Genomic DNA, 56,227 nt, shown 5'->3' on the forward strand with positions numbered 1-56,227 from the left:
GCAAGAGAGGTCTTATTTACCTAATTAAGTATGATGTTAAACAATCCTTAAAAAGGAGGTGATCCAGCCACACCTTCCGGTACGGCTACCTTGTTACGACTTCACCCCAGTTACCGGACTTGCCATCGACGGCTCCCTCCTTACGGTTAGGCCACCGGCTTCAGGCACGACCGACTCCCGTGGTGTGACGGGCGGTGTGTACAAGGCCCGGGAACGTATTCACCGCAGTTTTGCTGACCTGCGATTACTAGCGATTCCGACTTCATGCAGTCGAGTTGCAGACTGCAATCCGAACTGAGACATACTTTGTGAGATTCGCTCCGCTTCACAGCTTGGCTTCCCTCTGAATATGTCATTGTAGCACGTGTGTAGCCCTGGACATAAGGGCCATGATGACTTGACGTCATCCCCATCTTCCTCTAGTTTAACACTAGCTGTCCCTCCTGAGTACCCAACTTAATGATGGTAACCGAAAGCAGGGGTTGCGCTCGTTGCGGGACTTAACCCAACACCTCACGGCACGAGCTGACGACAGCCATGCAGCACCTGTCTCACAATTCTAGTAAACTAGCACTCCCGCTTCTCTGCAGGATTCTGTGGATGTCAAACCCAGGTAAGGTTCTGCGGTTAGCATCGAATTAAACCACGTGCTCCACCGCTTGTGCGGGCCCCCGTCAATTCCTTTGAGTTTCATTCTTGCAAACGTACTCCCCAGGCGGGATACTTATCGCGTTAGCTACGATACCGAAGCTTAATGCCCCAACATCTAGTATCCATCGTTTACAGCGTGGACTACCAGGGTATCTAATCCTGTTTGCTCCCCACGCTCTCGCACCTCAGCGTCAGTTACCACCCAGAATGCCGCCTTCGCAACAGGTGTTCTATCTGATATCTACGCATTCCACCGCTACACCAGATGTTCCGCATTCCTCTATGGCACTCTAGCATAAAAGTATCTCAGGCATTCCCCCAGTTAAGCTGTTGTCTTTAACCCAAGACTTTTTACACCGCCTACGCGCGCTTTACGCCCAGTCACTCCGAACAACGCTCGCCCCCTCCGTATTACCGCGGCTGCTGGCACGGAGTTAGCCGGGGCTGCTTCTGCAGGTACCTTCAAAATATAGTCAGTTACTACTATACACTTTATTCCCTGCTGAAAGAACTTTACAATATAAATACCTTCTTCATTCACGCGGCGTCGCTGCGTCAGGCTCTCGCCCATTGCGCAAAATTCCCCACTGCTGCCTCCCGTAGGAGTTTGGGCCGTGTCTCAGTCCCAATGTGACCGTCCACCCTCTCAGGCCGGTTACCTATCGTAGCCTTGGTAAGCTCTTACCCCACCAACTAGCTAATAGGACGCGAGCTCAACTATCAGCACTAGATTACTCCAGCCTTTCTTGCTACACCACTCAATATAGCTCATATCCGGTATTAGCCCACCTTTCGGCAGGTTGTCCCAATCTGATAGATAGATTACTCACGCGTTTCTCACCCGTGCGCCAGTATACTCATCCCCGAAAGAACTTTCCCCTAAGACTTGCATGTGTTAAGCACGCCGCCAGCGTTCGTTCTGAGCCAGGATCAAACTCTCCATTCATTTATCCATTGACCCGCTCTTGCTGACCTCTCCTCTCCCCAAACTTCCTATTCCAAATATCAATTCCAACCCCGCAACCAGCGGGACAAACACCATACCATACATTAAATCAACAAGTCAAGAAGTTTTTTAATTATTTTTATATTTGAATTGCAGCCCAGTTATAGTATATACTCTGCGTATCACCGTCAGGAGGTGCAAAGTGCGGCACAAAACAGGCGTTTCTCTATGGCGCAGAGTTCTTGCGCTTCTTATACCGTTTGGGCTTGCACGTCGCATAGTGCGTGGGGGACGTGTGATTGAATATTTCAAGTGGTTCTTTGATAAACGCAACATTGCCCGTGGGGGGGACTTCCCGCAATATCTGTCTATAGTGACGACAGTCAGGAACGAAATCCCATATATGGCTGAATGGATTGAATATCACCTACTTGTAGGCGTTGAGAAGTTCTATATATACGGCGAAGATGACGACATTGAACTACGGGAATTTATGAAGCCTTACATTGAGGATGGCGTGGTTGAATACCTAAACTTCGGAGAGTCTACTGATACTGTGAAAGAGGCTTTTGACTTTACCAACGTGGTCGCCTCAAAACAAAGGCGTATATGTGGCGATGCTGTCAAACGTTTTAAGTATAACACCTTTTGGCTAGCATTTGTTGATGTGGATGAGTTCCTCGTGCCTATCAGCACTAATAATATACCAGACTTTTTGCGTGATTTTGAGGATGAAGTCGGCGTTGAGGTGAACTGGCTTATATATGGTGATGGCGGACATAAGACAAAAACGAACGAGCTTGTTATGGAACGATTTAGAGACCACTCTGAGCGAGATACGCCATACAATTATACCGTAAAAACAATATTCAACCCTAGATACGTATTTAAGGCGGGTGTCCACGCATTTGAATATTGGCATAAAAAGCGCAACGTTGCAGTTGATACCCATAAGCAGCCTAAACGAATAAAAAGCACGAGCATAACATCAGAGTTTGTCTATCACGATAAGCTACGTATAAACCACTACATCGTCAGGACTATTGAGGAATATATGAGCAGAAGATTGAATATAGAAAATTCGCTCTATAATGATAGAGCTGCCCTGCTTGAGAAGTTTGCCGAGCTTAACCACAACGAGATAAAGAACGATAATATTATGGATAGATACGTGCCGTTGGTAAAGGAAAGGATAGCAAAGCGGTTTGCCACTAGGTAACACTACACCCATTATTTTACCACCTGCCATTTATAATATCCTCATACAGAGCGGTGTTCTGAACAATCGGCTCACACACCTGCAAGCCACCGCTTAGCGCGCCATGCGCACACTCTAGGAAAAATATTTTAGGTTTCCTGTCAACCGCAGGGTATAAGAATGCCAACTTTTTAGGCTCAAAGTTATAGCTGATACATGCGTTAATAGTCGTTGCAAGCCTGTCGGTTACACCAGATAAAGCAAGCCGTCCGCCGAAAAAAATATACTTCTTACAGAATGCCAGCAGTTCATCTAATGATAGCTCCACATCAAAGCGCGCCTGCTGCTTGCCAGTGTCACTGCTGAGCCTGCCACTGCCCATAGCCCTATATGGGGGATTACATATTGCCATATTGAATTCATTATCAGGCTTATATGTCTTTATATCTTGATGAACAGCTTTAATAACATTCCCTAGTTTATTTATATTTATGGTATCTTCTAGGTGCTTAAACATCTCATCTTGTAGCTCCACAGCTACGATGTCGCACACCTGTTTTCGCTCTGCAAGCAACACTGATAGCACCCCTGAGCCACTACATATATCTATAATGCGCTCCTTCGGTTTAACTGTTGCAAACCATGCTAACACTAGTGAATCGCTACCGAAACGGAAACCCTCATCAGGCTGGCTGATTTGCAAGGATTGGGAGATTATATAGTCTATTGACATTAAACGCTATAGCCGCGATAAGATATTAAAAGTTGTTTCTGATTTATTTAACGTGTAGTAATGCAATCCGTTCACGCCACGTTCTAATAGCTCACGTGATTGCAGAAGTGCGTGTTCTTCACCGATTTTTGCGGCATCTATTGCACTAGCCTTTTCCAGCCGCTCTACCAGCTTGCTCGGTATTGCCGTCCCGCACATATCAATAAAACGCGCTACCTGCTTATAGCTAGTGATAGGCATAAGCCCTGCTACCACAGGCAGGTGAACGCCCGCACTATGCAATCTGTCAAGATATTTATAAAACACGTTATTGTCAAAGAACAGCTGCGTTACCAAAAAACTTGCCCCCGCATCAGCTTTAGCCTTAGCTGCTAGCGTATCAGCATTCACGTCCGCCGCTTGCGGATGCTTTTCAGGATAGCCCGCCCCGCCGATACAAATATTAGGACACTTAGCTCTAATATGCGCTATCAACTCACTAGCATAACTAAATGCTTTCGGCATAGCGGTAGCATTCTGTGGCATATCGCCACGCAGGGCAAGCACGTTCTCTATGCCAGCATTCATGAGCTGCTTACAGGTATCAACTATAGTTTCAGGGGTGTTGCCATAGCAGGTTAGGTGCATCATAGTGTTGAATTTATGCTCGTTAGTCAGCGTTTGCGTCCAAGCAAATGTTTTGTCGCGCGTAGAGCCACCCGCACCATAGGTGATTGAGACAAAATCAGGTGGGAAACTTTTCAAATGCACAATGCTGTCAAACAGCACCCCTTCCTGCGCTACCTCTTTGGGCGGAAAGAATTCATAAGAACGAGTGGTTTTTAACCTTAATAATTCTGAAATTTTCATAATTAAAACTCTAACTCACCCGATAATATTTTATTAACATAGACAGGCACTACCTCTCCCGCTTTGCCGTGAACCTTTTCCTTGAACATACTAGCCCCCAAAGACGGTTCTAAATTCAGCTCAACAGTGTGCGCGCCCGCACTGCGAGCGGACTGAACAAAACCTGCAGCGGGATATACATTGCCCGATGTGCCTATTGATATGAACAGCTCGCAGCTATGCAATGCATAACTAATCTCATCCATCATAAATGGCATCTCGCCGAACCATACTATATGGGGGCGGAGCGTCCCCTCAGTGCCACACTTCTCGCACTTGCTCGCTAGTGTTATATCATCATAGCAGTCAAATACAGTCTCACATTCAGTACACCTTATTTTATTGAGTTCGCCGTGCATATGTATCAGGCTTTTAGTGCCCGCCTGTTCATGCAAATTATCAACATTTTGCGTCACCACTAGCACATCGTCGCGCCCCTGCTCTAGCTTTGCCAACGCAAGATGTGCTGGGTTAGGTTTTACTGATTTTAACTCTCTGCGGCGTTTATTGTAGAAATCAAGCACCAAGAGCGGATTGCGCTCGTAGCCATCAGGGGTGGCAACGTCTTCCACCCTATGCTCCGCCCATAACCCATTAGCATCACGAAAGGTCGCTATACCCGACTCTGCCGATATCCCTGCACCCGTTAATACTACAATCCCCATAACTCACCCACCCCGATTATTAGCGTTTGAATTTAGCCATACTAATAACTTTGCCCTCGTTATTATCCCGCTCAAACTCGTATATGTCAAACGTTATACCTCTATACACCTCTTTGGTAGCCTCAGTCACACTCATTATGGCTATTATATCCCCCTGCGGATTAACTGCTACTGACGCCAACTTTGTTCTCTCCAGCTCCTGTGCGGGGCGACACGAATAGTCAAATATTATCGCCCGCTCGTCTGCTACAACTAACGTATTATCATAAACAAGTGGCGATATTTGCGAAGCCCTGTGAAATGGTGGCGGATACGCCCCGATAGGCACTACGGTCTTGCCAATCAGCCGCAGATGAGAATATAACGGAGTAAGCTGCATATCATATATCATACAGCCACCAACTTCATTTTCACTGGTAATCCCCGCTGGGTTCAGCCAGACTCGCCCCCCCGATACACCCATACTCGTTGCCGCATACTCTATATATGCGATATGCGTAGCATTTGAGTCTATATGTTGAACAATTAGTGTAGTTTGCTCTTGCAACGCATCAGTGAGCGCAAGGGTTAATGCCTCTAGTCCACTTTCATATTGCCAGCGCACCTCATCTATCTCATTATCATATTCTATCGTATTATACACGTTCAGCTCTTGGTCATAGAATTCTAAAAGGTTGCGGATATGGCAGATTGCATGTTTGCCACAGAGATACCATTTATCCCCGCGTATAGCTTCTACCTCAGTAATTTTATTGTTTTTTTCATCAAGCGCATATTGGTGCAGACAATTATGTCTGATGTAGTTGAGGTGCAACACATCGTCCCTGATAAATAACGAATGGTATAGGTTATCATGAAAATAACTGAGCCGCGGGAAAGTCGCTACAACCTCTACCTTATCAGCAGATGCTTTTAGCAACGTGTAGCTTTCCTCATATATAGTGGTAGGCTTGTTAAACTCCAGCCAGTATGCGCCATTCCAGATAAAGATGTTGACCAAATTACCGAAAGTATTCTGGATACCTAGTTCGTCAACTTTGCCCGAACTATGGTAAATCATCAGATGCAATGCCTCTTTGCTGTCTGATACCGCTATTACGTCTTTGTTGTCAAAAGCATATAGGCGGACGGGGGTAAGCTCCTGAGCGGGGAAATTATTTACCTTAATTTCTCTGACTTTCTTAAACATCCACGAGCTTCCCTATGCTTTTATGTTGATGATGGTACCCATCATATCGTCAATGGTTTGTAGCATTTTGGCGTTAGCTTTATAGCCGTTTAGAGCAATAACCTCTTGAGTCTTCGCCAATGCGATTGAACCCGTGATTTCCACTGAATCCATCCCCTTATACTCATTAACATATACAGGGTTCGTGACGTTCTGCACAGAAGATGCATACGTCCGCTCTATAGTAGCAAAGCCAGCAGTGATTGAACCTACATTCATAGCCTAAACATACTCTAATTGAGTTCCTTTGTCCAGTGAAAACTTAAAACCTGTGCATAAATCCGCCGAACATACCGAACACTCCGTTTTTATCAACCAGCGGGCTATCTTTAGTCGCACTTGACAGGAAACTATATTCGCCATGCACCATCAGTATATTTTGTTTAGAAAACATATACATGGCACTAAGTCCCACAGCTGGCATCCAGCCATCAGATGGTTCGTAGCGGTCTATCCCGCTGCGACGGTTGTCGTCTCGGTTGATACCGTAATAATATTCATTAAACTTTTTATTTGCCCAGCGCACAGATACCGATGGTGTAAGTGAAAACCTCATTCCAAAACGAATACCATACCCATAAGACAGCTCTGCCAAGATACTATTGCTGATGTTTAGAATGTCACCCATAGCAGTTGCCTTAAATTCGCCTAATAAGGTCTTTTTCTCAAAACTAAATCCCATTCCCATAGTTGATGGACGCTTATGCAACCGTTTAATCGTCTCATTGTCGCTACTGTCAGGGTCAAAATCTTTACCTATATGAGCTAATATAATATTAAATTGAGTAGAGTTATCGCGGTAGGCATGGTAGCCAAATGTAGCCATCTTCCAGAAAAAGCTATCCGAATCAACCGATATAAACGGCAATGGACCGCTGTAATCATCGTCAAAAACATTCCACGTTATATCTTTGTAGCGGTCTAATCCGCTCTTAGTGCCCTTATATTCACGGTCAACATACATTAGTCCGCCACCCGCCATAACCTCCACCGCTAACGCATTGCCCGAAAATGCAATTACACATAACAGCACTAAATACACTCTTTTCATAGAATTCTCCCGATAGCTAAAAAATAGTTGAAACAGCAATTGTTTTATAGTAAAATCATTGAGATGTCAACGAATGTTTTGGCATTTATATACATAACAACCACTAGACTTTCTTGTAATGCAAGTCGGGCGCGTAAAGCTACCCTAGCGGTGTTTATTGTGATAAACAAAGAGGGCTACGGATATGAAAAAACTGATAATACTATGTCTGTTAGCTATGCCAGCAGTTGCATCATCTGCAACGTTTAGTTTGATTACAGATGGTGGAACTGTCAATATGTCCGGTTGGTATGCTCCGAATAGAAACCCGATAGGTAATGATATCACCATTGACTCATCACTCCCTGCGTCTCCTCATGCTTATCATATAGTAGCAGGATTGGGTCAGGATACAAGCGTCGTTAATAATAGGCTTACAGTCAATCATGCACTGGGATACAACACTGAAGTATTAGCAGGTGCATATTCTTGGGGGTTAAGAAGGTTTTTTGAGGTCAGAGATAATTTTTTGGAAATAAACGCTAACATAGATGGCATATACTTGGTAGGTGCTTTTAGCTCCAGTTGCTACAGCATCGTTGGATACAATCATATAAGCATCCTATCTGGCTACATCAACTATTACCTGATAGCTGGGACATATTCCAACAACATATCCAATCCAAACTCGTCAAATGGGAACTCTGTTTTCATAGGTGAAAACGCTATAATCCACAACTTTTACGGTGGTTCAGGCTTGGCGGATGCTTGTGACCAAGGCTGGGACCAGTTCTGCAATGGTTGGATAATCGGCAGTAGACAGCAAAGAGGTGGTGCTAACAACAACACTATTACCTTGTATAAGCCAACATTCGACAACGTCAACTTCGTGACCATAATGGGTGGAAGAAGTATGGCTGGTGGAGATGACTGGAAGGGAAACGTCCTTAACCTTTATGGCAGAGACGATGGTAGTTATGGCAGGTTTCACAAGATAAGCAACTTTGAAACTTGGAGATTCATAATACCTAGCACAGCTACCGCTGGTTATGAATTTGCTGGAGCTAATAAAGTAGACTTCGGGTGGAATCCGATATTTGAAATATACTTTGAACATGCAACTACATTGTTAACTGTAGGAGATAACATAACTCTGATAGCAGTGGCTCCATCTGGCATCACTGGTGGACACGTAGTTGACGAAACGTTCCGAGGGAACGACTACATATTCTGGCTGCACACCACTAATGATGGCTTAATTGCAGAACTGATGCATCTAGGAGCAATAGACAACACAACGTGGTTGGGGAATCGAGGTGGCGGAGATGCATTTGCCAATGCTAGAAAAATTACCAGTCCAGCCTATAAGAGCTTATCTGAGGCGCAAATAGCGAGCGTAATTGCATTAAATTCGGCAATAGACCAGATAGGCACAGAGTGCAGTAAGATTAAAGAATATGCTGCGAGCAGTGCGTATTTCACAGCTATCAACGGAGGTAACTCCACATATAACACAGGCTCTAGCGTAGATGTAATGTCTTTCTCATTGATGACGGGAGCTGCATGGGACATGGGCACTTACACCTTAAGTTTTCAGAGTGAGGAAGATGCTAAACCCAAGACCATCTATTCTGACATCAATGTGGATGGCTATCATCTGAAAGCACGGAAGACTGTTCGCAAAAAGCCGACACTTCGCAAACTAGGTTTGTCTATGGGTCTATTCATGATGGCTGGGGGTGGTAGCTATACTGCACACAATGAAAATATAGAAGGCAATGGCGAAATACAATATGTTGGCATCGGAAATATGGGAAGAATCAGCCTAGATGACCATTACTTGGATATATCAGTTAATATAGGGAAATCCAAAACTTCCTATGTTAGTGATGACACTGGGGCGGAATACGACACTAAGTCATTGTTTTACGGGCTTAATTTAGGCATAGGTCACTATTTTAATATCAATAAAACGAACAAAATTGATTTATATCTGATGGGCTTATACTTGCACCAAAATGGCGATACTGCTCATGTAGGCACTCAGAAGATAACCTTTGATGACATAGACTCTACAAAACTGAAACTGGGCACTAAATATACCCACAAAGGTAAAAGTCTAACGCCATTTGTAGGTGTGTCTATAGAGCAAGAGTTATCAGCCAATGCATCAGCGGGCGACAGGTATGGCAACCCTATTGAGGCACCAACGTCAAAGGGACACACTATTGCAGGGGAGCTAGGCTTGAAGTTCTGGGAAGACGTTAAAGACCACATAAAACTGAATACAAGTGCTTTATACTATGACGGCATGCGCAACGGATTTGCTGGCAGTGTGCAGGCGTTGTATAAGTTCTAATAGTATTGTTCAAATGACCTTCTCTCTCATACACTGTTTCAATTTTCCTACCTTATCACATTAATCCCGTTCTGTTATTACCTTTGAGCCTTAAATATATAACTCCGCCAATTAGTGAATATAGCACAGCCATTACCCTGCCTACTATGGCGATGTTAGCCCCGCCGTCTGTGCCGAACAGGTGCAGCAGTTCGTCAGACACTAGCTCCGTCCAACCTATATTGGCAGGCGTTATGGGTATGGCGATGAGTAGTTGCATTATGCCATGCATAGCTATCATAGCATAAGCCGCTTTTGTCCCGTATAGACTATATGTGAGCAGTGCCGCAGAGGCGATGGTTAGCATCCGTCCAACCATAGAATAGCTTATAGATGCCAACATCACTCTGTTGTTGAGCACCAACAGGTGCATTGCGCTGATAAATGGTAGTGCACGGCTGGTAAAAGTCCACCTTGCAAACAAACGCTGAATAAAACTATATGAAACATCAAGACGCAATACTACTATGCCCGATAAGAGCACGATAGCAAGCGCAACAAGTGCTATAAACAATATTTTTAAGGTTGCAAGAAATGTGGTATCAACCTGTGTAATAGCAAGCATCAGCGGCAGCAGGATAGCCGATACTAGCACCAGCCCGCAGAAACCGAGTGAGCGGTCAAGCACCGCAACTGCCATACCGCCAGAGATTGGCACATTGTCGCTCTTTTTCAGGTAGTATATTCGTGCAATATCTATCCCCGCACCGCCCGGCACAAAATTGTTGCTGAATATACCTACCATTGTTGCGTTGAATATATCAATGAGTTTTGCTTTATAGCCCAGCGCATCTAAAACGAACTGATACCGCAGAGAAAATACGACATCGTGCGCTATCCATATAATAAATACAGCCATTGTTATCATAGCGTTGCGGGCGTTTAGAAAGTCTGCCAGAACGGACAACTCTATCCTGCCACTGGTGAACAGGAAATAGAGCAGAGCTATAGCTATAGGATATTTTATGAACTTTATGAGCTTGTGCATCTATACATTACATTTATATTTTGGCAAACATTCCAATCACACGTCCGATTATCTGCACATCGCTACATTCTTCTCCCGTCAGCTCCACAGGGGCAAAGTTTGGGTTGTAAGATATTAGTCTTATACCGTCTTTTATCTTCTGAACTGTTTTTACCAGCAGCGAGCCACCCCAGCGAAGCACGTATATACCCTCATTTTGCAGGGTATTCTCTTTAATGTTCACTAATATACCGTCCCCGTCATCTAGTCTAGGTGCCATTGAATAGCCCGATACATGCATGATAACTGTGCTCTTAGCAGCACCCTTTATGCCGAACATCTTTGCGCTCATTTTATATTCGCCATCAGGCGTCTCGTCAGCCATCTCAAGCCCATAGCCCGCTGACGGAGTCACGTGCTCGTAGTGTGGCAAAGTGATTGTATCGTCTGATAGCTCTATGGCAGCAGTCTCGTGTTTCAACGGCTCCCCTTCACCCGTGATGAGCCACACACGTGAAAAGCCCATATCAGAAAGCAAACTTATCTCTTGGTCGTTGAACTTTTGCAACTGCCCGCGCTCAATATTGCGGATACGGGCGACGTTGATACCACTCTTCTCGGCGAACTTGTCTTGACTAAGCTCGCAATGCTCACGTATTTTCTTCAACCGCTTGCTAAGCTGCATGTATGCCCCCAACACCCGTAGAATAACAGAAAAGCAAAAAAAGTCAAGCTCTAATGTATTCTACAACCTGTCAATGATAGCGGATAGCTATAAAGGTGTCTAATCTAGCTTGAATACTATTGATACTGTTAGATTCAATTTTCACAGCCTACTGTGTCTGCGGAGCCGCTGCCTAGTGGTGCCGCAGACACAGTATAAACTGCTTATATAAGGAGACGCCCATTATTTCCACCCCTACTGCTTCACAGCAGAGGTAATGCTCGTCATAAAACTTGCCTAACAGGAGGATATTTAAGAAGAATGGGTTCTGTGCTTTTGGATAAAAAAATGGGATTACTCTACTAGAGTAATCCCAGATGCCCTTTTATCCGAGTATTCTTTTGCACACATCTACCTTTTCGCTTAAGTCCCCAAGCGGCGAACTGGTCTAAAATTTAGGCAGGTCTTCCGACTTTCCTCACCTTGCGCCTTCACATTCACTATATGAACATTGGCTTTTTTCAAGGTGTCTTGATGAAACATCAAGCTACAGGATTTACGGCAATGGGCTTGTCCTTGACTTACACAAGGTTCCCTATTAAGCTAAAATCGCACCTAAACTCGTTAAGTTTTGTCAGCACACGCATACTATACGCTATTAAACAACTTGTCAAGACTTTGTTCTTTTTAGCAGTTTTATCATTTTAATTTCCTCGTGCGTTATTACACTATAATGTCATAATGCACGAAACTATAAAAATTGTCAATCAGAAGATGTGCTAGCTTCCAAAAAGCACTTTAACGCCGAAAAATAATATAGCCGTATAGCGAGCTAACTTTCCAAGCGTTATAAATAGTGCACATTTCGCAAAGGGCATTTTGAGCCAGCCTGCCGCTAATGGCAGAGCGTCCCCCAATACTGGCACCCAAGCAAAAAACATAAAACCTGCCCCGTAGCGTTCTATATATGCTACCGCCTTACCCTCAGGCTTTTTACGCGATACGAAACGCGCAAGCCAGTAGCTAGTAAGGCTACCGAGCGAGTTAGAAATTGTAATAGTTACTAATGTCAGCAGTTTATATTGCGGATAGCGTGATACAAACAACAACAACGCCGCTTCAGAGCCTCCGGGTATCAGCGTGGCTGATAGAAAGGCAAAAACGTTTAAAGATAGTAAGGCAAGAAAAATTATCTGCTCTCATAAGCATCAAGTAGTTGTTGAACGGCACGTGTTATATGCACCGTATCACTCTCAACGCCAGCTTGAAATTCAGGCAATAATGCTTTAACTTTATCATCGTCATAGAAACGGCGGTATAGGTGCTCCTCTATCATAGACTTGAACCAAGAAAGTGATTGCTCCCTGCGTCTGCGCTCAAACACTCCGCTAGATTTTACGTGCGCAAAGAACCTCTCTACCGTATCCCAAAGCCCATCCATACCTAAATGCGTCAAAGCTGAACACGTAAGGGTCGGAGTCGTCCACCCCTCAGTAGCTTGCCTTAAATAGTGAACCATCATCTCATATTCCGAACGGGCACGCTCTGCACGCTCCTTATTGTCGCCGTCAGCTTTATTGACAGCAATAATATCAGCAATCTCCATAACACCCTTTTTCATACCCTGCAACTCATCGCCTGCACCCGTAAGAACAACAAACAAGAACGCATCAACCATTGAACGCACCGTGATTTCACTCTGCCCAACGCCAACTGTTTCCACAATGCTAACATCATAGCCGGCAGCTTCACATAAGAGCAACGTTTCACGACTCTTTCTCGCTACGCCACCAAGCGCACCAGCAGATGGCGATGGTCTAACAAAGGCATTAGGTCTGCGGACAAGCTGCTCCATACGCGTCCTGTCCCCTAATATGCTACCCTTTGTTATAGTGCTTGACGGGTCAACCGCAAGCACGGCAACTTTATGCCCAGCATCACACAGGCGCGTGCCCAGTGCCTCAATAAGAGTGCTCTTACCGGCACCGGGCACACCCGTTATCCCTATACGTAAAGACCTGCCTGTCAGTGGAAGCACCTCCTGCAAAACATTTTGCGCCATATTCATGTGCTCAAGCTTGTTGCTCTCAACAAGGGTAATAGCCCGTGCAAGTATGCCACGATTGCCCTGTTTTATGCCTTCTACATAGTCTGAAACATCTAGCTTAGGCGGTGCTCCGTAGTTATCACGAACCACTATCTCTGCAGTATTGGTGCTAACGCTATCAGCATTAACACTGCTGACAAGCTCTCCGTCGTGCATCACCTCAACGCCTGCCATAACACGGCTTGCGAACTTGGTGCTTTCGCCCTCAGCTCCAGCCCACTCGGGAGATGCCCACTCAGGTTTCTTTACGTCTTCGCTCATAATTAAGCTGCTTTCCTACTTAGGAGTGCCTCTAGCAACTTCTTCGCTGCCACAGGTATAACTGTGCCAGGTCCAAATATCGCTGCTGCGCCTTCTTTGTATAGATAATCGTAATCGGTAGCAGGTATTACACCGCCTGCCACAACCAGTATGTCGCCACGTCCACGTTTCTTCAGTTCAGCAACAAGTTGAGGCATAAGAGTTTTGTGCCCTGCAGCTAGTGAGCTCATCCCAACAACATGCGCATCACCATCCACAGCCTGTTGAGCTGCTTCTTCTGGAGTTTGGAACATAGGTCCCATATCAACGTCAAAGCCCATATCAGCGAACGAAGTAGCTATTATCTTAGCTCCACGGTCGTGACCGTCTTGCCCCATCTTCGCTACCATCAGCCTAGGACGACGACCTTCCTTCTTTTCAAAGTCATCGGCAAGCTTGCGAACTTCGTTGATTACGGTATCATCGTTGTATTCGCTAGCATAAACACCAGAAATCGTCTTAGTTACAGCAACGTGACGACCTGAAACCTTTTCAACAGCATCTGATATTTCACCAAGACTTGCACGAGCACGAGCTGCTTTAACAGCAAGGTCAAGCAGGTTGCCGTTCTTACGGTCTTCAGCTGCCTTAGTAAGAGCTTCAAGTGCCGCTTCAACGTCTTTTTGATTACGTTCTTTCTTGAGCTGTTGCAGACGTTTAATTTGGTTTTCACGAACTGCATTGTTGTCAATGTCTAGCGTTTCAAGAGCAGCTTCCTTTTCAAGACGGTATTTGTTCACGCCTATTATCTCCTCTTTCTTTGAGTCTATGCGCGCTTGACGGCGAGCAGCAGCCTCTTCAATACGCTGTTTTGGCAGACCAGTGCTGATAGCCTTAGCCATACCACCAACCTTATTGATTTCTTCAATATGCCCCCAAGACTTTTTAGCAATTGCATCAGTCAACGCTTCTACATAGTATGAACCGCCCCATGGGTCTATTACCTTGCAGACAGAGGTTTCGTCTTGCAGGAATAGTTGGGTATTGCGGGCAATACGAGCAGAAAAGTCGGTCGGCAATGCTATAGCTTCGTCCAACGCATTAGTGTGCAGCGATTGAGTGTGCCCCATAGTAGCAGCAAGCGCCTCAATAACAGTCCTAGCAACGTTGTTGAACGGGTCTTGTTCAGTAAGCGACCAGCCAGAAGTTTGAGAGTGCGTCCTAAGCGGTAAAGATTTCGGATTTTTAGGTCCAAAAGTATTAACTATCTTAGACCACAACAGCCTGCCAGCACGCAATTTAGCAACTTCCATAAAGTAGTTCTTACCGATACCCCAGAAGAAAGACAGACGAGGAGCAAAGCCATCTATTGTCAGCCCCGCTTCTATACCAGTCCTCAGGTATTCCCAGCCGTCAGCCAAAGTGTAGCCAAGCTCAATATCAGCAGTCGCACCAGCTTCTTGCATATGGTAGCCCGATATACTGATACAGTTATACTTAGGCATTTCCTTAGACGTAAAAGCGAATATATCACCAATAATTCTCATAGAAGGGTCTGGCGGATATATATAGGTATTACGCACCATAAACTCTTTCAATATATCGTTTTGGATGGTGCCTGTCAGCTCTTCGTGCTTAACACCCTTTTCTTCAGCAGCAACGATGTAGAACGCAAGTATAGGCAACACTGCACCATTCATCGTCATTGATACAGACATCTGCCCTAGCGGAATACCGCCAAATAGAATTTCCATATCTTTGATAGAGTCAATAGCAACACCAGCCATACCAACGTCACCCGCAACACGGGGGTTGTCAGAGTCGTAGCCACGGTGAGTAGCAAGGTCAAATGCAACTGACAGACCTTTCTGCCCCATCGCAAGGTTCCTGCGATAGAAAGCATTGCTTTCCTCAGCAGTAGAGAAACCCGCATACTGACGAACCGTCCAAGGCTTAGTAACATACATATTAGGATACGGTCCACGCAAGAAAGGCGCAAGACCCGCAGCCATGTCATATTTCATGTGTTCATAGCCAGCTACATCCTCTTTAGTGTAAAGGGGATTAACATCAATTTGTTCCATAGTGCGGTTAGCAAGCTCTTCAACAGTCTTGCCCGTTTCCTTTTCTATGGCACGCTTCCAATCAGCGTAAGAGGTTTTCTTGAAGTCTGTCTTAAACTTCGCGTTCTTAAAATCTGGTTTGCTCATCTTATATCCCCTTTGCTTTTTGTAAATCAGTCAATACTTTGAGGCAGTCAACGCCCATATAGATGAAATCATCTACACCAGCATCTTTATATGCCTTTTCTAAGGTAGCGTCAGCAGGTTTGCCAGCAAGGAAAACCTTAGCGCCGCTAGCCTTAGCCTTTACAGCCTTAGCTATAGCAGGAACATTTTCAGGATATAGCTTATCGCTTGAGCATATAACAACTACATCAGGCTTAGCCTTGCCAGCTTCATCAGCTAACTTATCAGCAGCATCAAAGCCATCGTTAGAAACCACCTCAAACGCACCTACTTCAAAGAAACTGCGACTGAAGTCTGCACGACCCTTGTGCTGAGGTATCGGACCAAAGTTGCCCAAGAATACCTTAACGTTTTTGCTCTTGTTAGCTGCAGTCTTTTCACGAAGCTTTTCAAATACTTCAGTGCGACGACTAGCATTCAGCTTAGCAACCTTAGCAGGTGAACCATTGCCCTTTAGAGCTGCAACTATTTCGCCTGTAGATGCGCCAGCCTCAGCAGCCTTGATAGCAGCATCAACAACGCTAGCATCAGTGCCAGCTTTCAGTGAAGACGCAGCACCGCTCTTGCGATTAGCAGCTACAGCCTTCTTGATAGCGGCAACATCAACTGGTTTTTCAGGAGCTAACGGCTTTTCAGCTAGATTTACATAGTTGTTATTACCAACTACAACATCACTGCGGTTAGCAAGTTTCTTTTCACGAGCAGCCAGCACCTTAGCGACGTCAGCTTGTGGAGTCCCTTTTTCAAGAGCCTTCACCATACCACCATCTGCATCAATCTTGCCGAGCAGTTCCCATGCGCGTTTTGCTAGGTCTTCAGTAATTGATTCTATGTAGTAAGAGCCACCTGCTGGGTCAATAGGTTGAACCAGTCCGCACTCTTCACGTAACAATATCTGAACGTTGCGCGCTATACGGCGAGAGAAATCATCACCGCGACGAACAGCTTCATCAAACGTGCCTACGTGCATGCTGTTTGCACCGCCGACAACGCCAGAGAAAGCTTCTGTCGTAGAACGGAGCATATTTACATGGTAGTCATAAACGGTCTTAGTGAAATGAGCGGTCTTTACGTGAATATTAGCAGCAACTTCGGCACCGCTTTCGCCGTAAGCCGTTACTACTTCGTTCCAAAGGATGCGAGCTGCACGAATCTTCGCTATTTCCATAAACAGGTTAGAACCTATAGAAAAAGCAAGTTGTAAGTGCTTAGCAACAACCTTAAAGGACACTCCGCGCTTGCCTAGCTGTTCAATATATTCAACAGCAGTAGCCATAGCATAAGCAAGCTCTTGGACAGCGTTAGCACCAGCGTTATTGTAAGACGAGGTGTCAACTACAATAGTTTTGAGAGCTGGAGCATTCTTTTCTGCCCAATTAGTAGTTGCAGCTAGTTGGTCATACAAAGAATCCAGTGAAGCTGGCACTTCGCCGTATTTAGCTAGTGTGCCGACAGGGTCAGCACCTATAACGCCACTAAGTTTAGCCTTAGCAGCAACGGCAAACGCAATAAAGGGAAGAGCACTCACGCCCGCATCAACACGGAACGGAGTATTAGCATCAACGCCATCAAGGATAGTCTTAACATCCTTTAGGGTGCTGACTGACACGCCCTTGCTACCCACTTGCCCATCAGGTGCCTTATCAGGGTCAGTAGCCAAACGTGAAGCGCAGTCTAGGCGCAAGCCAACAGCTTGCAAGCCGCGCGGCAGTTCAGACTTTAACGCCTTATTTACCTCAGCAGCAGTAGCTTGGTCGCACTCCTGAGCCACCACCCATGGATTGGTGATGTAGCCACCGACACTAACAGCTCGGACGTAAGGCGCATCGCCTGGCAGAGCACCAGCAAAAGCACTATTCTTGACGTCTTCCGCGTTGTAGATAGGCTTAAGCGTGATTTCTTCATAGGTTTTAGTCAACAGTTTTTTGTCAAACACACTGTCTTCAACCGTCGCCTCGCCTTTTGGTGCGAGGGCTTTCTTGGCAGCGGCTTTCCACTCATCATAGGTGGGAGCCTTAAATTCATTAAACAGAGCCATCTATACCTCCTTATAAATTGCAAATGCAACACTGTTCTAGTTTATCACAAAAAAGAAACAAAAAAAACAAAAAAATAAAAAAACCTTAAAAAACTATGCTCTTATTTTTATTGTATCACTAGGTTATGCCGAAAGCAAAGATAAACAGGAAGTATCAAGAACAGGCTTGGTAAAAAAAATGGTGGAAGGTGGGGGACGTTTGCAAGCAATAAACGGGTGTTGTATTGACAATGCTACAAGCTAAGCATATAATATTGCATAATAGAGGTATGATATGCTTAGCATTGAGACGATACAAGACAATATAAACCAGCTTGTTGACAAGTATAATGTCAAGCGCATTCATCTGTTTGGCTCTTATGCCAACGGCAATGCAACTGACAGCTCAGACGTTGACCTATTAGTTGAGTTCAATGTGGCTGTGCCCTCAATAGGTGCGGTGTTGGGTTTCGGAGAGGAGTTGAAAAGCAAGCTACAAAATGATGTTGACGTGGTTAGCTTGCCTCTAGTAAATCCTAGTGCGCTACAAATAGCTCGGACGATAACCCTATATGATAGACCGTGATAAGACGCATTTAGACAGAATGAATGTTGAAGTGGTGTTCATCAAGAACGCCATAGCTCCTCACTCGTTTGACACATTCATTATGGATGATATTCTTCAACGTGCTGTTTGTATGTCGTTGATAAACATTGGGGAGTGTGCTAGCCACCTATCCCTTGAATTCAGAAATAAACACACGGAACTTAACTGGTTTCAAATAATAGGTGTTCGTAACATAGCCGCACACGGCTATTGGCAACTCAACATGGAACAGATATGGCAAGAAGTCACTAAAGACATCCCCGAACTTGAAACGTTCTTGAACGGGCTACTATGACAAAATGACATCGTTGTGTGGTATAGCACGATAAGTCCCCGTGAGGGAGGGCATATCCTTTCCCATACACATAACGGTTATAGGCGTCTATCACTATCACTAACGAGACAAACCTTATGCTATTTGTATTCTGTCACCCAGACGAGTAACTTGCCAGTCTGAGGGTCTTGCCAGAATGAACGCACAATAACATTCAACACTACGCCACTGACTGTGAGTGATATTTTAGAGTCTATACTGCCACTACTAGCACCAGATGCATTTTGACTGCTAGTAATAACCTGTGTTGAGTCAACCTTAACGCCCTTTTGCATAGCAAGGTTCTCTATGGCACGCGCCATTGCCAGCTTCCGCTGTGCACTAATCCCGTCTATATGTGTGCCAGACTCGCCTACTGCTCCAAGCACCCCGTCTGCAGACGGTGCCCAAAACCAATACGGTTTGCCGTTCACTAGCTTGTCCGTCCCCTGTTCAGTTGCATTTTGCCCCGTTAGAGCACCAATTTGCGAACAAGCTACCAGTGTAAATATTGCTAATAGAGCAATATGTTTTAACATTGTCATAGATAGTATTCTATCACTTCTTTATATATGGTCAAGTGAAAAACCAAACAAAAAAAGAGCCCCTATGAGTTGCCTCACAACGGCTCTTTAGTTTATAGCTAATTCCTAAGAGAAATCTAACTTCTAGAACTTAGGCGCGCTAACCTTTGGAGCTTCAGCCTTAGGTGCAGCAACCTTTGGAGCTTCAGCCTTAGGTGCAGTAACCTTTGGAGCTTCAGCCTTAGGTGCAGTAACCTTTGGAGCTTCAGCCTTAGGTGCAGCAACTTTAGGTGTGGCAGGCAGGTCAGCAGCGAACGCTGTAGTAGCAACCACAAACAATGACACAATCGCAACTAGTAGAAAATTCTTCATAAGAATTACCTCAATATTTATATTTGTCGCAAAACCTAACTATCTCGCTTTAGAACGGCGAACCAAGCTGCCAATCTTTACATTTTCTAACTGCTTAGCATCGCCACTTATGGTTGCCCAGGTAGACGAATCACTGCCGAACTCGGATGCTGTAAGCGTTATCTTCGTGGGAGTAGGGCTGCAAGTCTTTCTGCCAGTTCTAGCGTCTGTAGTTACGTCAAGAGAAATCAGCTGGAACTTATCCCCTTTAGAGATGCCGTCTTTCTTGCCCACACCGATAAGTGCCATCTTTTTGCCACCACGTATTTCGTTTATGTAAGACGTAGTGCCAAATGTATCGTTAAAGAAAGCAACTGCTTTATTTAGCCCCGCTTCCATAGCCTTTTTAGACGCATCTATCATCTGGTCGGTGGTAAATACCTTCAATTCACCTACATGTGCTGTGCCTTTGCTCTTGTAGGTAGCGGTTACCTGACCTGTGCTGACATCTATCACGCTGATAGTCATTTGGGTTTCAACATTCCAGCCAGCCTGCGTTGCATTGTATGCCATAACTCCAACATTAGCAATCATAGATAGAGTGTCTTGTTTGCCGTCTTTGCCTACAAAACTAGCATTGCTCTTTTCAGTGTACTTTGAGTTGATGTAGTCAACAGAGCCAGTTACTATATATTGTGCGCCTAGTAGCCCACCCATGCTAACCATAGTATTGGGGTCAGCCATTGCCATTTGAAACTGTTGTTCTTTCAACACCGATGAAAGCCTGTTACGTGACACCACTGCTACGCTACCTAGCTTTGTAACGGTAGATTCCACTGCGCCTTGTGCAAATTCGCCAAGCATGGGGGTGATAACCTTTGATACTGAATCAAAAGATTCATTCTTTTCAGCACCGATATAAGTTGCACGTCCACTAGAAGCTACTCCTACCCTAGAGTTGCTTTGAGCACTAACTTTCGTTTCCTGCCCGCCCTGTGTAGCGGTGTTGTTAGCAAACTCAACGACAGCCACAATAGGCTTTGTGCGTTGATACAACGATTGACATTCGCTAGGAACGCTAAAAGTCACCTTATCAGTAGCTATCGGAGCAATCGTGCTTGGGTCAGTAGCTCCGCACGCCACCAACGTCAGGGCAGCTAACGGAACCAACAAAAACTTTTTGTAACTAGAACACTTCATAAATATCCTCCAAAAAATAATAAGGTATTATTATACTACCCCCCCCCCCCATTTGTCAACATTATTTATTTTTGTCACATTATTTATTTAGGACAATACCTATCGCCTCTAATAAATTTTCTGCTCTATAGTCGGGCTGGCGTGCCCAACCGCTACTCTTCAGTCTATATTCACCTGCACCGTATCCTGTGTTGAGCATTATAGTCCTGCAGTTCATCTTAAAGCCTGTTTGAATATCGCCGTATTTATCCCCGACCATAGTCATTCTAGTCGTATCTATCGGCAGTTCCGCTATAGCCTGTTCTAGCATACCAGTATCAGGCTTGCGGCAACGACACACCATTCGGTATTGCTCTATTTTAGCATCTGGGTCGTGCGGGCAATAGTATATGGCATCCACACGTGCCCCGCCCCTAGCGAGTCTTGTTTTCATCTCGCCATGTAGCTCATGCATCACCTCTTCAGTATAGAAACCCTTTGCTATGCCAGATTGGTTCGTCACTACAACGGCTAAATATCCGTGTGTATTCAACATCCTAATGGCTTGTGCCGCAAAGGGGTATAAAATAAAATTATCAGCATGGTTTATGTAGCCGCCATCTACGTTGATAGTGCCGTCTCTATCTATAAACACTACAGGTTTCTTCATGCCCATAATGTCAGCTCCTCAATATATCTAACGCTTTCTCGTGCAATGCTCTGCCACGTGTAGCTACTACGTTGCCCGTAAAGTTATAAAGCGTAATCTCTCCGCCGTCCCAGTCAGTAATAAAGCCGCCCGCACCTTTTACCACAGGGAGCACTGCGGCAAGGTCATATATTTTCAAATCGGCCTCTACAATAATATCAATATGCCCATTAGCAAGCAACCCGTAAGAATAGCCGTCCCCGCTAAAACTGGTGACCCCAGCAAAGGAGCGGAGCTTATTAAACTTTTCTAGCTGGCTACCCTCATCAAACATCAGTGGAGTGGTGCAACTCAGCCTAATAACGCCGTTAATATCAGCCTCGCCCGCCTTACAAGTTGTTCCGTTAAATACCGCTCCCGCACCAACATTTACACAAATGTCGTCAGCGAACCAACGCTCCTTTAATATAGGCTGTGATATCAGCCCCATATATGGTGCGCCGTTTTTCATTAAAGCCACTAGCGTGACAAAGGTCGGCTTGCCACAGGCAAAGGCTGACGTGCCGTCTATTGGGTCTATCACCCATGTATAGAGTTCACCGCCGTTAGAAACATCAGCGTCCTTGATGCCACGTTCCTCGCCTACTATAGAATGCTCTGGGAAATGTGTTTCAATATATGCTCTGAGCGTCGTTTCAATCTCAACATCAGCTTTTGTAACTAGAGGGGAGCGTCCACCCTTTAACCCCATACCATATAGCTCGTCTTTGCGAAAATATTTTATGGCAATCTCGCCCGCCATGTCCGCAAGCTTTTCAAGTGCAGCCCTATGTGTCAAGTTCAAAGTTTTGATTTTCCCTTGCGCAATACTTTTTTAACCTCATCTACTTGCTCTTTGCGGAATACTTTGTTGGCATTACCATAGGCAAAATTGAACGTGTCCTGCAAACTGCCACTTATAACACCAGAATCAACAGCCTTCTTTATGCTATTCCCGTCTGCCATAAATGATGATATAGCTACCAGTATGCTACCAGCATATACTGCACCTATGACAACACCTGTTATCCCGCCTACAATCCTACTGAAAAACCCTATTGGCAGTGCTCGCCTACCCGAAACTGGGAAGACAATGAACAGCTGACAGATAGATGATGCCAACATAAATATAATCACCAAAAATCCCTTTTCTACGTGGACATCGTGCTCAAAACCAATCTCCGATACAATATTACTTATATATGGCAGTAATAAATATGCAATACCCAGCGAAATCAGCACTACTACAAGACGTACCAACTCACCCAATAGTCCACGCCTTAAACCTAACAACAGATAAATGATAAGTGCACCTGCACAAACAATGTCAACAATATGATTCACGATTTCTACCCTACCCTAATAATTCTTTTAGCTTTGTGCTTACTGTTTTCCCATCAGCACGACCATCAACTTTAGCCAATACTTTTTTCATCAACTCGCTGAAACTATTCTTCGGGTCAGTACCCCCCAGTTCAGCTATAGCCGCTTTAATAATCTCTAACAGTTCACCGTCGCCTAGCTGCTCAGGCACATACTTTTTCAGAGCATCTATATACTGCTGTTCTTTATCAGCAAGGTCTTGACGGTTATTTTTAACGTAAATCTCAATAGCTTCTTTATTCTTTTTGATAATAGACTGCACTGTGCGGACAACATCGGCATCCTCAAAGGTTTTCATAGTATTGATTTCGGCGTTCTTAATCTCTGCCTTTAGCATACGCACCGCCTCCAGAGCGAACGTTGCCTTGCTTCTCATGTAGCTCTTCATATCTTCGTTGATAATATCTTTTAACATCATTCACTTTACCCCTAATTATTATTTATGTATATTAACGGCTCATTATCTCCGCCATTCTGAGTAGCGATTTGTCTAATGGCTTTGTATTAGAGAGCACTTCGCTTATAGGCACAGGCACAATCTTGCCACTCTGCCAGCCCGTCATCACCCCGTGAGTGCCTTCCATTAGAAGCTCCACTGCAGACAGCCCCATCCTCGTGGCTAGCAGTCTATCATAGTGAGTCGGAGAGCCACCACGCTGTAAATGCCCTAGCACCGTTATGCGCGTATCAAAGCCACCTATCAGCTCAAATGCTTTGCCAAAGTCATAAGCGGAACCCGCGCCTTCAGCCACTATTACAACACTGCGCGAACGCCCCTCGTCGTAGCGTTTCTTTATCTTTTTAATAATATCATCAAGGTTGAACGGCACCTCTGGTATCAACACCGCCTCAGCACCGCACGTTACAGCCGTAGTAATAGCCAGATAACCACAATGCCTGCCCATTACCTCTACTATAAATGTTCTGTCGTGCGAGCTAGCCGTATCATTCAACATATCAACACTACGGACTATTGTATTCAAGGCGGTGTCCACGCCGACCGCTAAATCGGTGCCATATATATCGTTATCAATAGAGCCGGGTATTCCTATCACAGGAATGTTGTAGTCCTCAAACAACACTTTTGCTCCCGTGAGCGAACCATCGCCACCTACAACTACTATGCCGTCAAGATTATTTTTACTGATATTGTCAAGAGCAATTCTCTGCCCCTCTTTAGTCTTAAACTCTAAACAGCGCGCACTGCGCAACACAGTGCCACCACGTTGTAATAGATTGGAGGCATCTTTGCTCTCAAGCGGTCTGATATGCCCATCAATAAGCCCTCTGTAACCAGCCTCAATTCCGAACGGGGTGATGCCGTTATAAAGGCACGTCCGAACAAAGCTGCGGACAACAGCATTCATACCGGGGCAGTCGCCCCCGCTGGTGAGAATACCTATATTTTTCATATTCTATAACGCCCCCGCTATCAAGCAAACATAGACATAACACATTTTTGGTATGTCTGTCAAATGATTTGTTGCAACTAGACCAACCACAATTTACTCCCCCTCAGGTGGGTGTTACCGCTGTTTTCACTAAAGCGGGCGACGGGTCTCGAACCCGCTACCTACAGCTTGGGAAGCTGTCGCTCTACCAGGTGAGCTACGCCCGCATAAGACTTTCCACAATAATACATCTTCATAACTGTGTCAACAATTTTTTACTTACTAATTCCTGTTTTTGTAATACTATCTTGGTCTACGTCAGACGGCAAGCTAAACAGAGAATATAAGGACAATGTGGTTGACTATCGCCGACACCTTGTAGTATAATATATATGTTATGAACGCAAATAAAGAATTGATAGCTATTACCACCCCCCCCCCCCCCCGCAAACTCAATGCTGGAGCTTATTTTCAGGATTTAGTTCTGATATTCAACGAATTGTAGCGGCTCTGCAAGATGATATTTCTAAAACATTATTCTGGGGCAGGTTAGAAAGCCTGCTGGTCGGCAATAATGGACCATTCTACAGGGCACTTATGCATTCATATAGCAATTTACTAGGTGATGCGCTAATATCAGCAATTAGAGATAATGCCGTTTCTAATCTAGTCTTTCATATATCTAACCCTGAAAATTTTTGGCGCATAGAGCCACTTTCTAAATCTATGCAATATCTAGGTGTTAATTCTGTAGCTTTCTGTTTAGGGCAAAACAAGCTAGAAGACAGTAAATATAAACTACCTAACGTATCCATTGTCTCTGAGCAGGACTTAAAAGCAAGCGATGGCGATTTTACGTTTGTATCTGATGATGAGAGGGGCTTAAACTTGCTTGCCTTGCGAGTGAAGCACATCATAAAGAACAAAACTAGGGTTATACCACCAAACAAAGACTTGCCTAATCAATATTTTGAAACAGATATATTTGAACCTTGTCCCAACGAAATATTTGTAGATGGCGGTAGCCTTGATATGTCTAATAGTATAAGTTTTACTAAATGGTGTAATAACAACTATAAGTTGATATATGCGTTTGAGCCTGATGCTAACTCATATCAAAAATGCATAGATTTAGCTGGCAAAGACGAGCGTTTAGCGGGTAGATGTCAGGTATATAACGCTGGCTTATGGGATAAAAAGGAAACAATATCGTTTTCGTCTAACCTAGGCACAGGCTCATATATAAACGACCTTGGGGATAGCAAGATAGACGCCGTGCCACTTGATGAAATACTAGACGGCAAACCCGTCACGTTTGTGAAACTAGATGTTGAAGGGGCAGAGGTAAGGGCGTTAGCTGGTATGGCACAAACTATTCGCAAATATAGACCAAAACTAGCTGTCAGCATATACCATAAACCAGACGATTGTCTTGCTATCCCGCTATATATACTCAACCTGATACCTAGCTACAATTTCTACATACGCCACTACAGAACAGACCTGTTAGAGACTGTCCTATACTGCATATAAATTGGTCAGCAGAACCTAGTGTTAGCGTCCAGCAAATGAGCATAGCACTCGGCTTACATAGCCGAGCAGGTGAAGTCAACGTTACGTAGCAGTGCAACTAACTGGCAGCTGATTTCGCCTCTTCTGCCGCTTTCTTCATACTTTTGGTATTTTTGCATTTAGGGTAGCCACTACATGCTAGGAATGGTCCTCTAGCACTGCGCCTCACTACCATCTGCTTGCCGCATTTTTCGCAGACACCCATCTGTTCAACTTTCTTTTTATCTTGCAGTATGAACTTTCCGTCATCATCCGCCTCCACGCTAGCGGTGAACTTGCAGTCGGGATAGTTAGCACAGGCAGCAAACACACCGCGTTTGCCAGATTTCAGCACCACATCTCCGCCACATTGCGGACATTTATCGCCTACCTTTTCCCCCACCTCTATTACATGGAGCTTGCCGTTGGGGAGCTTTATATGGCTCTTAATGTTCTTACACTCTGGATAGCCACTGCACGCCAGCATCTCACCAAATCGTGTCCGTTTCAGCACCATATCGGCACCGCATTTCTCACATTTAATACCAGTTTGTTCAGCTGGTTTCTTTGCTACCAGCGTTATATTGCCATCCTCGCCACGCGAATAGTCTGATGTGAACGAGCACTCAGGGTAGCCTGTGCAGGCTATAAACTGTCCCATCTTGCCGTATTTTACAGCCAGCTCCTTGCCACAGGTAGGGCATTTAATGTTAGGAACGCGCAAATCAGCCTGCAAATCGGTCTCCGCCTTAGCAAGCTCATCAGAAAAACTGCCGTAGTAGAAATCTTTCAGCAGTTTCAACCACTTTTCATCCCCCGCCTCCACCTTGTCAAGCCCCGCCTCCATATCAGCGGTGAACTTGGTGTCAAATATATGTGTGAAGTTCTGCAGTAATAGCTTCAACACCGTCCTGCCAAGCTCGGTAGGAAATATGCGCTTCTCCTTCATCTCAACGTATTCACGCTCAACTATGGTTGATATGATAGATGCGTATGTTGAAGGTCTGCCGATAGCCTTTTGTTCCAGTATTCGCACTAGGCTCGCCTCAGTAAATCGTGGTGGCGGTGTGGTAAAGTGCTGTTTTTTATCATAAGTTTGTTGTTTCAAGCCATCGTTCTTATCTACGTTCAATAATGCTCTAGTCTCTTCATCGGCAGAGTCATCGTCCAGCCCCTCAGTGTATAGGGTAGTATAGCCTGCAAACTTCAGCACCCTGCCACTTGTCCTAAACCCATAGTCGCCATTGTTTATCAGCACAGTGGTTTGTTCGTATAGGGCATCAGCCATCTGACTAGCCATAAACCGTTCCCAGATTAGCTTATATAGCTTATATTGTTCAGGTGTCAGATATTTCTGGATACTGGCGGGCGTTCTAGTAGGTGACGTGGGGCGGACAGCTTCGTGTGCATCCTGCACATTAGCTTTAGCCGCTTTTTTTGTCTTTCTGCCACCGAGATAGTCTTTGCCATAAGTAGTTTCAATGTAAGCAGCCGCAGCCTGCTCCGCCTCCGGCGATATGCGGGTGGAATCCGTCCTCATATAGGTGATAAGCCCTTGACTGCCCTCACTGCCAAGCTGCACCCCCTCATAGAGCTGCTGAGCAATAGACATCACGCGTTTAGCACTAGCAGATAATTTGCGGATAGCCTCCTGTTGCAGCCTTGCAGTGATGAAAGGCTCTGGGGCACTGGATTTCACATTTTTCTTCTCTATATCATCAATGGCAAAACCATCACTAGAAAGGGATGCGAGCACTTTGTCGGTCTCTTTTTCGTTCTTCAGCTCTAGTTTTTTACCTTTATGCTTATCAAGCATAGCTTTCAAGTTGCCTTTCAGTTTGCCTTTGACATCAAATACTTGAAAATCAGCCTCTACAGTCCACGATTCAACAGGCACAAACTTTTCTATCTCCATCTCCCGCTCGCAGACCAGACGCAGGGCTACTGACTGAACACGCCCAGCTGATAGCCCGTATTTAAGGGGTTTCCACAGCAGTCTGCTGACCTTATAGCCCACAAGCCTATCTAATATACGGCGCGATTGCTGAGCATTAACGCGATTCATATCAAGCTCACCTGGGTTTGCAACAGCGTCTTTAATTCCTTGTTTGGTGATTTCGTTGAAACGGACGCGCTGTATATTTTTATTTTTTGTCTTTATCTGTTCTTGAATATGCCATGCTATAGCCTCCCCTTCGCGGTCGGGGTCAGATGCGATAAATACGGCATCTGCCGTGCCAGCGGCTTGTTTAAGCTTTTTCACTACCTGCTCTTTGCCGGGCATTACCTCGTATGTAGGGGCAAAGTCATTCTCTATATCAACACCAAGACCTTTTTCTGGCAGGTCAACGATATGCCCGACACTGGCAAGCACTTCGTAATCTTTGCCGAGATAGCCTCCAATAGTTTTAGCCTTTGCAGGCGATTCCACAATAATCAGATTTTTTGACATAACCCACCCTTATTCATCTCCCCAAGAAAAGTATTAGTTATATTGGCACTTGTCAAGAGGTATTTATTATAGCTGATATTTCCGTTGACAACGTTTGTCGGCTGTTGTATCCTTTTTTGCAAATAAGGAGATTTTTATGGCGATAGAGTTAAACGAAAATAATTTTTCAGACGAGGTTTTGAAGTCAACCACCCCTGTGCTAGTGGATTTTTGGGCTACTTGGTGTATGCCGTGCAAGATGTTAGCTCCTACCATAGATGCAGTTAACGATGCCTACGCTGACAAGCTGAAAGTTTGCAAGCTGGATGTTGATAAAGCACAGAATGTAGCCTCCAAATATGGGATTATGAGCATACCCGCAGTTCTGTTATTTGTGAAAGGCGAGGTTGCTGAGCAGCTTGTCGGCACCCAGCCCAAAGCTGTCTTTGATGATATGCTTAAAAAGTATATAAAATAGATGTCAATGGCTGAAACACAACAGACAGACCACTCGCGTATGACGGATGTTCTTAAAGAACTGAAATCGGTAATCGGCAATACTTTTGGCGAGGTGTCGGCTGGTGGCGGACAATCCCTTGAAAATGCTTTTGGTTTTTCTGTGCCAGAACAAGACCTTACACTGGTTAAAGAACAGTTGCGTCTAACGGAATACCTGCTGCAGATAAGGACGTTGAAGCTCAACGAATTGACGGATAAGACAGCAATCCAAGAGTCATCATTATCAGGGCTGATTGAATTATTTGTTTCCTTCTGTGGTGGCGAACTTCGTATCCAGCAACTTTTAGATAGCGTTGCCTCTATGATGTCCTCAAAGGTAGCGTTCTGGTTAGAACGCGATGACAACGTCCAAATGTATTCATCAGGGCTGACGGAAAGAGAAACCGAAAGCATTATAAATAGAGTGCTTGAGTATGGCGAAGCAAATGGTTGCTTGACGTTTAACGACAAATGCGGATGTGTGCTTGTGTTCAGCAGGAAAACCCCTGATGACAAATTTACTGACTATGAACGCAAGTTTGGGGAACAGCTATCGAAGATAGTGTTTTCTGCAACACCTGTTATATAATACTATGAATAGGCTCAAAATCTGGCTATTGGCAGCTCGTCCGCGTACGTTGACTGCCTCTGTCAGCCCTGTAGTCGTGGCTTGGGCACTGGCTTTTAAGGCGGGCAGTTTCCATATAATCCCTGCATTGTTCTGTATGCTTGTAGCAATGTTCGCGCAAATCGCAGCTAACTTTGCCAACGATTATTTTGATTATAAGAGCGGAGCAGATGGTGCTGGCAGAACAGGACCGAAACGAGCGGTTGCCTCTGGCTGGGTGACTCCCGCTGCTATGATGAGGGCTGTATTTATCAGCCTGTCTATAACGGCAGTTTGCGGGCTAGGGGCGATATTATACAATGGCGACTACAGACTGATAGCATTAGGTATCGTTATAGGCGTATGCGTTATAGCATACTCCGCTGGTCCGTATCCATTCGCTTACCATGGGTTAGGTGATGTCGCTGTGTTGCTATTTTATGGCATAGTTCCCGTGTGCTTTACCTACTACGTGCTGGCGGGAGAGTTTCGTTTAATAGTTTGCCTACTCTCCGTTGCTGTGGGGCTGTTGAGTGTAAATATATTGCTCGTTAATAACTACCGTGACTATACAGAGGATAGCGTCAGTGGCAAACGCACTACCATTGTAATATTTGGACGCAGTTTCGGCAGATATTTTTACTTATTCAATTGCACTTCAACGTTAGTTCTTACGTTAGCTGCCCTGCGAGAGCTGGAGATATTGCCCCTTGTGCTCTTTTCCGCTGGATTCATAGCTATGTCTGCGCACACGTACTACGGACTGAATGTGAAAGACGCTCAAGCACTTAATACCGTGCTGGGGCACACCGCACGAAATGCACTACTCTATGCAGTGGCAGTGTCAGCACTGCTTGCTAATATGTCATATATAGCATTTCAGTTGTCGCACTAGAGAAAAGCGCGCATTACCTGCCTACCACCCTTGCCAATGCATAAGCTATCAAGTTTGCCATAACTATGCTTGCCCCAGTAGGGATAGAAAATAGTAGTGAACCGAGCAACCCAGCTAGCAGACAGACAACTGACACCGTTGCGGCACATATAATTGTGCAACGAAATGTGCTGAATATACGCATAGCGGTGATTGCAGGGAATACCAGCAGGCTTGACATCAGCATTGCCCCCATAATACGCATACCCACCACCACCACAAGTGCCGTCAAGGCAGCTAAAAGCGTCCTATATCTATCAGTATTGACTCCTATCGCACGAGCAAAGCTCTCGTCAAAGGTAATCGCAAAGATTTTATTGTAAAAGACAACATACAGCACCAGCACTAACAGTGCTATACCTACACCAAGATAAACGTCAGATTTGCTGACCGCCAGTATTGAGCCGAATAGGTAGCCGCCCACGTCCGCATTGAAACCCTGTGTACACGATACCACAATAATACCTATTGCCAGCGCACTGCTAGACAGGATTGCAATAGCCGCATCCCCCTTTAGCCTGCCACACTCGCCTAGCTTTAAGAGCACATAGGCAGCGAGTAGCGTCAAAGGGATTGCAACATATAGCGGGACAAGGTTCAGTGCCATAGCAACTGCCAACGCACCGAACCCCACGTGGGACAATCCATCGCCTATCATAGAGTATCTTTTTAAGACTAGACTTACGCCAAGCAGTGCCGCACATATAGACATAAGCGTGCCAACCAGTAGCGCACGAACAACAAAGCTATATTGAAAGAGTTCAACTATGTTATACATGGATACACGCCACAAGTTTTTTATATATGTCAGTCTCTACATAGTCAGCCGTTTTGCCAAAAAAAAGTGGCGATTTATGCATGTGCAATATCTTGTTAGCGCAGCGCACAGCACTGACCACGTCGTGTGAAATCATCACAATAGTAAGCTTGCGCTCTTTGTTGAGCTTGTCAAGCAACATCTGCAGTTCGCCTGTCATAATAGGGTCAAGTCCCGCCACAGGTTCATCTAGCATTAACACTCGTTCGCTGGCACACAATGCCCTAGCTAATAACACACGTTGTTTCTGCCCACCTGATAGATTTCGGTAAGGCTCGTCAGCAAGCTCATCTACCTGCAAGTATGCCAAGTTCTCACGCACCTGCGCTCTGTCCTCATCTGTGTAGAACGACAAAACCCCCTGCCTGTTAAGTCGCCCCGATAGGACAATCTCAAACACGCTGGCAGGAAAATCTCGCTGTGCTGGGGTACGCTGTGGCAGATAGCCTATCTGTGAGCGTTGCAAGCATGTCAACCTAACACAGCCGTCTGCAAGATTTACAATGCCTAATAAACCTTTCATTAGGGTGCTTTTGCCCGAACCATTCTCTCCGATTATGCATAGGTAGTCCCCTGCATCTACCGACAAGTTGACGTTTGATACGGCAATACGCCCGTCATAGGTGATAGATACATCCTCTGCAACGATTATGCTATTTGCTGAAAAAGCGTCCAAAGTTGACCTCTAACTGCTCTGATAGTTTGTCTAGTTTAACGTCTTTGCGGGTTGCCACGTATTCTGCCGTTTTCACTATATACGCAGGTTCGTTCTGCCCGCCACGATATGGGATTGGTGCTAAATACGGAGAATCCGTCTCTATAAACAGCCTGTCAAGTGGCACAATATCAAGGCTGTCTTGTATCAACGTTGCTTTCTTATACGTCAAATTGCCCGCATAAGAGAAAAATACATTGTCCCTGCCCAGCCCCCAATCAAGTAGCAGTTTATCGCCTGAAAAGCAGTGAAATAATATCTTGTGCCACTTATCGGGTAGCACATTATCAAGTATTTTAATGGTGTCCTCTGATGCATCCCTAGTATGTATTACTAATGGCAGATTTACTGATAAAGCAATATCAATCATCACAGCAAATACACTCTGCTGAATGTCTTTAGGTGATATATTACGATAGTAATCAAGTCCCACTTCGCCTATTGCCAACGTCTTGCTAGACTTTGCCATACGCTCAAATTCAACTATTTGAGCCGCCTTAAAGTCCGCCGCATCGTGCGGATGCACTCCAACTGCCACAACGATATTATCATAGTGCGGATTATTCGCTAGCTCAAACGCCCGCCTGCTGTCGGCTATATCTGTGCCTATAGTGATAAATCGCTTTACGCCAGCCGCCCTCGCCCTAGCCAATATGCCACCAATATCAGTGGCAAGTGGTGCGCTGTGTATATGGCAGTGAGTATCAGTCCACATTATCTCTTACCTGTCATTTCTTACTGCCAACAACGTCTTTCACTGTATCTATGACTGATTTCACGTTCACACTCCCGCCGTCTTTAATAGCAACCTCTCCCGTCTGCGTGATATGGAAGAAATGCTGTGCGGTTAGGTCTATCCCCGCTTCAATGAATACATCTTGCATATTCTGAAACAGCTCCGAATATACGGCGGGCAGTATGTCAACGCACTTTGTAGCAGCATTCAGCTGATAGGTGGCGTAAAAGTCCTCTAACCCCAGCTGCTGAACCCACGGTTCTGGCGTCTTTTCTATATATTTTGCACGTTTAGCCGCCTCAACCAGCAACTTATGAATCTGTCGCCATGGCACAGCATAGCCCATAGTCATATTTACGTAGATTATCATAGAACCATCTGCCTCTATAGCTTTGTTGTAGTTGATAGAGCTTGATGAAACGAGCATCGTATTAGGCATTGTAATATGTTCATTCTTGTGTGTTACAATGCGCGTCACCATAGTAGACTTCTCCACAACAAAACCTATCACATCGCCTACCTTAATTCTATCTCCCACCTTGAATGGACGCATATAGGTAATGACAAGCCCCGCAACAATATTGCCGATTGCCGATGATGAGCCTAACGAAAATAGTAAGCCTGCGAATATTGACACACCCTTAAATGCGGCAGATTCAGAACCCGGCAGATATGGATATATAATTGCCGCCAGAAATGCATATAAAATGTATTTTAAGAGCGTGTAAGTCGGCTTTGCCCAGTCAGGGTAGAACCCGCCTAGAACAAGTCGCCCTTTTGCTATCTCTTCTGATATGAACTCCATCCCGCGCAGAACATATCTGGCAATAAACACAATGACAGCAATGGTGAATAGATTTGGTATGTAAAATATAAAACTGAAAAATATAGTCTCAATAGGATTAAACACATAACCCCACAGCGTAACCGCTAGGCTACGTGTTATCGGGAATATACCGAATATCAGCGGTATAGTGAGGAATAGAAAAATCGCAATAGCTAAATAATGCACACCTCTCAGTGCTATCAGTGCTATATTTGTAATTTGGTGAGTGTTTAGCAACTGATAGTGCTTCACTCTGATTGGCTTAAAGCGAGCTGCTCCAAATGCAGGCAGTAGTCGGAACAGCTTGCCGAACAGCTTATTTATCTGCTTGATTGCAAATATCTGTATGGCTATAACTAACGCCAACAGCAACAGCCGTTGAACAATCGCCATAACAGCATCTATTGAAAAGGCATCTATAATGCTGGATATTGACATTTTGTCCGTTGTCGCTTGTGCGGCAGTGCTTACATTATCAGTAACCACACCCGCCGAAACATTGTCAGCAGTCAACTTAACTCCCCAAGCATTTACATAGCTTGCGTTGTCCGCAACGTTTGCACCCATACACACCCTTTGTACAAAACCCCGCCACCCAGCGTGGTTGTTACATGCCTTGTGACTTTTTCTCTAATACCTAACGAATAGTATTACTACTATTGCAACAAACAGCTTTTCATTCAACACTTTAGCACCTCCAGTGCGCATTAAAAGCCAAACAAGACTTTTAACAGGGCAAGGATAGTAGCCAGTTTTCTTCAGCTTTGCCGTATTTCTCCACGTCTTCGTTAGTCTATTGTGGCATCTACACGGCAATAAAGCAATACTTTTTATTAAAGAGCTACAGAATAGCATTGTTATGTGATTTAATGTTGGAAGCAGAAATGAAGTAGTCGTATTGACAATGCCATAAACTAGACATATAATGTTGCGTAATAGAGGTATGAGGGGGTGGAGCATGACAACTGTCCTAAAGATTAACGGAATGAGCTGTGAGCACTGCGTTGCACACGTAAAAGAGGCACTGGAAGGTATCGCTGGGGTGAGGTCGGCAAGTGTCAGCCTAGAGAAGAACAATGCAACCGTTGAGCATGCCGAAAACGCCACACTGGACGCGATGAAAGTAGCAGTAGAGGATGCGGGCTACGATATTGTCTAGCAAAAATGTCTGAATCTATAGAGTTTTTAAGCACCAGCAAGAAAATGAGTCGCCTCGTTGCCCAGCTGGAACAGGTGGCACAAACAGACGTATCTGTCCTAATAACTGGGGAGCGTGGCACTGGCAAAAATGCCTGTGCCCGATTGCTTCACGAAAAGAGTAGCAGGGCTAACGACGAGGCTGGTTTTGTTATAGTGGTGGCTGCTAATATCAGCGAAGACGGGTTTAGAGATGCCCTAGCCTTACAGCGTAGTGGCACGCTATATGTGGACGAGGTAGCGGAGCTGTTGCCAGAAAATCAAAATCTACTATTAGGACATTTGTCTGGGTCGGGTGGCATCCCTTTCAGACTGATAGCGTCTCACACGGGCAGAGCAGAACATCTGGCGCGGGATAAACGATTTGCCTCTGAACTTTACAATCTGCTAAGTGTTTCAAAGATACGACTAATCCCCCTAAGGGAGCGCAAGGACGACGTGCCGCTCCTAATATCAGCGTTTATGAATAAATATAACACGGAATCCAGTGCCAACAAAAAGCTGTCAGATGAGGCGATGAGAATGTTGCTAGAATGTTCATGGCCGGGCAATATATATGAGTTAGAAAGTGCTGTTCAATATGCTTTTCAGCGTTCACGCACTGCTCTGATAATGCCACAGAGCCTGCCGTTGTGGGTGTCTGTGCCTAGCTATCAATCTAAAAGCGGGGAAAACCTGAGCGAAGAGCTTTTCCGCATAGCCAGTGAGTTTATGAGCGTTGCAGAACAGGTGAAAACGTTTAATGTGTATGATAGCTATAAGGAGCTAGTATTCCCGCCGTTGTTGCGGGCGGCGATGTCAATCACTAACGGCAATATATCTCGCGCAGCCACCCTGCTAGGCATTACCCGAAATACATTCAAAAAACTGGTAAAGGGGGTTAAAGGGGAAGTAGGACAAGCTCGTTGAGCTATATAATGCCATATCAGGTGCGCATTACAACGTCTCAGACGGTGTTATAATCAACACCCTAAAGAACGTCTTGTTTAACTGAATGTTAATAAAGGACATAATGGCAAGGTATTAAAAGCAAGCGGAACACTTGGGGACTATGCAGAGTTCATAGAGGTAGTTAAACGGGAGACAAAGGGTATAAATAGTAGGGACAAGGGTGCATTAGCGGAGGCAATGGAAAGGGCGATAAGGGAATGTATAAGTAAGGGGATATTGAAGGATTTTTTAGTTGATAATTCAACGGAGGTAATGAACATGTTGACAGAAGAGTTTGACCTCAACGTAGCACAACAAGTTTGGCTAGAAGAAGGCGTTGAAATAGGCTTTGAGCGGGGACGCGAAAGAGAGAGACAGGAAATGTCGCACAGGCTCTTGTCGCTTATGAACAGCGGAGATATGCAGTCTGTAAAGACTATGCTTGAAAACATCTCTAAGTCTGACAAAACAACAACAAGAACATAAAAGGGTTGATGGGCTTATTGTCTATTGAGGCAGAACAGCCATCATTTTAATTGCAGTTCTTCTAAAGCAGTTATACAGTTATCAATCTCTCCGCCATTATTCCAGTTCATTATTTCAGCTTCAGTGAGTGGAATTTCTGTTTTGTTAGGCTTTACGCATACTCCTTTTATAGCCTCATCATTTTTGTATGTAAATTTGAACTTCGTTTGTCCGTTAGGATAGTAGAGTTTATATAGTCCCTCTCTCTTACCGTTTATATATGTGAGCTCCCCATCTAGTTTTCCATCTTCGTCATAACTTTTTGCCAGCCCCGACCTGATATAGGTTTCTGTTGTATTATCCAAGATATGTGGAATAGTCCATGAAAGCTTACCACTATCGTGATATTGATACTCTATTGCAGCCAAGTATCCCTCAACTGACACAGAATAGTTTGAATGCTTAAACACAAGACGGTCATTAGCATCATATATGTTATAACCTTTCTTTATTCCATTGACAAATTCTTCTTTATCCTTCTCCCCATCCGAAAGGTAGCCATATCCTGTGCCATATTCCGTGCCATTACGTTTTCCTTTTACTAGAGGTACTTCCCATTGTAATGGCTTACTAGTATCGTTGTCTGTATATCTGACAAGTTTGCCATTACCTGTAAATAGGTTGCCGTCTTTGTCAATTAGGTCTATCCTACTTTTATCTTTCCAAAACAGGTCTTTGTATATTACGTATGTAGCGTCTTCTGCATTTACGTATTGGCAGAACACAGCAGTGAATAATATCAAAATGATAAATGCTCGTAGTTTTTTCATAATAACCCTCCTTATTAGGTTGTTTTTAATTTCTAACCAATCTTTCTAGTGTGGCGGAACAGCCATTATTTTAATTGCAGTGCTTCTAAAGCAGTTATACAGCCACCAATAGGTTCACCATTATTCCAGTTCATTATTTCAGCTTCAGTGAGTGGAATTTCTGTTTTGTTAGGCTTCACGCATACTCCTTTTATAGCCTCATCATTTTTGTATGTAAGTTTGAACTTCGTTTGTCCGTTAGAATAGTAGAGTTTATATAATCCCTCTATCTTACCATTTACATATGTGTACTCCCCCTGTAGTTTTCCATCTTCGTAATATCTTTTTGCTAGTCCCGACCCGATATAGGTTTTTGTTGTATTGTCCAAAATACGTGGAACAACATTTGAGAGCTTACCACTATCGTGATAAGAATAACTCATTGCAGCCAAGTATTGCCCAACTGACACAGAATAGTTTGAACTCTTAAACACAAGACGGTCTTGAGAGTCATATATGCTATTACCTTTCCCTATTCCATTGACAAATTCTTCTTTACCCTTACGCCCATTCGAATAATATAAATATCTTGTGCCATTACGTTTTCCATTTGCTAGAGGCACCTCCCATTTTGATATTATACTGGATTCATTGTCTGTATGATACACAAGTTTGCCATTACCTGTAAACAGGTTGCCGTCTTTGTCAATTAGGTCTATCCTACCTTTCCAAAACAGGTCTTTGCCTATTACGTATGTAGCGTCTTCTGCATTTACGTATTGGCAGAACACAGCAATAAATAATACCAAAAACGACAACATTTTTTTCATGGTGACTCTCCTTATATAGAATTCCAATCATAGTTGGATAATTCAATGTATACACCGTTGCTTATAACTAACCCAGCGCAACGCTTGCGCAAATACAAGGAGCAATCGCGCTGACCTCTAACAGCTCACAAGGTAGTGTAGCGTTATTATTCATTCACTCAACACTTCAGATAAGGAAGTTCCCGTTTTGTTTCCATACCACCACAACGTTATATTTTTAGGACAGCTAATCTTATCAAACCTTATCAAATGTTCCTCATCTTTATCTGTTGGGTGATAAAATAAACTAAATTTTTCATCTACTGCCTTACTTTCGTTGTTTATAGGACTTGCACGTCTACCCTTACTATTTACTGTGCTACAACGAAGTTGAAGAAGTAATGTGTATTCGTTTATCTCTTTATTTACAGCCTTTCTTATAGCTTCTCGCACCCTTTCAGCCACATAGTTTAATTCATAAGTTTTGTTCTTTTCTAGCTTGTCAGCAACTTCTCTAATATATTCACGTACTGGTTTGCCGTAGTTTTGCCTCTCAATTTTTTCTTTCTGAGGTTCACTCTCAAAACCGTTTTCAATAAAGACTATAAATGATTTTAATAGATATTGAAGTTCTGTAGATATTGGGTCTATCTCCCCAGTAGACTCCTCGCGTAAAATATCCTTCAGCTTTTTTGCAATACATTTCCACAAGATAACGTTAAAATGTTCTTTCAAACGACCTTCAATTTCACATACCATTTTACTTTTATCTGGACATATTAGAATTAGCGACATTTGGCAATTATCTTGTCGTGCTTTTTCTCTCAATCCTTCAAATTCATCTTCTATTTGACGTTTATCAATCATAGAGTCTATGCGCACTTTGTTCTCTATACCCAAAATAAACTCCAAATTGCCGTTTTTATCACGGAACCACACGCACACATCAAGACGTCTTTCATTTTTGTTGCTAGCCGTTAAAGATGTATCTAATGGTTCTTCTCCATATACTTCAACTTTATACTCACGCGGATTTTTTGAGTATTTTTTCATAAATTGCTCACGTTCTAGCAATCCTGTTATTTTTTTAAGAAAACAACTCCCTAGCCCGTGGTCGCCAGTTGGGTCTAACAGATATGCTAAAACAGCAGAGACGTTCCGTTCGTCCACTCTACCAGAGTATGAAGCCAAGACTTTAAATATATTCATAAGACACCTCCAATAATACCTTTACTTTTGTGGAGCGATATATTTCACAGCACCGCTCTCATCATCTGTTTTCCAACGCTGTAGCTTATATACTCTTTTTGAGCCACCAAGCACAGTAGTATAAGTAAAAGTTCCATTAACCTTAAACCAGCCCTATTACCTCCTAATAATGTTTGAAACATCATAGCCTATGTCTTACAAGTTGTCAAATATTTAGCTTTTAAGCTCTAATATATAGACCACAAATATTCAAACCTTTGTAAATAGCGTTCATCACTATCCTCTATGAAAACGCAGTTTTCCGAGTTTGCATTACTGGCAGGATTAGTCCAGTTAAACGAGCCAGTCACAACAATTCTGCCATCAAACACTGCAAATTTGTTGTGTTCAATCTTATGTTTTCTGTGCTTTTTTAAGGGCACGCCTGCTAATATTAACTCTTCAACTTTTGACGACCTGCCAGCAGCTTGAAGCCTATCTGTTATAACTTGCACCTTTGCGCCACGCTCTTGTGCCCGCTTGATAGCCGCTACAATGCCGTCATTATTTATACTATACACTGCAATATTAACAACAGATGCCCTGTCAATGTGCAATACAATGCTATCTTCACAGTCCTTTGAGGGAGTAAAGTATATTCCCAGTACCTCACTAGCTAAAGTTGGCGAAATTAGGAATAACCATAGCAATAGTATTCTAGCCATTAACTATTTCATAGCCACATTTCGGGCAAAGCTGCTTTATGCTACTTTTTCTTCCACGCAATAGTAGAATTACCCACCATGCTCCAAGCGTAAAACTCCCTAGAAGTAGGTGACCTAGCACACCCAGACAACCTGTTTGTTTTTGAACCACAAAACTATTCATTTCCTCTTCGTTACACTTAGGACATTTCATAAGGCATCTCCTTTTGCTCCATATTTAGAGCAATAATATATGCGATTTTTCGGCTTGTCAAGGAAATTTTGCTCTAAAACTGGAGCAATATGTTCTGATATTAGAGCATAAATAGTTTCATAACTTATGAAACAAGGAATAAAGAGCAACAAGGGTATTGGTAGTCGCATACGGGCTTTCCGCAATGGTCTGAGTATGACTCAGGAGAAACTTGCCGCCTTAATGCAGCTTGCCGACTGCGACATATCACGTGGAACACTTGCAAAGATTGAGGCGGGCATCAGACACATATCGCTAGAGGAGCTTATAGCTATAAAATGCGCCCTGCAAGTGGACTATAAGGATTTATTGGAGTAAAAGTCAAGCTGACTACTAGCTATGTATAATACTTGACCATTTCCCGTTTTTGTTATAGTATCCCGTATTATGTCGGACAACAACCCCAACAGGGAATATAAGGATAGTGTCTTTACAAAACTGTTCTCTGAATAGGACAAGCTCGTTGAGCTATATAATGCCATATCAGGTGCGCATTACAACGTTTCAGACGGCGTTATAATCAACACGTTAGATAGAGTTCTGTTTATGAATCGCCGCAACGATGTTTCATTCGTTATAGGGGACAAGTTAGTCGTCTTGATAGAGCACCAGTCAACGATAGATGAGAATATGCCCTTACGACTACTAATATATATCGCTCGTGTTTATGAAAAGCTCATAGACAGCAAAGCAATATATAGACGTAGGATGTTGACAATTCCTCGTCCAGAGTTTATAGTGTTATATAATGGCAATGAGGATATACCCGATAAAGACACAAAGAAACTGTCCTCTCTGTTTGCTAAGGCGGGACTAGAGGATAAAGCCTTATTGGAGCTAGAAGTAAAGGTGCTGAATGTTAATAGCGGGCATAACAAAGACATATTGGGTAGTAGTAAGACACTAGGTGATTATGCAGAGTTTATAGAGGTAGTTAAACGAGAGACAAAGGGTATAAATAGCAGGGACAAGGGTGCATTAGCGGAGGCAATGGAAAGGGCAATAAGGGAATGTATAAGTAAGGGGATATTGAAGGATTTTTTAGTTGATAATTCAACGGAGGTAATGAACATGTTGACAGAAGAGTTTGACCTCAACGTGGCACAACAAGTTTGGCTAGAAGAAGGCGTTGAAATAGGCTTACTGAGAGGTGAGCTACAAGGTAAGCTAGAAGTTGCCAAAAATCTCTTGGCGAAAGGCTACTCCGTATATGATGTTGCAGACCTCGCGGGGCTTTCACTTGCCGAGTTAAAAGAACTAAACCAGCCTCATCTTGAACTATCATAAGTTTTCGGATAGTTGCTCCGCTTGACCCTTTTGTCAAAATAAGCTAATATAGTCCCGTTGTGTTTCAATGGGAGGGGGCTGGCTATGCCTGATAATTCTAACGAGCAAGATTGGGCTGTATTTATTAAAGAACACTATAAGAGTGTGCCGTTTTTGAATTTTGTTGGGATGGAGGTATTGGAGACGGCTAGTGGCTTTGCACGTCTGAGGATACCTATGAAGCCTGAATATTCTAATCCTTATGGTATTGCACACGGAGGACTTACTGCCGCACTGCTAGACACGGCAATCGGCGTTGCTATTAGAACGCTTAAACTTAAAATTGTTACGCTAGAACTATCTACTTTCTATCATAAACCTGCACAACTAGACGATGTTCTATTTGCCGAAGGCAATCTGTTTAGGGGTGGCAAGACAGTAGTGCATGGCACGGGCGAGATATTCACTGAAAAGGACGGCAAACGAGAGCTTGTTGCTAGCGGGCGCGGCATTTACTACATCAAAGGGGAAGACGACGGCATTTATAAATAGCTTGCAAATCAGTAGCCCCCCTGTTATACTGTTGCTATGACTTTAAGTGAAGAGAAACTAGAACTAGCACATAAACAGGAATTTGCTCAGCTTGTCCGCGCAGTAAATGCGCCATTTAGCGAATACTGTTTTGCCAATCTATATTTGTTCCGCACTCAGCACGACTATAGAATCTTGCGCCGTGATGGGCTAATGTTCTTGCAGGGCATTACCTACGACGGCGAGCGTTATGTTATGCCACTTTTTCCGCTCTCTGCTGGCAATGAGACTATCCTACGGGAGGTGATGGCAGAGGGGTTCTCACTATTCCCCGTTGCGGCAAGCGACCTATCAATATTTCCTGAAAGCATTTATTCGTATAGCTTTAACGTGGGTGATTCTGACTATGTCTATAAACGGGAGCGCATTGCGACCTATCCGGGCAGATACCTGCACAAAAAACGCAACCTAGTCAAGCAATATCGCACTTATGCACATAGGGATGAGCCTTACAGCTGTGCGGGAGAGCGGGATGCACTGACGATATTAGACGAGTGGTTGCGCTTGAGTGAAAACCCTGTAGAAGATACCGATTACGAGGTTTGCAGAGAAGCACTCTTGCGTTGCGATGAGATGGGGTTGAAAGGGCAGATTTACTATGCCGATGCGGGCAGTGGCGAGAAACCATCTGGCTTGCTCTTAGGCGAGGAGCTGAACGACAACACGTTTGTGTTGCACTTTGCTAAGGGGAACATAAGTTTTAAGGGGATATATGCACACATGTATATGAGCCTTGCAGAGTCGCAACAGCTGGCTAAATATGACTTTTTGAATTTTGAGCAAGATTTAGGTAAAGAGGGGCTTAAACAGGCGAAGTCAACGTATATTACCGATATTATGAACGATAAATACAGAGTGCGCTTAAAATGATATATTTCATAGGCGCGGGTCCGGGCGACCCCGAACTAATTACACTAAAGGGCTATAAAGCATTGTCGCATTGTCCCGTTGTCATAACGGCGGGCAGTTTAGTATCGCCTGATGTGCTTACGCATTGTCAGACAGACGCGAAAATCTACAACTCCGCAACTATGACGCTGGGCGAGATAGTAGGTGTAATGAAATCGGCTGACGTTGCTGGTTCTGATGTAGCACGTCTGCATACGGGCGAGCCATCTATATATGGGGCAATCCTTGAACAAATGCTGCTACTAGACGAGGCGGGTATTAGTTATGAGGTTATACCGGGGGTCACCTCGCTCTTTGCCGCCGCCGCTGCATTAAAGTGCGAATTGACGCTACCTGATATATCGCAAACGGTTATTATTACGCGCTATGCGGGCAGGACTGCCGTGCCAGAAAACTTTGAGAATATCGTAAAGGCTGGCGGCACGTTGTGCCTGTATCTGTCAATGTCAATGTTAAAGGAGCTGACGGCTCGGATAATCTCTTGTGGCAGGGCGACTGATACGCCAGCAGCTGTTGTGTATAGGGCTAGCTGGGCGGATGAAAAGGTTGTGCGTGGCACGTTGTCTAACATCTCAGAGCTTGCAACGGGCATAACAGAGCATGCGATACTGATAGTAGGCGAAGTTGTTGCTAAACGATTGGCGACACCATCAAGACTATACGCTCAGGACTTTTCACACAAGTTTAGAAAGTAATTGTCATTTATTCCGTAATCCCGCAAAAAGTAAAGTAGAAAGTCCGCATTATGCATAATAGAAACCCCGCACTTTGCACAATAGGATTTACACACACGCAATGCTCCCTATTCCCGCACTTTTCGCACATCGCCGAGCGTTCATATTTACAGCCGTTTGCTATGCCAAGTCTTTTACATATCAATAACATAAGTCACCACCTTGATTTTCGTTGACGCTTAGTGTAGGATTGACTTGGAGGATTTGTAGCAATGCCGAATGCAGACAACAAAAAAGAGACTGAACGTAGCGCACTGCATGCGACTATTTGGCGCATAGCAAACGACACGCGCGAGGCGGTGGATATAACTCAGCTGAATGCACGTATTGCAGAAATCGTTACACGGGAGAACGTCCTGCGCACGGAGATTGAGGGGGGGGGTAATTCGTGAATAAAGAACTACAATTTCTGCTCTACAGCACACCGCAAGAAAACGTCAAGATAGACGTGGTGGTGAGGGACGAAACCCTATGGCTCACGCAAAAGGCAATGTCAGTGCTTTTTAACGTGCAAATCCCTGCTATAAACAAGCACCTAAAAAATATTTTTGAAGAGGGGGAGCTTGATGAAAGAGTGGTTATTTCCAAAATGGAAACAACCACTCTGCATGGTGCTATATTAGGCAAAACACAAACTAAAGAGACTAATTTTTATAATCTTGACGCAATCATATCGGTAGGCTAAGGGAATCAGATATGAGTGAAGTTCAACAAAAACAAGCGGATGAGTCTTTTTGCTCATCTTGTGGAGCAATTATCAAGAAAGAGGCAGAACTTTGTCCTAAATGCGGTGTTCGGCAAAAACATAGTGGTGGCGGAGAAACCAACTCTAGGTGGCTCACTCTACTGCTCTTGTCGCTTTTCTTAGGCTGGCTAGGTGTTGACAGATTCTATGTAGGCAAAGTGGGGACTGGCATTCTGAAACTTCTTACACTTGGTGGGCTTGGAATTTGGTCTCTAATAGACATTATTTTAATCGTTTGTGGCAAGTTCACGGACGCAGAGGGTAATCTTATTACCTCAAAGGGTTAAAGAGTTCATACTAGATTGACACTGTGTTCCATAGCCTCTGTTTTATATCCATAATAGCCTGCCATAACATGGCAGGCTTGTTTTGTTGTATAGGACATAAGTATTATCAGCTTATTATGTCCGTATCTTTCAGTTTAGCTCCACTTGCAATAGTACGCCTTAATGCATCCATATCGCCACTTTCAAGGAGGGACAACAATTCTTGAGAGAGTTGCTGCTTGCCTCTTTCCTCCCCTTCCTCAAAAGCCTCTTCACGCCATACCCTTCTTGCTGTTTCCAAGCTAAACTCTGCTGTAAGCATATTTATTACCTCCTTAGAGTTCTCTATTAGAAACTCTTTCAATATTCCTTTTTCTATGCATTCCTTTACTGCGGCTTCCATAGCTTGCTCTAAAGGATTTGTGCTATCAGGAGCAACGTATTCTGTGTGTTTTCTTGCCATCTCTACAAACCCCGCATATTGTTTTAAGGCTCTACATTTGTCCAATATTGCACTGTTGCGTCCGTTATTTACGTTAAACACCTTAACTTCTAGCTCTAAAAAGCCTTGCCTATCCTTACCTGTTGTCAATGCCTCTATATTAAACATATCAGACAGCCTCAACGTGCTTTCATCTAGCATCTTATCAATACCATTATATAACACTATAAACTCTGGACGAGGAATTGTCAACTTTTTTGCTTTATAGAGTTTATCGTTATCTATCATTTTCTCATATACACGGGTAATATACTCTAAAAACCTCAAAGGCATATTGTGGTTGACGGTTGATTGATGTTCCACTAGTACAACCAGCTTGTCTTTCCCTATAACAAAAGACAAGTCATTACGTCTATCCATAAACAAAACGTTCTCTAATGTGTTGAGTTCTATGTCGTCTGGCGTGGCAACGTCAGTGCCAGCAAGGAAATTAAAAACAGCAACTATGTACTTGATAAGTATTTTGGGGTCTGATGATTTAGATAAACACGCAATACTTCCTATCCTCACACTTTTCGCACATTGCCGAGCGTTCATATTGACAGCCGTTAGCTATGCCCAGCCGTGTCAGAGCGAAGTCATATTTAGCGGGGTCTTCGGGTGTTAAATCCCTAAAAAAATTGTTGACTATAGCTAACGCCCTACTGCCTTTTTCGCCATGCAATAGTCCACAATGCGTAGCAAAACGGGTTATATGCGTATCAAGTGGCATAGATAGTGCAGACGGCTTAAAGCTATCCCACAAGCCGAAGTCAACTTCGTCCCTCCGTATCATCCACCTTAGGAATAGCCATAGCCGTTTAGATGCCGATTTGTCTGGCACTGATAGCAAGAAGTTAAGCCCCAACGTTATGCCATTCGGCGCATAATCCCGCAACCGCAACACAACGTCCCTAACAGCTACAAGCGGAGCAGTCGCGCCGCCCTTTATAGCCTTATCAAGCAAGTTTTTCAGGCTACCTTGTTCCATATACACACGTTGCATTAGTGTGCAGTAGTCAGCTACATCACTTGTTGATTGAAACCTGTATTTTAGATTAGTGGGATTAGTTGTTAATGTTAGCGGGTCTGCACCGCAATCGGTGAAAAAGTTATGTAAGAAGTTAGTCATCGCCTTGACATTGCCGTAGGCGAACATCGCCGCTGTGAACGCTATAAACTCCTTATCCCCCGCATAAGTATGCGGGAAACGGATTGGGTCAGTGTGGATATAGTTTTGATTATTGTATTTTTTATATAGGTATTCGCAGAATATTTTAGTGTCCAAGCGTCTTATCCTTTTTGCTCAATTCTCTTTCTGACGATTTCTGGCTGCCCCGCATAGCCCGCATACCGGAAGAAGTCGGGGAAATGAAACCCGCCCATATTCGTCACCCCAACTTCAATAGTCCGCGCTCCCTTGTCAACACTCTTTAGATAGTCTGTTAGGCTAATTCGCTTTTTATTGCCCTTTTTATCGTTACGCTCGTAATATGCGCTCCCGTTCGTCATAGCAGATAACACATAGTCAAAGCTAGCCTCATCAAAGGCAAATATGACATGGAAATCTGATAGGTTAGCAAGCCAGCCCGGTTTTATAGATATGAACTTCAGCCCTGACAGGGCACGCTTATTAAGCTCGTCTAATAGTTCGTTACTTACACGTAGCTGTTCTGCCTCAAACAATAGCATTTCATTTTCCCCTGCTACCCCCACAGGTAGCGGACAGGGCAACACTAGCCGCGCCTGCGGATTAAAACCCTCACTAAACTTCAACCTAATGCCCGCTGATAGCAAGATATGTGAAAACATACGGATAGATTCCAGTGCCGACATGTAGGACGCCACATCTGCACGACTATAATGTAACACATAGCGCAAATAGTGCGGTTTAATATTGTCCCGTCCGTTAGTTGTGGTTGGTTGAGGCTTTTCTTGCGGGGCGGATACATTCACCAGCTCCTTAAAATCGCACACGCCACAGCTAGAACATTTATCCTTGCGACAGTCGCCGGTCGCCTGCCCATGAGCCGCTTTGTCCCGCTCGCTTTTTAGCCAAGCATCACTAACCCCGCAGTTAATATTAGCCCAAGGCAGTTTTTCATCATCAGTGTAATTTTTACATGCATATTCTTCAGGTGTCTTATCAAACTGGGCAAATAGTGCTGCCCACCGCTCTGCACTAAAGTATTCGCTCCACGCATCAAGGTAAAAGTCCGATTCTACCGCCCCCGCCAATACCTCATTTATGCTGTCGTCCGCCCGTGTAAAGGCACACTCCAATATGCTTGTCTGGGCATCGTGAAAGCGCAGCTTTACACGCTCCTTTGATAATGCGCCTTTTATCAGCGAATGTTTGCGTTGCAGTTCCGCTAGGCTCGCCATACCGAACCGCTCAAACGGCGTGTGCGGTTTAGGCACAAAGTTTGACACTGAAACTGTTATGTCAAATCCCCTGCCTGTGCGCGTTACAGAACGTATTTTTTTAACAAGTTCTGCTATGCCCAGCAAATCTTCATCCGTTTCATAAGGCAACCCGCACATAAAGTATAGCTTCACGCCGTTATACGCCGTTCGTTTGGCGTAGATTGCGGCGTTTAATATCTCGTCCTCAGTAATATTTTTGTTGATAATATCCCGTAGCCGCTGCGTTCCTGCCTCTGGAGCAATCGTAAAACCGCCCTTCCGCACCATACCCGCCTTTGCCAGTAACGTTTGGTTGACGGTCTCCGCCCGCAGAGAGGGGAGAGCAAGGGATACGTGCCGCCTATTTAGGCTAGAACCAAGCCTGTCTAACAGTGGTTCTATCTGTGAATAATCTCCGCTATCAAGGCTCAAAAGCGACACCTCTTGTTCGCCAGTCGCATCTACCAGTGCCATTACCCCGCAGTGGATATTTTCCACTCCCCGTTCACGCACAGGGCGGTATATGACACCTGCTTGACAGAACCGGCAACCATTAGAGCAACCGCGTGATATTTCCGCTGAGAGCCTGTCTTGAACAATCGGCATAGTAGGCACTAACGGAGCAACCGCCCCAGTATCACTTGGAAAGCCCTTGTATATTTCCCGTTTGGCTATTTTGTTTGAGGTGATACTTGGAATATATGTGAACGGATATTTGTCTAACATCTCTAGCTGTTCACGTCTAGTGCCGCCGGCTTGACGGAGCTTATGTAGTTTCTCCAGCGCAGGAACAAGGGCGGCGTCCATCTCGCCAATAAAAAACACATCTATGAAGTCTGCAAGTGGTGCAGGGTTATACGTGCAGCAGCCACCCGCTATTACAAGCGGTTCATTCTCCCCACGCTCGCTACAACGTAGGCTAACTCCTGCTAGTTTTAAGGTTTGCAATGCGGTAGTGTAAGCCATCTCATACTGAAAGCTGAAACCTACAATATCAAAATCGCTGATAGGCGTGTGCGTTTCAAGGCTGAGCATAAGAGCCGCACCAAATTTATCCATCGCATCGCGCCACGGAGCAAAGAATCGCTCGCAATAGATAGACTCGCTCCTGTTTAGATTAGTATATAGAATACGGAAACCTAGGTGGCTCATACCGATTTCATAAATATCTGGGAATATCAGACAAAACCGCAACTTGCCAGCAGGTTCTTTGACGAGCATACCCAGCTCGCCACCCGTGTAGCGTAGCGGCTTTGACACTGACAGCAGGTTAAGGGACACTAGTCGTCCGTCTCACGCCTAACGTATGCGTTGTGTTCTGCCTCAAAACCAATGCTGGTCTTTTCACCGTGTCCGGAGATTACCACCGTGTCGTCAGGCAGTGCGTATAGCCGTTTAGTTATTGAACGAACGAGTGCAGTTGGGTTGCTGTATGGTAAATCTGTCCGCCCCACTGAGCCATAAAATAGCGTATCGCCCGACAACAACACGTTGTAGTCGGGTATGTAGAAACAGACGCCCCCGGGAGTGTGCCCAGGCGTATGGATAACCCTTAAATCAAAGTTTTCTACTGGGATAATATCGCCATCTGCCAGAGCTTCTACATTTTCGGGCATTTCAAACTCATCAAGTCCGAAGTAGATGTTTGATTCCTTTGCCGTTGCTAATATAGGGTTGTCGTTGGGGTGTATATAGACAGGCACTTTGTAGTGTCTCTGCAGTTCCGCCACACCGCCTACGTGGTCAAAATGCCCGTGCGTGAGGAGAATCTGCTGCGGGACGAACTTTTTGTCAGTAATAAAGTCTATCACCTTTTCAGGCTCGCCGCCGGGGTCAACTATGACAGCCCTGCCCCTGTCGCCAGCAACTATGACACAGTTTGCACCGAGTGGTGCAAGTTGAATAACATTTATATCCACAATAATACTCCAGTAAATTATCGGGGCGACAGGATTTGAACCTGCGACCCCACCCACCCCAAGGGTGTACGCTACCAGTCTGCGCCACGCCCCGATTATCGGGTAATGATACGATATGGAACGAAAAATGTCAAGACTTTCGTTTCCTCATTTAGTTGCAATATTTATTAGCCTCCTCTCATTTTTCTTGTTGTTTTTTTTTTTGAGTTATGCTGGACTGAAAAAGTAAGTTTTGGAGGTAATGGAGATGAAGAAAGTTTTAGTGTTTTTGTTGGTATGTGCGTTCGCACCGCTGGCTATGGCAGCTGGCGACTACAATGCGGGCAATAACAGGGACTGGAGCTTAACCATAGGTTCTGGTTCATATCCTGATTCTAAGATTACTGATTCTACTGGTGAATCAGTAAACTTTGATATGGGCGATGGGCTTAATGTTGATTGGCACTTGTATTTTACCGAGAACATTGGGATGGGTTTGGGCTATTCTAGTAGTTATCAAGAAACTAAAGTGCCGACTGGCAAGTATACGTCTTGTTAACAGCTGGCTTGATGTTTGGGGAGCACTCGGAATAGGTTTTTCTGTTTTTAATGATGAATTTAAACATGTTTCTAATTATATGCTTGACACCTCATATGCTTCTGGCATAGAAGTTACCCCTGTCTTAGAAGTGGGTGTGGACGTTTACTGGAAACATTTACTAGCTGGCGTATTTGCCCAGTATGTGAACGTAAAATTTAAAGATGATTTTGACAACGAAGTAAAGGTTAGCGGAGCTATACTAGGTGCTAGAGCTGGTATAGCGTTCTAACAAAACAAATAAGTTGATGTTTTTGCTTTTTTGCCCTCCCTGCCTTATATGGGGAGGGCGATTTTTCATGTTGATATTTAGATTTTATTATGGTATCTTGTAGGTATCTTATTGAGGAGATATTTATGGCAAGCGTGGCAACAAATCAAGTAAAGGCTATGACTCTACGTTTTGATGACCCTTATGACGTAGCGGTAATTGATATGGCGGCAAAGGCGATGAATCAAACTCGTTCAGGCTTTCTTATCCTGTCAGCAAGGGAAAAGGCTGAAAGAGTGCTTAAATCTGTCAGTGCTACAAGGGCAGAGGTGGAAACTATGCTTATCAGCCCAGAAGCATACGAACGCATTGAATACAGGCTGGCACACCCTAAAAAACCAAATAAAAAGCTGACAGAATTGATGAACAGGCACGATAGATAATCATACTTTATGATTATAGGAACTTTTGAACCACATTTTGAGCGTTCATCGTTTGAGTGTGAGAATAATGACTTGAATCGTTACGTCAAAACCCTCATTACCCAAGATATAAAACGTGGGATGTGCAGTGCTTATTCCCTGCTGGCTACTTGGCAAACTTGCTCGTGATATATCAGCAAAGGGTCAAGGTGTAGGCACTGCACTTTTGCGAGACGCACTGCAACGTGTTAAAACGTTATCGGCAGAGGGTGGCGGTTATTGCGTTGTAGTTGATTCTAAAGATGAAAAATCAGACCTGTTTTATAAGCAATATGGCTTTGAACTGCTTGATGAAAGCAAAAACGAACATAGGTTTTATCTGCCAGTGGCTGAAATACCATAACTACCTGCACACGCTACGTCCCTTGTCTATAATGTTTGATTCTATCCCAGCACAGTCTGTTGTTGAGTGGAACAGATAGCTATGGTCAATCTTTTTAGAACTATTTTTGACAACGTTCTTATAGCGTGCGTCTTGCCGTAGGGCAGGGGAGAACCACACTATTATAGGCACATTGAGCACGTCTTTTGACGAGCGGTTAAGGATTTCCTTGTTGTCTAATTCAGAGCCGTGGTCTGATGCGTATATGACTATAGCCCTTTCGTTAGCTAGCATAAGGAATAGCTCGCCAAAGAATTTATCCGTTGCACGAACGCTATTGTCGTAAGAGTTGACTAACGCCTCTTGCGAACATTCAGATAGTTCTTTATTCTCACAATACGGCTTAAAATAAGCATCCTCCGCCATATATTTGCTGTCAAAGTGCCAGTGGCTACCATAAGTATGCACCATAATCAGCTTTTTGCTGGCAGGTGTCGCAAGGGCATCTTTAATATAGGGTGCTAGGTCGGTGTCTAGCGTTTTTGCACCCCAAATGATGCTGTTCTTATGGCGGAATATGTGGTCAGCCTCCGCCGCTATCAGTGCAGTGGTGCTCTCACTTGCCCTGAAGTTATACTGGTTGCTGAGCCACCACGTTTCAAAACCGAGAGACTTAAATATAGAAACAAACGATGTTTCATTAGACCAGCTGTCATCGTGTATGTTGTTTGCCCTAGTCAGCATACAGGGCACCGATAGACTGGTGGATGCGGCACAGGCGATGGCATCTTTATATGCAACAGCCTCTGATTTATCTAAATACGGCGTAGTGTTGCGCTCGTAGCCGTTTATGTGCAAGTGGTCGGAACGTAGCGATTCGCCTATAACAAAAACAACCGTCAATGGCGAGTCGTCTTTGCGCTCAAATGTAGCCACATCTGTCAAGGCTATGCGTTTTATGTTTTTAAGCTCAATATGTCGCTTTATCCCTTTATGGGTGGCATTCCACATCACATAAGGCATTGAATAGTTGGAGTGGTGTAGATATTCGGGTTTGAAAAAATTATAAGCTAACGCAAATAGTAATGCTAATGTTAACACTACTATATTATGTTGCAATGGCGGACGTTTTAGCTTGGTGCGTGCGTATAAGCACACTGCTGATAAGATTATGGCTATTATAACGTAGCTGACGAGCGTCTTATCAATAACATCTATAGCCTCGTGCGGGTTGGTTTCAACAATGGCAATGACTGACATCTTGCTTATTTCAGCGTTATGCACCTTTACAAAGTAGGTCGCTACTGCACTGAATATAAAGGTTAGCGGTAGCAACAGGTAGAATAGTGCCCTAAACAGCCCTATAAAATACCAGTATGGCAGGGAGGCGAAAAACGACAGCACAAAAGCAATAACGAATTTATGCCCATCAAGCAGTGCGCCGTAGTATATAGAGTTGCATATACAGCTATATACAAGCGTTATCAGCAGGATAAATGACAGGTAGGGGTATTTTTTCATAAGTTGCAAGAATATATCAAATTTTCATTTCCTGCAACATTAGGACTATATATTCCCACAAGGTAGGGCTATTCAGGCTGCTATCGCCACTTGTAAAGGTGGCGGGAGATAAAAACCGTTTCATTTCAAAGAGAAACTCTTTATGCTGGGCGGGAAGGGCATTGACACGTTCCCGATAAATGGCTAGGAACGTGTTGTAGGCTTTTCCCCTGTCAGCAACTTTTTTCTCTAATAGGCTTTTATTCAGTTTGATGTTTTGACGTGATAGCCATAGTATATCCCATACATCGCGATTTTTCACCCTGTTTGGGCGGAATGCGATGGCGATTAGTTTATCTGCTAATATCTCTTCAAGACTTTCTGCGTATAAAATCAATCCAGATGTGCCAGTTTCGATTCCATATTGATTTTTTAACATCATTGGTCTGCGTTCGTAGCTTGGTAGCTTGCAGATGTCAATGTTTATCCTCTGTGCGGGTATATCAGGGCGTGATTGCTGCATAATCACCTTTATTTTCCACGTATCAGTGTCCCCAGTCTCACGGACAGGTTCTGTGACATCAGCTGACAGCCCATATTTTTTAAGGAATCGTTCTGCTAGTGCTGGGGTTAGGGTGGCAAGCTGCCCTTTTGTGAAGTCTAACCCGCCTGTGAAGTCAAGGTCTTCACTCAATCGTTCAGAACCGTAGCATTTGCGCAAGCACGTGCCCCCGATAAATGTAAGCCCTGCTAATAGCCCCTGCCTGTTCATCTCGCTCAATACGTCAATGTGTAGCAGTTCCTTTTCAACGACGGGGCGGAGCGTTACATAATCTTTTGCGTTTTCTAAAGCAGTGTCAATAATCTTGTCAAACATATTCATTAACTAGCTCCATTGTCGGACGTTTAGCAAACTGCATATCCTTTATAGCTAGTGACTCATTCGCACGCCATAGTCCATAGCGGGCGTCGTAGGTTAGGTCATTAGCGAGGCTTTCAATGCTACGCTTTGTGTGTATAAACTCAATATTGCCCCAAACTCCGCACGATATAACACCAGAACGTCCGTTAGTCATTAGTGTGATGTGTCCTAGTGGCAGTTGAGATATGAATCCCGCCTCGCTGAGGACACTCTCCATAGTTAGGTAGCAGAGAGCGTTTTCACGTAGACGGGCGGCAACATGGTACAGCTCAAATCCACGTCTATATTTAACCTTTGGGTATAGATACACATTGCGACACATCCGCACTAGTAGCCCGCACTTGACTGCTCTGCTAAACAGATTGCGCAAGGAGGCTATACTAATATCAGCAAATATAGGCACAAAATCAGCCACATTGAAGATATAGTGCCCCTCATCTGCAATGGTGTCTAAAACAGCAGTCAATCTCTTAATAGGTTGCATAGTGAACACAAGATAACACTTTTTGTTATTTTTTGTCAACCTATTAGTTATGTTAGTGCAGAACTATCTCTTCTGTGGAGGGCATGCGGAACGAAAAGGTCATATTGTTATCCTTTAATCAACGAATTTCATAGTCAACGTTTTCACTAGACAAACTTTTAAGATGTGTTATATTGATAGTCAAGTAGTGTGGGGAGGCGTATGTTGAGCAGCTTGTGGAGCAAGGTAAAGGCGTTGTTTTTCTGGGCATTAAAGCTCGTCTGGGCTTTTGTCAAGTCTCATCCGCTTTGGACATTGCTTATAGTGTGTGTGTGCGCGGTATTTTATGCTGTATTATTATATGAAGCCTTGCATTTGACCAGTATGCCTACTTTCTGCAAACTCTGCCACCCTCAGCAGGAGACGGGACCCTTTTCCGAGTATCACACTTGGAGCAAAAACGTCCACTCGCTCAATAATGTTGAATGTCTTGACTGCCACAGCTCGCAACCCGGTGCACTTGGCTATATGGGTGCAAAGATGGGCGGTCTGTATGACTTAGCTATGCACGTATACCTTAACAAAGATGAAAAATTAGAGCGGTTGCAGCACGCTGAACTGAATAGGGACTTAACCAAAGCCATCGTTTGTATGCACTGCCATAGCGACTCCGCCAACGAGGATAACCGCAAGGATATATTCATGACCTTTGGTGGCGTTGCTATGCGTGAGCTTGATGCAGTGGTCAACCCCAGCTTTAGACAGCAGTATAATTTGATTGATATAGAGAACAGCCCTGTCCGTGCGGGTGTAGAGCCTAACCACGCTATGCACATCGCACAGGGGGTGAACTGCGCCACGTGTCACGTGAAAGTTGCCCACAGCGGTGAATATAAGGCGAAGTTAAACATGCAGACCTGTTTCACCTGCCACGATGAAAAGCGCGACAAAGACGGCGCCGAGCCTGTGGCTAATGACGACTGCGAGCGTTGCCACGTGAACCAAGTAGCCTTGCAAGAGGGGGTAATTGGCGACAAAGAGCTTGCGGATAAGACTATAGAGTGGAAGTCAAAACATGTGAAGACTAAGGCGGGTAGGGACAGTCCCTCTGCCCGCTGGTATATGCGTGATTTAGGCTGTCAAAGCTGCCATGCCGACCCGTTTGAACATCCTAAAAAGGAGGACTGCAACAGTTGCCACAGCGAAGGCTATGGGGATATGATGACTGACTGGCAGGCTGATTTTGATGAGCGTTCAGACAAGGCTATAAAGTTCCTACGTGATAATATGCCTAGCAGGAAACGTATGAACGCTGAAAAGTTAGCAATACTAGCTAAATATGAAACAACCTTTGATTTAATCTTGAAGGACGGCAGTCGCGGTGTTCACAACCCCGACTATGTAAGTGCAGTGTTTGATAAACTGGACAAACTGCAGAAGGATTTTGACCGCGAACTCTACAGCCAGCAGTGACATACGTGGCAAAGCATTAGCCGACTTCAGCTCTGGTGCTATCAGCGTCTATGGGTTGATGGAGCAGCTGTCGCTGGCGGCGGATGAGCTGGTAGCTACCAGTTGGGGCGTTGGTAATATTGCAGATAGTATTAGTGAACTTGCTATATCAGCACTCGGTGGTTATGCCCGCAGACAATTATTTCCAAACTCCGACTTTGACCTGTTAATTATCCATAGGGGTGCTTTAAGCCCTACCCAAGAACAATTTATCAGGACATTTACAGCGGGGCTATGGGACAGCGGGGTGCGCCCAAGTATTCAGTTTGCTGATTTGCAAGAGATTTCTGTGTCAATAAAGGATGATGTAATACTTCGCACGGCATATATTGATAATCTATTTATAGCAGGCAACAGAGCGTTTTTTGATGAGTTTCAGCAGATAATCAATGCACAAATTGTAGTCAAGGGGAAGTTTAATTTCACTATAGCCAAGATTTACGAAACGCGCAGACAGGGGAATAACGCAACTGACAGCATTTATCTGCTAGAACCTAATGTTAAAGAGGGGCGCGGGGGGCTACGCAGTATCAATGTTATCTGGTGGCTGTCGCGTGTTCACTACGGAACTGCCAAGCTGTCTGATATATCTTATGAGGGGTTTGCCACTGCGTGCGAATTTATATTCAAGACTAGGGCGCACTTGCACCTACTAGGCAAGCGTAAGAACGATATATTGAAACGAGAGCAGCAGGAAGCACTCGCAGAAAAACTGGGCTTTATAGATGACAACGTGGGCAGAGCGGTAGAGAACTTTATGCGTGAATACTACATGCATGCGCATAGGCTCTACGAAATATCTAATGAAGTTATCAGGGCAATAGAGTCCCGCATAATAGTAAAGTCGGCTAGCGCAAATGAGCGTTCGCATACTATGCGAAAATTAGCTGGAGGGCTTTTCAGCTATGATGGTTATTTAATAGTCAAGAGCGGTGATTTAGATAAACCTGAAATGTTGTTAAGGCTTATTAAGAGCAGTTACGAGCGGAATATCCCCATATACCAGCCTCTTATAGAGCGGCTAAAGGGGCAAC

At 44.4% G+C, this 56,227-nt stretch carries 64 protein-coding genes, 2 tRNA genes, 1 rRNA gene and 1 riboswitch (1 of these 68 cut by a window edge); of the genes, 27 read left to right on the forward strand and 40 right to left on the reverse strand.

Going from position 1 to position 56,227, the window contains the following annotated elements:
- Positions 1-51: 51 nt before the first annotated feature.
- A 16S ribosomal RNA gene (locus AC1MDJ_RS00005) occupies positions 52-1,597 on the reverse strand.
- Between the two features lie 202 nt (positions 1,598-1,799).
- Here AC1MDJ_RS00005 and AC1MDJ_RS00010 point away from each other — a divergent pair.
- On the forward strand, positions 1,800-2,816 hold the full coding sequence (locus tag AC1MDJ_RS00010) for a glycosyltransferase family 92 protein (RefSeq protein WP_479688898.1): 1,017 nt from the start codon (positions 1,800-1,802) through the stop codon (positions 2,814-2,816).
- Positions 2,817-2,832: 16 nt separating this feature from the next.
- Here the strand turns inward: AC1MDJ_RS00010 and AC1MDJ_RS00015 are convergent, their stop codons facing one another.
- The 6 genes from AC1MDJ_RS00015 to AC1MDJ_RS00040 are packed head-to-tail and all read right to left on the reverse strand — an operon-like array spanning position 2,833 to position 7,360.
- On the reverse strand, positions 2,833-3,528 hold the full coding sequence (locus AC1MDJ_RS00015; protein WP_479688899.1) for a tRNA1(Val) (adenine(37)-N6)-methyltransferase: 696 nt from the start codon (positions 3,526-3,528) through the stop codon (positions 2,833-2,835).
- Positions 3,529-3,534: 6 nt separating this feature from the next.
- Complete coding sequence (locus tag AC1MDJ_RS00020) at positions 3,535-4,377, reverse strand: methylenetetrahydrofolate reductase (protein WP_479688900.1); 843 nt, start codon at positions 4,375-4,377, stop codon at positions 3,535-3,537.
- Positions 4,378-4,379: 2 nt separating this feature from the next.
- Entirely contained in the window at positions 4,380-5,081 is a 702-nt protein-coding gene (gene cobB, locus AC1MDJ_RS00025) for a Sir2 family NAD+-dependent deacetylase (protein ID WP_479688901.1), read from the reverse strand.
- Positions 5,082-5,100: 19 nt separating this feature from the next.
- Positions 5,101-6,270, reverse strand: coding sequence for a hypothetical protein (locus AC1MDJ_RS00030; RefSeq protein ID WP_479688902.1), 1,170 nt, complete (start codon positions 6,268-6,270; stop codon positions 5,101-5,103).
- A 12-nt stretch (positions 6,271-6,282) separates the two neighbouring features.
- Positions 6,283-6,528: a flagellar basal body rod C-terminal domain-containing protein gene (locus tag AC1MDJ_RS00035; RefSeq protein WP_479688903.1), complete on the reverse strand. Its 246-nt coding sequence runs from the start codon at positions 6,526-6,528 to the stop codon at positions 6,283-6,285.
- Positions 6,529-6,571: 43 nt separating this feature from the next.
- Positions 6,572-7,360 carry a MipA/OmpV family protein gene (locus AC1MDJ_RS00040; RefSeq protein WP_479688904.1) on the reverse strand — a complete coding sequence of 263 codons (789 nt, stop codon included), beginning with the start codon at positions 7,358-7,360 and terminating at the stop codon, positions 6,572-6,574.
- A gap of 63 nt (positions 7,361-7,423) precedes the next feature.
- Between AC1MDJ_RS00040 and AC1MDJ_RS00045 the strand changes: the two genes are divergently transcribed.
- Positions 7,424-7,609 carry a hypothetical protein gene (locus AC1MDJ_RS00045; protein WP_479688905.1) on the forward strand — a complete coding sequence of 62 codons (186 nt, stop codon included), beginning with the start codon at positions 7,424-7,426 and terminating at the stop codon, positions 7,607-7,609.
- Positions 7,545-9,698: a hypothetical protein gene (locus AC1MDJ_RS00050; RefSeq protein WP_479688906.1), complete on the forward strand. Its 2,154-nt coding sequence runs from the start codon at positions 7,545-7,547 to the stop codon at positions 9,696-9,698. Before AC1MDJ_RS00045 ends, AC1MDJ_RS00050 begins: the two co-directional genes overlap by 65 nt.
- Before the next feature lie 55 nt (positions 9,699-9,753).
- Here the strand turns inward: AC1MDJ_RS00050 and AC1MDJ_RS00055 are convergent, their stop codons facing one another.
- The 6 genes from AC1MDJ_RS00055 to AC1MDJ_RS00080 form a co-directional block, all read right to left on the reverse strand.
- Positions 9,754-10,725: a lysylphosphatidylglycerol synthase transmembrane domain-containing protein gene (locus tag AC1MDJ_RS00055; RefSeq protein WP_479688907.1), complete on the reverse strand. Its 972-nt coding sequence runs from the start codon at positions 10,723-10,725 to the stop codon at positions 9,754-9,756.
- A 13-nt stretch (positions 10,726-10,738) separates the two neighbouring features.
- The gene (locus AC1MDJ_RS00060) at positions 10,739-11,389 is read right to left on the reverse strand and encodes an XRE family transcriptional regulator (protein ID WP_479688908.1); all 651 of its coding nucleotides are present in this window, start codon (positions 11,387-11,389) and stop codon (positions 10,739-10,741) included.
- 420 nt (positions 11,390-11,809) lie between these two features.
- A riboswitch (cobalamin riboswitch) is annotated at positions 11,810-12,002 on the reverse strand.
- Positions 12,003-12,147: 145 nt separating this feature from the next.
- Positions 12,148-12,480 (reverse strand): YqaA family protein, encoded by a 333-nt coding sequence (locus AC1MDJ_RS00065; RefSeq protein ID WP_479688909.1) that lies wholly within the window; start codon positions 12,478-12,480, stop codon positions 12,148-12,150.
- Between the two features lie 77 nt (positions 12,481-12,557).
- The gene (gene meaB, locus AC1MDJ_RS00070) at positions 12,558-13,736 is read right to left on the reverse strand and encodes a methylmalonyl Co-A mutase-associated GTPase MeaB (protein ID WP_479688910.1); all 1,179 of its coding nucleotides are present in this window, start codon (positions 13,734-13,736) and stop codon (positions 12,558-12,560) included.
- Between the two features lie 2 nt (positions 13,737-13,738).
- Positions 13,739-15,925, reverse strand: coding sequence for a methylmalonyl-CoA mutase (gene scpA / locus AC1MDJ_RS00075; protein ID WP_479688911.1), 2,187 nt, complete (start codon positions 15,923-15,925; stop codon positions 13,739-13,741).
- 1 nt (position 15,926) lies between these two features.
- Entirely contained in the window at positions 15,927-18,002 is a 2,076-nt protein-coding gene (locus tag AC1MDJ_RS00080; RefSeq protein WP_479688912.1) for a methylmalonyl-CoA mutase family protein, read from the reverse strand.
- A 274-nt stretch (positions 18,003-18,276) separates the two neighbouring features.
- Here AC1MDJ_RS00080 and AC1MDJ_RS00085 point away from each other — a divergent pair, with 274 nt between their 5' ends.
- A complete protein-coding gene (locus tag AC1MDJ_RS00085) occupies positions 18,277-18,567 on the forward strand; it encodes a nucleotidyltransferase family protein (RefSeq protein WP_479688913.1) in 291 nt (96 codons plus the stop codon).
- Positions 18,554-18,883, forward strand: a complete 330-nt coding sequence (locus tag AC1MDJ_RS00090) for a HepT-like ribonuclease domain-containing protein (RefSeq protein ID WP_479688914.1) — start codon at positions 18,554-18,556, stop codon at positions 18,881-18,883. Before AC1MDJ_RS00085 ends, AC1MDJ_RS00090 begins: the two co-directional genes overlap by 14 nt.
- Before the next feature lie 119 nt (positions 18,884-19,002).
- On the opposite strand, the gene AC1MDJ_RS00095 is transcribed toward AC1MDJ_RS00090, so the two are convergent.
- From AC1MDJ_RS00095 to AC1MDJ_RS00135, 9 genes are all read right to left on the reverse strand, one after another.
- Positions 19,003-19,446, reverse strand: a complete 444-nt coding sequence (locus AC1MDJ_RS00095; RefSeq protein WP_479688915.1) for a hypothetical protein — start codon at positions 19,444-19,446, stop codon at positions 19,003-19,005.
- A gap of 123 nt (positions 19,447-19,569) precedes the next feature.
- Complete coding sequence (locus AC1MDJ_RS00100; RefSeq protein ID WP_479688916.1) at positions 19,570-19,797, reverse strand: hypothetical protein; 228 nt, start codon at positions 19,795-19,797, stop codon at positions 19,570-19,572.
- 39 nt (positions 19,798-19,836) lie between these two features.
- Complete coding sequence (locus AC1MDJ_RS00105) at positions 19,837-20,976, reverse strand: CsgG/HfaB family protein (RefSeq protein ID WP_479688917.1); 1,140 nt, start codon at positions 20,974-20,976, stop codon at positions 19,837-19,839.
- Between the two features lie 79 nt (positions 20,977-21,055).
- Positions 21,056-21,631, reverse strand: a complete 576-nt coding sequence (locus tag AC1MDJ_RS00110; RefSeq protein ID WP_479688918.1) for a D-glycero-alpha-D-manno-heptose-1,7-bisphosphate 7-phosphatase — start codon at positions 21,629-21,631, stop codon at positions 21,056-21,058.
- Positions 21,632-21,635: 4 nt separating this feature from the next.
- Complete coding sequence (locus AC1MDJ_RS00115; protein WP_479688919.1) at positions 21,636-22,448, reverse strand: inositol monophosphatase family protein; 813 nt, start codon at positions 22,446-22,448, stop codon at positions 21,636-21,638.
- Entirely contained in the window at positions 22,445-22,987 is a 543-nt protein-coding gene (locus AC1MDJ_RS00120) for a CvpA family protein (RefSeq protein ID WP_479688920.1), read from the reverse strand. Before AC1MDJ_RS00120 ends, AC1MDJ_RS00115 begins: the two co-directional genes overlap by 4 nt.
- 10 nt (positions 22,988-22,997) lie before the next feature.
- Positions 22,998-23,444, reverse strand: a complete 447-nt coding sequence (locus AC1MDJ_RS00125) for a GatB/YqeY domain-containing protein (RefSeq protein WP_479688921.1) — start codon at positions 23,442-23,444, stop codon at positions 22,998-23,000.
- Positions 23,445-23,475: 31 nt separating this feature from the next.
- On the reverse strand, positions 23,476-24,438 hold the full coding sequence (gene pfkA / locus AC1MDJ_RS00130) for a 6-phosphofructokinase (protein ID WP_479688922.1): 963 nt from the start codon (positions 24,436-24,438) through the stop codon (positions 23,476-23,478).
- A 133-nt stretch (positions 24,439-24,571) separates the two neighbouring features.
- Positions 24,572-24,644 (reverse strand) — tRNA-Gly (locus AC1MDJ_RS00135).
- 370 nt (positions 24,645-25,014) lie between these two features.
- Between AC1MDJ_RS00135 and AC1MDJ_RS00140 the strand changes: the two genes are divergently transcribed.
- Positions 25,015-25,950, forward strand: coding sequence for an FkbM family methyltransferase (locus AC1MDJ_RS00140; RefSeq protein WP_479688923.1), 936 nt, complete (start codon positions 25,015-25,017; stop codon positions 25,948-25,950).
- A 97-nt stretch (positions 25,951-26,047) separates the two neighbouring features.
- Here AC1MDJ_RS00140 and topA read toward each other — a convergent pair whose 3' ends face one another.
- Positions 26,048-28,420 (reverse strand): type I DNA topoisomerase, encoded by a 2,373-nt coding sequence (gene topA, locus AC1MDJ_RS00145; RefSeq protein WP_479688924.1) that lies wholly within the window; start codon positions 28,418-28,420, stop codon positions 26,048-26,050.
- A 136-nt stretch (positions 28,421-28,556) separates the two neighbouring features.
- Between topA and trxA the strand changes: the two genes are divergently transcribed.
- The 3 genes from trxA to menA are packed head-to-tail and all read left to right on the forward strand — an operon-like array spanning position 28,557 to position 30,399.
- On the forward strand, positions 28,557-28,877 hold the full coding sequence (gene trxA / locus AC1MDJ_RS00150; RefSeq protein ID WP_479688925.1) for a thioredoxin: 321 nt from the start codon (positions 28,557-28,559) through the stop codon (positions 28,875-28,877).
- 6 nt (positions 28,878-28,883) lie between these two features.
- A complete protein-coding gene (locus AC1MDJ_RS00155) occupies positions 28,884-29,486 on the forward strand; it encodes a hypothetical protein (RefSeq protein ID WP_479688926.1) in 603 nt (200 codons plus the stop codon).
- Between the two features lie 4 nt (positions 29,487-29,490).
- The gene (menA, locus tag AC1MDJ_RS00160; protein WP_479688927.1) at positions 29,491-30,399 is read left to right on the forward strand and encodes a 1,4-dihydroxy-2-naphthoate octaprenyltransferase; all 909 of its coding nucleotides are present in this window, start codon (positions 29,491-29,493) and stop codon (positions 30,397-30,399) included.
- 13 nt (positions 30,400-30,412) lie between these two features.
- Here menA and AC1MDJ_RS00165 read toward each other — a convergent pair whose 3' ends face one another.
- From AC1MDJ_RS00165 to AC1MDJ_RS00180, 4 genes are read right to left on the reverse strand one after another with little or no spacing between them, the layout of a single operon-like run.
- The gene (locus AC1MDJ_RS00165) at positions 30,413-31,216 is read right to left on the reverse strand and encodes a metal ABC transporter permease (RefSeq protein ID WP_479688928.1); all 804 of its coding nucleotides are present in this window, start codon (positions 31,214-31,216) and stop codon (positions 30,413-30,415) included.
- Complete coding sequence (locus tag AC1MDJ_RS00170; RefSeq protein ID WP_479688929.1) at positions 31,209-31,931, reverse strand: metal ABC transporter ATP-binding protein; 723 nt, start codon at positions 31,929-31,931, stop codon at positions 31,209-31,211. Before AC1MDJ_RS00170 ends, AC1MDJ_RS00165 begins: the two co-directional genes overlap by 8 nt.
- Positions 31,909-32,685 (reverse strand): TatD family hydrolase, encoded by a 777-nt coding sequence (locus AC1MDJ_RS00175; protein ID WP_479688930.1) that lies wholly within the window; start codon positions 32,683-32,685, stop codon positions 31,909-31,911. The genes AC1MDJ_RS00170 and AC1MDJ_RS00175 overlap by 23 nt, the downstream gene beginning before the upstream one ends.
- A 13-nt stretch (positions 32,686-32,698) precedes the next feature.
- Positions 32,699-34,099 (reverse strand): mechanosensitive ion channel family protein, encoded by a 1,401-nt coding sequence (locus AC1MDJ_RS00180; protein ID WP_479688931.1) that lies wholly within the window; start codon positions 34,097-34,099, stop codon positions 32,699-32,701.
- A gap of 391 nt (positions 34,100-34,490) precedes the next feature.
- Between AC1MDJ_RS00180 and AC1MDJ_RS00185 the strand changes: the two genes are divergently transcribed.
- The 3 genes from AC1MDJ_RS00185 (at position 34,491) to AC1MDJ_RS00195 (ending at position 36,145) form a co-directional block, all read left to right on the forward strand.
- On the forward strand, positions 34,491-34,691 hold the full coding sequence (locus AC1MDJ_RS00185) for a heavy-metal-associated domain-containing protein (protein ID WP_479688932.1): 201 nt from the start codon (positions 34,491-34,493) through the stop codon (positions 34,689-34,691).
- A gap of 5 nt (positions 34,692-34,696) precedes the next feature.
- Positions 34,697-35,638 carry a sigma-54-dependent transcriptional regulator gene (locus tag AC1MDJ_RS00190; protein ID WP_479688933.1) on the forward strand — a complete coding sequence of 314 codons (942 nt, stop codon included), beginning with the start codon at positions 34,697-34,699 and terminating at the stop codon, positions 35,636-35,638.
- 219 nt (positions 35,639-35,857) lie between these two features.
- A complete protein-coding gene (locus AC1MDJ_RS00195) occupies positions 35,858-36,145 on the forward strand; it encodes a hypothetical protein (protein ID WP_479688934.1) in 288 nt (95 codons plus the stop codon).
- A 41-nt stretch (positions 36,146-36,186) separates the two neighbouring features.
- Here AC1MDJ_RS00195 and AC1MDJ_RS00200 read toward each other — a convergent pair whose 3' ends face one another.
- From AC1MDJ_RS00200 to AC1MDJ_RS00220, 5 genes are all read right to left on the reverse strand, one after another.
- On the reverse strand, positions 36,187-36,954 hold the full coding sequence (locus tag AC1MDJ_RS00200; protein WP_479688935.1) for a toxin-antitoxin system YwqK family antitoxin: 768 nt from the start codon (positions 36,952-36,954) through the stop codon (positions 36,187-36,189).
- A 65-nt stretch (positions 36,955-37,019) separates the two neighbouring features.
- Positions 37,020-37,763 carry a toxin-antitoxin system YwqK family antitoxin gene (locus AC1MDJ_RS00205; RefSeq protein WP_479688936.1) on the reverse strand — a complete coding sequence of 248 codons (744 nt, stop codon included), beginning with the start codon at positions 37,761-37,763 and terminating at the stop codon, positions 37,020-37,022.
- Between the two features lie 150 nt (positions 37,764-37,913).
- Positions 37,914-38,951, reverse strand: a complete 1,038-nt coding sequence (locus AC1MDJ_RS00210) for a PD-(D/E)XK nuclease family protein (RefSeq protein WP_479688937.1) — start codon at positions 38,949-38,951, stop codon at positions 37,914-37,916.
- A gap of 227 nt (positions 38,952-39,178) precedes the next feature.
- Positions 39,179-39,655: a phospholipase D-like domain-containing protein gene (locus tag AC1MDJ_RS00215; RefSeq protein ID WP_479688938.1), complete on the reverse strand. Its 477-nt coding sequence runs from the start codon at positions 39,653-39,655 to the stop codon at positions 39,179-39,181.
- A complete protein-coding gene (locus AC1MDJ_RS00220; protein WP_479688939.1) occupies positions 39,648-39,848 on the reverse strand; it encodes an LITAF-like zinc ribbon domain-containing protein in 201 nt (66 codons plus the stop codon). The genes AC1MDJ_RS00215 and AC1MDJ_RS00220 overlap by 8 nt, the downstream gene beginning before the upstream one ends.
- A gap of 126 nt (positions 39,849-39,974) precedes the next feature.
- Between AC1MDJ_RS00220 and AC1MDJ_RS00225 the strand changes: the two genes are divergently transcribed.
- The 9 genes from AC1MDJ_RS00225 to AC1MDJ_RS00265 all read left to right on the forward strand — a co-directional run bounded on the left by AC1MDJ_RS00225 (position 39,975) and on the right by AC1MDJ_RS00265 (position 44,419).
- Positions 39,975-40,205, forward strand: a complete 231-nt coding sequence (locus AC1MDJ_RS00225) for a helix-turn-helix domain-containing protein (protein ID WP_479688940.1) — start codon at positions 39,975-39,977, stop codon at positions 40,203-40,205.
- Between the two features lie 228 nt (positions 40,206-40,433).
- Positions 40,434-41,174, forward strand: coding sequence for an Rpn family recombination-promoting nuclease/putative transposase (locus AC1MDJ_RS00230; protein ID WP_479688941.1), 741 nt, complete (start codon positions 40,434-40,436; stop codon positions 41,172-41,174).
- 84 nt (positions 41,175-41,258) lie between these two features.
- The gene (locus AC1MDJ_RS00235) at positions 41,259-41,705 is read left to right on the forward strand and encodes a PaaI family thioesterase (protein WP_479688942.1); all 447 of its coding nucleotides are present in this window, start codon (positions 41,259-41,261) and stop codon (positions 41,703-41,705) included.
- Between the two features lie 36 nt (positions 41,706-41,741).
- Entirely contained in the window at positions 41,742-42,614 is an 873-nt protein-coding gene (locus AC1MDJ_RS00240) for a DUF2156 domain-containing protein (protein WP_479688943.1), read from the forward strand.
- Entirely contained in the window at positions 42,611-43,348 is a 738-nt protein-coding gene (gene cobM / locus AC1MDJ_RS00245; protein WP_479688944.1) for a precorrin-4 C(11)-methyltransferase, read from the forward strand. Before AC1MDJ_RS00240 ends, cobM begins: the two co-directional genes overlap by 4 nt.
- A gap of 50 nt (positions 43,349-43,398) precedes the next feature.
- Positions 43,399-43,563: a hypothetical protein gene (locus AC1MDJ_RS00250; protein WP_479688945.1), complete on the forward strand. Its 165-nt coding sequence runs from the start codon at positions 43,399-43,401 to the stop codon at positions 43,561-43,563.
- A 36-nt stretch (positions 43,564-43,599) separates the two neighbouring features.
- Entirely contained in the window at positions 43,600-43,779 is a 180-nt protein-coding gene (locus tag AC1MDJ_RS00255) for a hypothetical protein (RefSeq protein WP_479688946.1), read from the forward strand.
- Positions 43,776-44,072: a virulence RhuM family protein gene (locus AC1MDJ_RS00260; protein ID WP_479688947.1), complete on the forward strand. Its 297-nt coding sequence runs from the start codon at positions 43,776-43,778 to the stop codon at positions 44,070-44,072. The genes AC1MDJ_RS00255 and AC1MDJ_RS00260 overlap by 4 nt, the downstream gene beginning before the upstream one ends.
- An 11-nt stretch (positions 44,073-44,083) precedes the next feature.
- Positions 44,084-44,419: an NINE protein gene (locus AC1MDJ_RS00265; RefSeq protein ID WP_479688948.1), complete on the forward strand. Its 336-nt coding sequence runs from the start codon at positions 44,084-44,086 to the stop codon at positions 44,417-44,419.
- 106 nt (positions 44,420-44,525) lie between these two features.
- Here AC1MDJ_RS00265 and AC1MDJ_RS00270 read toward each other — a convergent pair whose 3' ends face one another.
- The 5 genes from AC1MDJ_RS00270 to AC1MDJ_RS00290 all read right to left on the reverse strand — a co-directional run bounded on the left by AC1MDJ_RS00270 (position 44,526) and on the right by AC1MDJ_RS00290 (position 49,298).
- Entirely contained in the window at positions 44,526-45,410 is an 885-nt protein-coding gene (locus AC1MDJ_RS00270) for an Rpn family recombination-promoting nuclease/putative transposase (RefSeq protein WP_479688949.1), read from the reverse strand.
- Positions 45,379-46,167 (reverse strand): TIGR02757 family protein, encoded by a 789-nt coding sequence (locus tag AC1MDJ_RS00275; RefSeq protein ID WP_479688950.1) that lies wholly within the window; start codon positions 46,165-46,167, stop codon positions 45,379-45,381. Before AC1MDJ_RS00275 ends, AC1MDJ_RS00270 begins: the two co-directional genes overlap by 32 nt.
- Positions 46,168-46,172: 5 nt before the next feature.
- A complete protein-coding gene (locus tag AC1MDJ_RS00280) occupies positions 46,173-48,566 on the reverse strand; it encodes a TIGR03960 family B12-binding radical SAM protein (protein WP_479688951.1) in 2,394 nt (797 codons plus the stop codon).
- A complete protein-coding gene (locus AC1MDJ_RS00285; protein ID WP_479688952.1) occupies positions 48,566-49,204 on the reverse strand; it encodes an MBL fold metallo-hydrolase in 639 nt (212 codons plus the stop codon). Before AC1MDJ_RS00285 ends, AC1MDJ_RS00280 begins: the two co-directional genes overlap by 1 nt.
- 20 nt (positions 49,205-49,224) lie before the next feature.
- A tRNA-Pro gene (locus AC1MDJ_RS00290) sits at positions 49,225-49,298 on the reverse strand.
- Positions 49,299-49,451: 153 nt separating this feature from the next.
- On the opposite strand from AC1MDJ_RS00290, the gene AC1MDJ_RS00295 reads away from it, so the two are divergent.
- The 4 genes from AC1MDJ_RS00295 (at position 49,452) to AC1MDJ_RS00310 (ending at position 50,817) form a co-directional block, all read left to right on the forward strand.
- A complete protein-coding gene (locus AC1MDJ_RS00295; RefSeq protein ID WP_479688953.1) occupies positions 49,452-49,742 on the forward strand; it encodes a hypothetical protein in 291 nt (96 codons plus the stop codon).
- A 136-nt stretch (positions 49,743-49,878) separates the two neighbouring features.
- A complete protein-coding gene (locus AC1MDJ_RS00300) occupies positions 49,879-50,013 on the forward strand; it encodes a hypothetical protein (protein WP_479688954.1) in 135 nt (44 codons plus the stop codon).
- A 125-nt stretch (positions 50,014-50,138) separates the two neighbouring features.
- Positions 50,139-50,435, forward strand: a complete 297-nt coding sequence (locus AC1MDJ_RS00305) for a type II toxin-antitoxin system TacA family antitoxin (RefSeq protein WP_479688955.1) — start codon at positions 50,139-50,141, stop codon at positions 50,433-50,435.
- A 127-nt stretch (positions 50,436-50,562) separates the two neighbouring features.
- Complete coding sequence (locus AC1MDJ_RS00310; protein WP_479688956.1) at positions 50,563-50,817, forward strand: GNAT family N-acetyltransferase; 255 nt, start codon at positions 50,563-50,565, stop codon at positions 50,815-50,817.
- Here AC1MDJ_RS00310 and AC1MDJ_RS00315 read toward each other — a convergent pair whose 3' ends face one another.
- From AC1MDJ_RS00315 to abiEi, 3 genes are read right to left on the reverse strand one after another with little or no spacing between them, the layout of a single operon-like run.
- Entirely contained in the window at positions 50,818-52,317 is a 1,500-nt protein-coding gene (locus AC1MDJ_RS00315) for a phosphoethanolamine transferase (protein ID WP_479688957.1), read from the reverse strand.
- A 16-nt stretch (positions 52,318-52,333) separates the two neighbouring features.
- Complete coding sequence (locus tag AC1MDJ_RS00320) at positions 52,334-53,179, reverse strand: nucleotidyl transferase AbiEii/AbiGii toxin family protein (RefSeq protein WP_479688958.1); 846 nt, start codon at positions 53,177-53,179, stop codon at positions 52,334-52,336.
- Entirely contained in the window at positions 53,166-53,702 is a 537-nt protein-coding gene (gene abiEi / locus AC1MDJ_RS00325) for a type IV toxin-antitoxin system AbiEi family antitoxin (RefSeq protein WP_479688959.1), read from the reverse strand. Before abiEi ends, AC1MDJ_RS00320 begins: the two co-directional genes overlap by 14 nt.
- Before the next feature lie 201 nt (positions 53,703-53,903).
- Here abiEi and AC1MDJ_RS00330 point away from each other — a divergent pair, with 201 nt between their 5' ends.
- Together AC1MDJ_RS00330 and AC1MDJ_RS00335 are read left to right on the forward strand one after the other, a co-directional pair.
- Positions 53,904-55,154, forward strand: coding sequence for a NapC/NirT family cytochrome c (locus tag AC1MDJ_RS00330; protein WP_479688960.1), 1,251 nt, complete (start codon positions 53,904-53,906; stop codon positions 55,152-55,154).
- Positions 55,126-56,227: the start of a [protein-PII] uridylyltransferase family protein gene (locus AC1MDJ_RS00335; protein WP_479688961.1), read on the forward strand. 1,412 nt of this gene lie beyond the right edge of the window; only the first 1,102 of its 2,514 coding nucleotides appear in the window; the start codon lies at positions 55,126-55,128; the stop codon falls past the right edge of the window. The genes AC1MDJ_RS00330 and AC1MDJ_RS00335 overlap by 29 nt, the downstream gene beginning before the upstream one ends.

This window comes from Candidatus Termitispirillum reticulitermitis (genome assembly GCF_054655775.1).

Coding starts and splice junctions, on each gene's coding strand:
- menA (WP_479688927.1), top strand. CDS start 29,491: ATGAATAGGCTCAAAATCTGGCTATTGGCAGCTCGTCCGCGTACGTTG.
- pfkA (WP_479688922.1), bottom strand. CDS start 24,438: ATGAAAAATATAGGTATTCTCACCAGCGGGGGCGACTGCCCCGGTATG.
- AC1MDJ_RS00210 (WP_479688937.1), bottom strand. CDS start 38,951: ATGAATATATTTAAAGTCTTGGCTTCATACTCTGGTAGAGTGGACGAA.
- AC1MDJ_RS00090 (WP_479688914.1), top strand. CDS start 18,554: ATGATAGACCGTGATAAGACGCATTTAGACAGAATGAATGTTGAAGTG.
- AC1MDJ_RS00060 (WP_479688908.1), bottom strand. CDS start 11,389: ATGCAGCTTAGCAAGCGGTTGAAGAAAATACGTGAGCATTGCGAGCTT.
- AC1MDJ_RS00205 (WP_479688936.1), bottom strand. CDS start 37,763: ATGAAAAAAATGTTGTCGTTTTTGGTATTATTTATTGCTGTGTTCTGC.
- AC1MDJ_RS00050 (WP_479688906.1), top strand. CDS start 7,545: ATGAAAAAACTGATAATACTATGTCTGTTAGCTATGCCAGCAGTTGCA.
- scpA (WP_479688911.1), bottom strand. CDS start 15,925: ATGAGCAAACCAGATTTTAAGAACGCGAAGTTTAAGACAGACTTCAAG.
- AC1MDJ_RS00140 (WP_479688923.1), top strand. CDS start 25,015: ATGCATTCATATAGCAATTTACTAGGTGATGCGCTAATATCAGCAATT.
- AC1MDJ_RS00250 (WP_479688945.1), top strand. CDS start 43,399: ATGCATAATAGAAACCCCGCACTTTGCACAATAGGATTTACACACACG.
- AC1MDJ_RS00295 (WP_479688953.1), top strand. CDS start 49,452: ATGAAGAAAGTTTTAGTGTTTTTGTTGGTATGTGCGTTCGCACCGCTG.
- AC1MDJ_RS00255 (WP_479688946.1), top strand. CDS start 43,600: ATGCCGAATGCAGACAACAAAAAAGAGACTGAACGTAGCGCACTGCAT.
- AC1MDJ_RS00200 (WP_479688935.1), bottom strand. CDS start 36,954: ATGAAAAAACTACGAGCATTTATCATTTTGATATTATTCACTGCTGTG.
- AC1MDJ_RS00155 (WP_479688926.1), top strand. CDS start 28,884: ATGGCTGAAACACAACAGACAGACCACTCGCGTATGACGGATGTTCTT.
- cobB (WP_479688901.1), bottom strand. CDS start 5,081: ATGGGGATTGTAGTATTAACGGGTGCAGGGATATCGGCAGAGTCGGGT.
- AC1MDJ_RS00100 (WP_479688916.1), bottom strand. CDS start 19,797: ATGAAGAATTTTCTACTAGTTGCGATTGTGTCATTGTTTGTGGTTGCT.
- AC1MDJ_RS00110 (WP_479688918.1), bottom strand. CDS start 21,631: ATGGGCATGAAGAAACCTGTAGTGTTTATAGATAGAGACGGCACTATC.
- AC1MDJ_RS00085 (WP_479688913.1), top strand. CDS start 18,277: ATGCTTAGCATTGAGACGATACAAGACAATATAAACCAGCTTGTTGAC.
- AC1MDJ_RS00055 (WP_479688907.1), bottom strand. CDS start 10,725: ATGCACAAGCTCATAAAGTTCATAAAATATCCTATAGCTATAGCTCTG.
- AC1MDJ_RS00015 (WP_479688899.1), bottom strand. CDS start 3,528: ATGTCAATAGACTATATAATCTCCCAATCCTTGCAAATCAGCCAGCCT.
- AC1MDJ_RS00305 (WP_479688955.1), top strand. CDS start 50,139: ATGGCAAGCGTGGCAACAAATCAAGTAAAGGCTATGACTCTACGTTTT.
- AC1MDJ_RS00330 (WP_479688960.1), top strand. CDS start 53,904: ATGTTGAGCAGCTTGTGGAGCAAGGTAAAGGCGTTGTTTTTCTGGGCA.
- AC1MDJ_RS00230 (WP_479688941.1), top strand. CDS start 40,434: ATGAATCGCCGCAACGATGTTTCATTCGTTATAGGGGACAAGTTAGTC.
- AC1MDJ_RS00215 (WP_479688938.1), bottom strand. CDS start 39,655: ATGGCTAGAATACTATTGCTATGGTTATTCCTAATTTCGCCAACTTTA.
- AC1MDJ_RS00030 (WP_479688902.1), bottom strand. CDS start 6,270: ATGTTTAAGAAAGTCAGAGAAATTAAGGTAAATAATTTCCCCGCTCAG.
- trxA (WP_479688925.1), top strand. CDS start 28,557: ATGGCGATAGAGTTAAACGAAAATAATTTTTCAGACGAGGTTTTGAAG.
- AC1MDJ_RS00080 (WP_479688912.1), bottom strand. CDS start 18,002: ATGGCTCTGTTTAATGAATTTAAGGCTCCCACCTATGATGAGTGGAAA.
- AC1MDJ_RS00045 (WP_479688905.1), top strand. CDS start 7,424: ATGTCAACGAATGTTTTGGCATTTATATACATAACAACCACTAGACTT.
- AC1MDJ_RS00020 (WP_479688900.1), bottom strand. CDS start 4,377: ATGAAAATTTCAGAATTATTAAGGTTAAAAACCACTCGTTCTTATGAA.
- AC1MDJ_RS00190 (WP_479688933.1), top strand. CDS start 34,697: ATGTCTGAATCTATAGAGTTTTTAAGCACCAGCAAGAAAATGAGTCGC.
- cobM (WP_479688944.1), top strand. CDS start 42,611: ATGATATATTTCATAGGCGCGGGTCCGGGCGACCCCGAACTAATTACA.
- AC1MDJ_RS00315 (WP_479688957.1), bottom strand. CDS start 52,317: ATGAAAAAATACCCCTACCTGTCATTTATCCTGCTGATAACGCTTGTA.
- AC1MDJ_RS00180 (WP_479688931.1), bottom strand. CDS start 34,099: ATGGGTGCAAACGTTGCGGACAACGCAAGCTATGTAAATGCTTGGGGA.
- AC1MDJ_RS00265 (WP_479688948.1), top strand. CDS start 44,084: ATGAGTGAAGTTCAACAAAAACAAGCGGATGAGTCTTTTTGCTCATCT.
- AC1MDJ_RS00195 (WP_479688934.1), top strand. CDS start 35,858: ATGGAAAGGGCGATAAGGGAATGTATAAGTAAGGGGATATTGAAGGAT.
- topA (WP_479688924.1), bottom strand. CDS start 28,420: ATGTCAAAAAATCTGATTATTGTGGAATCGCCTGCAAAGGCTAAAACT.
- AC1MDJ_RS00035 (WP_479688903.1), bottom strand. CDS start 6,528: ATGAATGTAGGTTCAATCACTGCTGGCTTTGCTACTATAGAGCGGACG.
- AC1MDJ_RS00125 (WP_479688921.1), bottom strand. CDS start 23,444: ATGATGTTAAAAGATATTATCAACGAAGATATGAAGAGCTACATGAGA.
- AC1MDJ_RS00095 (WP_479688915.1), bottom strand. CDS start 19,446: ATGACAATGTTAAAACATATTGCTCTATTAGCAATATTTACACTGGTA.
- AC1MDJ_RS00175 (WP_479688930.1), bottom strand. CDS start 32,685: ATGTGGACTGATACTCACTGCCATATACACAGCGCACCACTTGCCACT.
- AC1MDJ_RS00040 (WP_479688904.1), bottom strand. CDS start 7,360: ATGAAAAGAGTGTATTTAGTGCTGTTATGTGTAATTGCATTTTCGGGC.
- meaB (WP_479688910.1), bottom strand. CDS start 13,736: ATGAGCGAAGACGTAAAGAAACCTGAGTGGGCATCTCCCGAGTGGGCT.
- abiEi (WP_479688959.1), bottom strand. CDS start 53,702: ATGCAACCTATTAAGAGATTGACTGCTGTTTTAGACACCATTGCAGAT.
- AC1MDJ_RS00220 (WP_479688939.1), bottom strand. CDS start 39,848: ATGAAATGTCCTAAGTGTAACGAAGAGGAAATGAATAGTTTTGTGGTT.
- AC1MDJ_RS00320 (WP_479688958.1), bottom strand. CDS start 53,179: ATGAATATGTTTGACAAGATTATTGACACTGCTTTAGAAAACGCAAAA.
- AC1MDJ_RS00165 (WP_479688928.1), bottom strand. CDS start 31,216: ATGTATAACATAGTTGAACTCTTTCAATATAGCTTTGTTGTTCGTGCG.
- AC1MDJ_RS00235 (WP_479688942.1), top strand. CDS start 41,259: ATGCCTGATAATTCTAACGAGCAAGATTGGGCTGTATTTATTAAAGAA.
- AC1MDJ_RS00185 (WP_479688932.1), top strand. CDS start 34,491: ATGACAACTGTCCTAAAGATTAACGGAATGAGCTGTGAGCACTGCGTT.
- AC1MDJ_RS00105 (WP_479688917.1), bottom strand. CDS start 20,976: ATGAAGTGTTCTAGTTACAAAAAGTTTTTGTTGGTTCCGTTAGCTGCC.
- AC1MDJ_RS00225 (WP_479688940.1), top strand. CDS start 39,975: ATGAAACAAGGAATAAAGAGCAACAAGGGTATTGGTAGTCGCATACGG.
- AC1MDJ_RS00240 (WP_479688943.1), top strand. CDS start 41,742: ATGACTTTAAGTGAAGAGAAACTAGAACTAGCACATAAACAGGAATTT.